This window comes from Kitasatospora sp. NPDC051705, from assembly GCF_044453265.1.
In the GTDB taxonomy this organism is placed as follows: domain Bacteria; phylum Actinomycetota; class Actinomycetes; order Streptomycetales; family Streptomycetaceae; genus Kitasatospora.
Genome location: NZ_JBITCO010000010.1, coordinates 1 through 55,931 on the forward strand (window position 1 = coordinate 1; position 55,931 = coordinate 55,931).

At 71.6% G+C, this 55,931-nt stretch carries 51 protein-coding genes and 1 pseudogene; 21 read left to right on the top strand and 31 right to left on the bottom strand.

The genetic code is table 11. From position 1 onward, the window contains the following. Nucleotides 1-477 precede the first annotated feature (477 nt). The 3 genes from ACIA8Q_RS15270 to ACIA8Q_RS15280 all read left to right on the top strand — a co-directional run bounded on the left by ACIA8Q_RS15270 (nucleotide 478) and on the right by ACIA8Q_RS15280 (nucleotide 3,513). A complete protein-coding gene (locus ACIA8Q_RS15270) occupies nucleotides 478-1,026 on the top strand; it encodes a YceI family protein (RefSeq protein ID WP_360220817.1) in 549 nt (182 codons plus the stop codon). A 139-nt stretch (nucleotides 1,027-1,165) separates the two neighbouring features. Next, a complete protein-coding gene (locus tag ACIA8Q_RS15275) occupies nucleotides 1,166-1,633 on the top strand; it encodes a cupin domain-containing protein (RefSeq protein WP_360220814.1) in 468 nt (155 codons plus the stop codon). Nucleotides 1,634-2,304: 671 nt separating this feature from the next. Then, a complete protein-coding gene (locus ACIA8Q_RS15280) occupies nucleotides 2,305-3,513 on the top strand; it encodes an IS110 family transposase (protein ID WP_396317273.1) in 1,209 nt (402 codons plus the stop codon). 1,122 nt (nucleotides 3,514-4,635) lie between these two features. On the opposite strand, the gene ACIA8Q_RS15285 is transcribed toward ACIA8Q_RS15280, so the two are convergent. The 9 genes from ACIA8Q_RS15285 to ACIA8Q_RS15325 form a co-directional block, all read right to left on the bottom strand. Next, entirely contained in the window at nucleotides 4,636-5,223 is a 588-nt protein-coding gene (locus ACIA8Q_RS15285; protein ID WP_396317274.1) for a TetR family transcriptional regulator, read from the bottom strand. A 159-nt stretch (nucleotides 5,224-5,382) separates the two neighbouring features. Further along, nucleotides 5,383-5,604 (bottom strand): TetR-like C-terminal domain-containing protein, encoded by a 222-nt coding sequence (locus ACIA8Q_RS15290; protein ID WP_360220820.1) that lies wholly within the window; start codon nucleotides 5,602-5,604, stop codon nucleotides 5,383-5,385. Between the two features lie 419 nt (nucleotides 5,605-6,023). Beyond that, a complete protein-coding gene (locus ACIA8Q_RS15295; protein WP_360220808.1) occupies nucleotides 6,024-7,973 on the bottom strand; it encodes a hypothetical protein in 1,950 nt (649 codons plus the stop codon). An 804-nt stretch (nucleotides 7,974-8,777) separates the two neighbouring features. Then, nucleotides 8,778-10,256: an aldehyde dehydrogenase gene (locus ACIA8Q_RS15300; protein ID WP_396317275.1), complete on the bottom strand. Its 1,479-nt coding sequence runs from the start codon at nucleotides 10,254-10,256 to the stop codon at nucleotides 8,778-8,780. Continuing rightward, complete coding sequence (locus ACIA8Q_RS15305; RefSeq protein WP_396317276.1) at nucleotides 10,256-10,474, bottom strand: 4-oxalocrotonate tautomerase family protein; 219 nt, start codon at nucleotides 10,472-10,474, stop codon at nucleotides 10,256-10,258. Before ACIA8Q_RS15305 ends, ACIA8Q_RS15300 begins: the two co-directional genes overlap by 1 nt. Nucleotide 10,475: 1 nt before the next feature. Beyond that, on the bottom strand, nucleotides 10,476-11,255 hold the full coding sequence (locus tag ACIA8Q_RS15310) for a 2-keto-4-pentenoate hydratase (RefSeq protein WP_396317277.1): 780 nt from the start codon (nucleotides 11,253-11,255) through the stop codon (nucleotides 10,476-10,478). Further along, complete coding sequence (gene dmpG, locus ACIA8Q_RS15315) at nucleotides 11,252-12,307, bottom strand: 4-hydroxy-2-oxovalerate aldolase (protein WP_396317278.1); 1,056 nt, start codon at nucleotides 12,305-12,307, stop codon at nucleotides 11,252-11,254. The genes ACIA8Q_RS15310 and dmpG overlap by 4 nt, the downstream gene beginning before the upstream one ends. After that, complete coding sequence (locus ACIA8Q_RS15320) at nucleotides 12,304-13,209, bottom strand: acetaldehyde dehydrogenase (acetylating) (protein WP_360220793.1); 906 nt, start codon at nucleotides 13,207-13,209, stop codon at nucleotides 12,304-12,306. Before ACIA8Q_RS15320 ends, dmpG begins: the two co-directional genes overlap by 4 nt. After that, entirely contained in the window at nucleotides 13,206-14,000 is a 795-nt protein-coding gene (locus ACIA8Q_RS15325; RefSeq protein WP_396317279.1) for a 2-keto-4-pentenoate hydratase, read from the bottom strand. Before ACIA8Q_RS15325 ends, ACIA8Q_RS15320 begins: the two co-directional genes overlap by 4 nt. A gap of 301 nt (nucleotides 14,001-14,301) precedes the next feature. On the opposite strand from ACIA8Q_RS15325, the gene ACIA8Q_RS15330 reads away from it, so the two are divergent. The 8 genes from ACIA8Q_RS15330 (at nucleotide 14,302) to ACIA8Q_RS15365 (ending at nucleotide 20,636) form a co-directional block, all read left to right on the top strand. Beyond that, complete coding sequence (locus ACIA8Q_RS15330) at nucleotides 14,302-15,240, top strand: fumarylacetoacetate hydrolase family protein (RefSeq protein WP_396317280.1); 939 nt, start codon at nucleotides 14,302-14,304, stop codon at nucleotides 15,238-15,240. Continuing rightward, entirely contained in the window at nucleotides 15,237-16,433 is a 1,197-nt protein-coding gene (locus tag ACIA8Q_RS15335) for an NADH:flavin oxidoreductase (RefSeq protein ID WP_396317281.1), read from the top strand. The genes ACIA8Q_RS15330 and ACIA8Q_RS15335 overlap by 4 nt, the downstream gene beginning before the upstream one ends. Further along, nucleotides 16,430-17,329, top strand: coding sequence for a VOC family protein (locus ACIA8Q_RS15340; protein ID WP_396317282.1), 900 nt, complete (start codon nucleotides 16,430-16,432; stop codon nucleotides 17,327-17,329). Before ACIA8Q_RS15335 ends, ACIA8Q_RS15340 begins: the two co-directional genes overlap by 4 nt. A 100-nt stretch (nucleotides 17,330-17,429) precedes the next feature. Further along, the gene (locus ACIA8Q_RS15345; protein ID WP_360220778.1) at nucleotides 17,430-17,891 is read left to right on the top strand and encodes an SRPBCC family protein; all 462 of its coding nucleotides are present in this window, start codon (nucleotides 17,430-17,432) and stop codon (nucleotides 17,889-17,891) included. Between the two features lie 41 nt (nucleotides 17,892-17,932). Continuing rightward, nucleotides 17,933-18,367: a nuclear transport factor 2 family protein gene (locus ACIA8Q_RS15350; RefSeq protein ID WP_360220775.1), complete on the top strand. Its 435-nt coding sequence runs from the start codon at nucleotides 17,933-17,935 to the stop codon at nucleotides 18,365-18,367. Continuing rightward, complete coding sequence (locus ACIA8Q_RS15355; protein WP_360220772.1) at nucleotides 18,364-19,059, top strand: class II aldolase/adducin family protein; 696 nt, start codon at nucleotides 18,364-18,366, stop codon at nucleotides 19,057-19,059. The genes ACIA8Q_RS15350 and ACIA8Q_RS15355 overlap by 4 nt, the downstream gene beginning before the upstream one ends. A 46-nt stretch (nucleotides 19,060-19,105) precedes the next feature. Continuing rightward, nucleotides 19,106-20,011: a VOC family protein gene (locus ACIA8Q_RS15360; RefSeq protein WP_360220769.1), complete on the top strand. Its 906-nt coding sequence runs from the start codon at nucleotides 19,106-19,108 to the stop codon at nucleotides 20,009-20,011. Between the two features lie 127 nt (nucleotides 20,012-20,138). After that, entirely contained in the window at nucleotides 20,139-20,636 is a 498-nt protein-coding gene (locus ACIA8Q_RS15365) for an SRPBCC family protein (protein ID WP_396317283.1), read from the top strand. Nucleotides 20,637-20,814: 178 nt separating this feature from the next. Here ACIA8Q_RS15365 and ACIA8Q_RS15370 read toward each other — a convergent pair whose 3' ends face one another. The 3 genes from ACIA8Q_RS15370 to ACIA8Q_RS15380 form a co-directional block, all read right to left on the bottom strand. Next, a complete protein-coding gene (locus ACIA8Q_RS15370; protein WP_360220763.1) occupies nucleotides 20,815-21,621 on the bottom strand; it encodes a GntR family transcriptional regulator in 807 nt (268 codons plus the stop codon). Between the two features lie 233 nt (nucleotides 21,622-21,854). Beyond that, complete coding sequence (locus ACIA8Q_RS15375) at nucleotides 21,855-22,964, bottom strand: CE1758 family FMN-dependent luciferase-like monooxygenase (RefSeq protein ID WP_360220760.1); 1,110 nt, start codon at nucleotides 22,962-22,964, stop codon at nucleotides 21,855-21,857. 99 nt (nucleotides 22,965-23,063) lie between these two features. Beyond that, nucleotides 23,064-23,630 (bottom strand): isochorismatase family protein, encoded by a 567-nt coding sequence (locus tag ACIA8Q_RS15380; RefSeq protein ID WP_396317284.1) that lies wholly within the window; start codon nucleotides 23,628-23,630, stop codon nucleotides 23,064-23,066. Nucleotides 23,631-23,890: 260 nt separating this feature from the next. On the opposite strand from ACIA8Q_RS15380, the gene ACIA8Q_RS15385 reads away from it, so the two are divergent. Next, a complete protein-coding gene (locus tag ACIA8Q_RS15385) occupies nucleotides 23,891-24,397 on the top strand; it encodes a MarR family winged helix-turn-helix transcriptional regulator (protein WP_396317337.1) in 507 nt (168 codons plus the stop codon). A gap of 31 nt (nucleotides 24,398-24,428) precedes the next feature. On the opposite strand, the gene ACIA8Q_RS15390 is transcribed toward ACIA8Q_RS15385, so the two are convergent. From ACIA8Q_RS15390 to ACIA8Q_RS15400, 3 genes are all read right to left on the bottom strand, one after another. Next, nucleotides 24,429-24,647 (bottom strand): hypothetical protein, encoded by a 219-nt coding sequence (locus tag ACIA8Q_RS15390; protein WP_360220751.1) that lies wholly within the window; start codon nucleotides 24,645-24,647, stop codon nucleotides 24,429-24,431. A gap of 149 nt (nucleotides 24,648-24,796) precedes the next feature. Beyond that, on the bottom strand, nucleotides 24,797-26,515 hold the full coding sequence (locus ACIA8Q_RS15395) for a CocE/NonD family hydrolase (protein WP_396317285.1): 1,719 nt from the start codon (nucleotides 26,513-26,515) through the stop codon (nucleotides 24,797-24,799). A 392-nt stretch (nucleotides 26,516-26,907) separates the two neighbouring features. Further along, nucleotides 26,908-27,546: a TetR family transcriptional regulator gene (locus ACIA8Q_RS15400; protein ID WP_396317286.1), complete on the bottom strand. Its 639-nt coding sequence runs from the start codon at nucleotides 27,544-27,546 to the stop codon at nucleotides 26,908-26,910. 188 nt (nucleotides 27,547-27,734) lie between these two features. Here ACIA8Q_RS15400 and ACIA8Q_RS15405 point away from each other — a divergent pair, with 188 nt between their 5' ends. The 3 genes from ACIA8Q_RS15405 (at nucleotide 27,735) to ACIA8Q_RS15415 (ending at nucleotide 32,656) form a co-directional block, all read left to right on the top strand. After that, complete coding sequence (locus ACIA8Q_RS15405; RefSeq protein WP_360220743.1) at nucleotides 27,735-28,328, top strand: DUF6069 family protein; 594 nt, start codon at nucleotides 27,735-27,737, stop codon at nucleotides 28,326-28,328. A gap of 270 nt (nucleotides 28,329-28,598) precedes the next feature. Then, a complete protein-coding gene (locus ACIA8Q_RS15410) occupies nucleotides 28,599-30,098 on the top strand; it encodes a long-chain fatty acid--CoA ligase (protein WP_360220740.1) in 1,500 nt (499 codons plus the stop codon). A gap of 182 nt (nucleotides 30,099-30,280) precedes the next feature. Continuing rightward, a complete protein-coding gene (locus ACIA8Q_RS15415) occupies nucleotides 30,281-32,656 on the top strand; it encodes a SpoIIE family protein phosphatase (protein ID WP_360220737.1) in 2,376 nt (791 codons plus the stop codon). Between the two features lie 377 nt (nucleotides 32,657-33,033). Here the strand turns inward: ACIA8Q_RS15415 and ACIA8Q_RS15420 are convergent, their stop codons facing one another. The 6 genes from ACIA8Q_RS15420 to ACIA8Q_RS15445 all read right to left on the bottom strand — a co-directional run bounded on the left by ACIA8Q_RS15420 (nucleotide 33,034) and on the right by ACIA8Q_RS15445 (nucleotide 38,295). Further along, on the bottom strand, nucleotides 33,034-34,374 hold the full coding sequence (locus ACIA8Q_RS15420) for a Ni/Fe hydrogenase subunit alpha (RefSeq protein ID WP_396317287.1): 1,341 nt from the start codon (nucleotides 34,372-34,374) through the stop codon (nucleotides 33,034-33,036). After that, nucleotides 34,371-35,153, bottom strand: a complete 783-nt coding sequence (locus ACIA8Q_RS15425) for an oxidoreductase (RefSeq protein WP_360210979.1) — start codon at nucleotides 35,151-35,153, stop codon at nucleotides 34,371-34,373. Before ACIA8Q_RS15425 ends, ACIA8Q_RS15420 begins: the two co-directional genes overlap by 4 nt. A gap of 1 nt (nucleotide 35,154) precedes the next feature. Further along, nucleotides 35,155-35,988, bottom strand: coding sequence for an FAD/NAD(P)-binding protein (locus ACIA8Q_RS15430; protein WP_360210981.1), 834 nt, complete (start codon nucleotides 35,986-35,988; stop codon nucleotides 35,155-35,157). After that, entirely contained in the window at nucleotides 35,985-36,449 is a 465-nt protein-coding gene (locus tag ACIA8Q_RS15435; RefSeq protein ID WP_360210983.1) for a cyclic nucleotide-binding domain-containing protein, read from the bottom strand. The genes ACIA8Q_RS15430 and ACIA8Q_RS15435 overlap by 4 nt, the downstream gene beginning before the upstream one ends. Continuing rightward, complete coding sequence (locus ACIA8Q_RS15440) at nucleotides 36,446-37,600, bottom strand: 4Fe-4S dicluster domain-containing protein (RefSeq protein ID WP_396317288.1); 1,155 nt, start codon at nucleotides 37,598-37,600, stop codon at nucleotides 36,446-36,448. Before ACIA8Q_RS15440 ends, ACIA8Q_RS15435 begins: the two co-directional genes overlap by 4 nt. Nucleotides 37,601-37,773: 173 nt before the next feature. Further along, the gene (locus tag ACIA8Q_RS15445) at nucleotides 37,774-38,295 is read right to left on the bottom strand and encodes a hydrogenase maturation protease (RefSeq protein ID WP_360210987.1); all 522 of its coding nucleotides are present in this window, start codon (nucleotides 38,293-38,295) and stop codon (nucleotides 37,774-37,776) included. A 249-nt stretch (nucleotides 38,296-38,544) separates the two neighbouring features. Here ACIA8Q_RS15445 and ACIA8Q_RS15450 point away from each other — a divergent pair, with 249 nt between their 5' ends. Beyond that, nucleotides 38,545-38,736 (top strand): universal stress protein, encoded by a 192-nt coding sequence (locus ACIA8Q_RS15450; RefSeq protein ID WP_360210989.1) that lies wholly within the window; start codon nucleotides 38,545-38,547, stop codon nucleotides 38,734-38,736. Between the two features lie 204 nt (nucleotides 38,737-38,940). On the opposite strand, the gene ACIA8Q_RS15455 is transcribed toward ACIA8Q_RS15450, so the two are convergent. The 5 genes from ACIA8Q_RS15455 to acsA form a co-directional block, all read right to left on the bottom strand. Next, nucleotides 38,941-39,183 carry an acyl carrier protein gene (locus ACIA8Q_RS15455; RefSeq protein WP_360210991.1) on the bottom strand — a complete coding sequence of 81 codons (243 nt, stop codon included), beginning with the start codon at nucleotides 39,181-39,183 and terminating at the stop codon, nucleotides 38,941-38,943. After that, nucleotides 39,180-40,568: a 2-oxo acid dehydrogenase subunit E2 gene (locus ACIA8Q_RS15460; protein ID WP_360210993.1), complete on the bottom strand. Its 1,389-nt coding sequence runs from the start codon at nucleotides 40,566-40,568 to the stop codon at nucleotides 39,180-39,182. The genes ACIA8Q_RS15455 and ACIA8Q_RS15460 overlap by 4 nt, the downstream gene beginning before the upstream one ends. Before the next feature lies 1 nt (nucleotide 40,569). Continuing rightward, on the bottom strand, nucleotides 40,570-41,571 hold the full coding sequence (locus tag ACIA8Q_RS15465) for an alpha-ketoacid dehydrogenase subunit beta (protein WP_360210995.1): 1,002 nt from the start codon (nucleotides 41,569-41,571) through the stop codon (nucleotides 40,570-40,572). Further along, the gene (gene pdhA, locus ACIA8Q_RS15470) at nucleotides 41,568-42,503 is read right to left on the bottom strand and encodes a pyruvate dehydrogenase (acetyl-transferring) E1 component subunit alpha (protein ID WP_360210997.1); all 936 of its coding nucleotides are present in this window, start codon (nucleotides 42,501-42,503) and stop codon (nucleotides 41,568-41,570) included. The genes ACIA8Q_RS15465 and pdhA overlap by 4 nt, the downstream gene beginning before the upstream one ends. 110 nt (nucleotides 42,504-42,613) lie before the next feature. Further along, complete coding sequence (gene acsA, locus ACIA8Q_RS15475) at nucleotides 42,614-44,407, bottom strand: acetate--CoA ligase (RefSeq protein WP_396317289.1); 1,794 nt, start codon at nucleotides 44,405-44,407, stop codon at nucleotides 42,614-42,616. A 547-nt stretch (nucleotides 44,408-44,954) separates the two neighbouring features. On the opposite strand from acsA, the gene ACIA8Q_RS15480 reads away from it, so the two are divergent. Next, complete coding sequence (locus tag ACIA8Q_RS15480; RefSeq protein ID WP_360211001.1) at nucleotides 44,955-45,320, top strand: hypothetical protein; 366 nt, start codon at nucleotides 44,955-44,957, stop codon at nucleotides 45,318-45,320. Between the two features lie 289 nt (nucleotides 45,321-45,609). Beyond that, nucleotides 45,610-46,998, top strand: a complete 1,389-nt coding sequence (locus ACIA8Q_RS15485) for a PP2C family protein-serine/threonine phosphatase (protein ID WP_396317290.1) — start codon at nucleotides 45,610-45,612, stop codon at nucleotides 46,996-46,998. Here the strand turns inward: ACIA8Q_RS15485 and ACIA8Q_RS15490 are convergent. From ACIA8Q_RS15490 to ACIA8Q_RS15505, 4 genes and pseudogenes are all read right to left on the bottom strand, one after another. After that, on the bottom strand, nucleotides 46,993-48,015 hold the full coding sequence (locus ACIA8Q_RS15490) for a hexose kinase (protein WP_363365297.1): 1,023 nt from the start codon (nucleotides 48,013-48,015) through the stop codon (nucleotides 46,993-46,995). The genes ACIA8Q_RS15485 and ACIA8Q_RS15490 overlap by 6 nt on opposite strands. Nucleotides 48,016-48,200: 185 nt before the next feature. Further along, nucleotides 48,201-48,398: pseudogene (locus ACIA8Q_RS15495) on the bottom strand (putative PEP-binding protein); the annotation flags it as partial. Between the two features lie 18 nt (nucleotides 48,399-48,416). Then, nucleotides 48,417-48,926 (bottom strand): flavodoxin domain-containing protein, encoded by a 510-nt coding sequence (locus tag ACIA8Q_RS15500; protein WP_360211007.1) that lies wholly within the window; start codon nucleotides 48,924-48,926, stop codon nucleotides 48,417-48,419. Between the two features lie 393 nt (nucleotides 48,927-49,319). Next, nucleotides 49,320-50,303: an Acg family FMN-binding oxidoreductase gene (locus ACIA8Q_RS15505; RefSeq protein ID WP_396317291.1), complete on the bottom strand. Its 984-nt coding sequence runs from the start codon at nucleotides 50,301-50,303 to the stop codon at nucleotides 49,320-49,322. 359 nt (nucleotides 50,304-50,662) lie between these two features. Between ACIA8Q_RS15505 and ACIA8Q_RS15510 the strand changes: the two genes are divergently transcribed. Together ACIA8Q_RS15510 and ACIA8Q_RS15515 are read left to right on the top strand one after the other, a co-directional pair. After that, nucleotides 50,663-51,283, top strand: a complete 621-nt coding sequence (locus ACIA8Q_RS15510; protein WP_396317292.1) for a universal stress protein — start codon at nucleotides 50,663-50,665, stop codon at nucleotides 51,281-51,283. A gap of 2 nt (nucleotides 51,284-51,285) precedes the next feature. Beyond that, entirely contained in the window at nucleotides 51,286-54,228 is a 2,943-nt protein-coding gene (locus ACIA8Q_RS15515) for a cation-transporting P-type ATPase (protein ID WP_360211013.1), read from the top strand. Between the two features lie 45 nt (nucleotides 54,229-54,273). On the opposite strand, the gene ACIA8Q_RS15520 is transcribed toward ACIA8Q_RS15515, so the two are convergent. After that, nucleotides 54,274-54,423 (bottom strand): hypothetical protein, encoded by a 150-nt coding sequence (locus tag ACIA8Q_RS15520; protein ID WP_396317293.1) that lies wholly within the window; start codon nucleotides 54,421-54,423, stop codon nucleotides 54,274-54,276. 658 nt (nucleotides 54,424-55,081) lie between these two features. Here ACIA8Q_RS15520 and ACIA8Q_RS15525 point away from each other — a divergent pair. Beyond that, nucleotides 55,082-55,525: a universal stress protein gene (locus ACIA8Q_RS15525; RefSeq protein ID WP_360211015.1), complete on the top strand. Its 444-nt coding sequence runs from the start codon at nucleotides 55,082-55,084 to the stop codon at nucleotides 55,523-55,525. The last annotated feature ends 406 nt before the right edge of the window (nucleotides 55,526-55,931 follow it).

The window sequence follows — 55,931 nt, forward strand, 5'->3', positions numbered from 1 at the left end:
CGCGGCCGCGGTGACGTTGGCGGCTGCGGCGAGCTCTGCCGGCGGGGCGAAACGCCGCTCCTCCTTGAGCAGGTTGGCCAGGCTCTCGTTGCTCACTCTGTGCTCCTCGTGCGTCTTCGTACGTGTCTCGTGGGGAGGTCTTTCGGGCCGTAACAGCCCCGCCAGCAGCGTCGTCAATCACGGCCCGCGGCAGGCGATGCGGCGCCCCGGGACGGCGTAGGCCCGGCCGGGCACGGGCCTCGGCCTCATCTCAGGACGCGGTGGCCCCTGGGCGGTCGGGAGCGGCCCTTGCCGCTTACGATAGTTTCATCATACGCTGAAATTAGTTTCCACGGGCGATGAAACCGAGAGTTGATCACGACCGGGCTCCAAGCAGGCACCGCAGCGGAAGGAACTGCTGCACCCGCCCGCGGTGTCGGCGGCCGAGCAACTCCGCGCGGAAGCTCACTCCCTGCCCCACAATGAAAGGCGGTCGCCATGACGAACCACCCGACCAACCCCTCCCAACCCCGCACCGGAACATCCGGCCTCACCGCCGGCTCCTGGGTCCTGGACGCGACCAGGTCATCAGTGGAGATCAAGCAGAAGTCGGTGTGGGGGCTGGCCACGGTCACGGCCGCCTTCACTCGGCTCGATGGAGAAGGCGAGATCGGCCTCGACGGTTCCGTACACGGCACGCTGACCATCGATGCCGCGTCGATCCACAGCAAGCAGGCCAAGCTCGACAATCACCTGCGCTCTGCGGACTTCTTCGACGTCCAGAGGCATCCGACGTTCACCTTCGCCGCCACCGGCGTCGCCGTCGACCACGCCGGAACCGCCGAGGTCACCGGCCACCTCACCGTGCTCGGGAGGACCCGCCCGATCACCTTCAGCTCCCGCACCACGTCCGCCGGCCCTGACGACGTGACCCTCAGCTCCGAGGTCATCATCGACCGCAATGACTTCGGCATGAGCTGGAACAGGGCCGGAATGATCAAGGGCCTCACCACCGTCACCCTCATTACTCGCTTCACCCGCCGCTAGCAGGGCCTCTCTCCTCCACGGCACATCCGGCGTCACCGATGGCGCCCGCGCACCAACCCGCAGTACTGCCACCGCGTCCGGGGCGCCTCGCCCCTCCCCCCTCGGCCTCTGGGCCACCGCATCCATTCCGGAGACCGGCATGACCATGCCCTACCTCGCCAATCCCGACCAGCAGCAGACCCTCGAGTGGCTCGGCGGCGGGCTGCTCACCATCCTGCTCGACAGCCAGGCCACCGAAGGAAAGCTCACCGTCGGACTGTTCGACGTCCCCAAGGACGAGGCCCCGCCCTTCCACCTCCACACCCGCGAGGACGAGGTCTTCGTCCTCCTCAAGGGCAATGCGCTGGTGTGGGCCGGCGACGAATGCCACGAACTGTCCGAAGGCGGCGCCATCTACCTGCCCCGCAACATCCCCCACAGCTACCGCATCACCTCCCATCGCGCGGACCTCCTCCTCATCACCACCCCCGGTGGCATCGAGGAGATGTTCCGGCATGCCGGACGCGACATCACCACCCCCCGCCCCGCGGGGTTCGAGCTCAACACGGACCGCCTCCGCGAAGCCGCCTCCCTGCACGGCAACGTCATCCTCGGGCCGCCTCGCTGACCACCTACCCACCGCCCGCCACCGGCGCTCCCCGGCCTCCGCCCCGGCCTGTCCCGTGGTCCCCCATCATCCGGATGACGAAAGATGGTGCGCCACGGAGGCCGGGGGACGGGTGCGTCGACACGGAAGGACCACACGAGCGGCCTGACAGGCGCACGTGTCCACCGGACACGGCGGCTTCCGAGGCCGAGGTCGCCGCGACGGACTGGTGTGGCCGTGCGGCGCACCGGAGCCGCGGAGCACCGGACGCCGGCGGACACAACGTGGTACAGATCGCACGCAAACCCCGACCGGCCCCCTCCCCTGGACGAATCGGTACTGCGGTTCCGCCACGGGTGGATGCTCGACACCCGGGGCCACCTGATCCACCTGCTCGACGGCCCCGCTCCTCGGGTACGCGACCGTTCCCGCCCCGTTACCTTCTTTGTGGCCCTGAAATGGGGCTCCTGGCCTCCGGGTCCGGCATGACTGTTGCCCCCTGTCGATCGCATGACCTGGGGGGTGGTGTCACCGGGCCCGGAGCACCGTGTGACCGCTGATGAGAGGCCTGACCGGCACCCGGCCGAGCGCAACGCCCGGCCGCTGACGGGTGTCGGGTCTGCGTAACGTGGATGCGCGCGAACGGTGCCGACGGGCGAGGCCGGGACGGTGAACGACCTTCGGGGGGTTCGGTGTTCGACACGAGTGACATCGCGGTCTTCCTCGGCCTGGACGTCGGCAAGGGCGACCACCACGGCCACGGCCTGACCGCAGCCGGAAAGACCGTCTTCGACAAGCGGCTGCCCAACAGCGAACCGAAACTGCGGGCCGTCTTCGACAAGCTCACCGCCAAGTTCGGCCGCGTGCTGGTCATCGTCGACCAGCCGGCCTCGATCGGCGCCCTGCCGCTCGCCGTGGCCCGTGACGCCGGCTGCGAGGTCGCCTACCTGCCCGGCCTGGCGATGCGCCGCATCGCCGACCTCTACCCCGGCGAGGCCAAGACCGACGCCCGCGACGCCCACGTCATCGCGGACGCCGCCCGCACCATGCCCCACACCCTGCGCGCCCTCGAACTCGCCGACGAGACCGCCGCCCAGCTCACCGTCCTGACCGGCTTCGACCAGGACCTCGCCGCCGAGGCCACCCGCACCAGCAACCGCCTACGCGGCCTGCTCACCCAGTTCCACCCCTCCCTCGAACGCGTCCTCGGGCCCCGCCTGGACCACCCCGCCGTCACCCACCTACTCGAACGCCACGGCTCCCCGGCCGCCCTGCGCAAAGCCGGCCGACGAAGACTCGTCACCCTGATACGGCCCAAAGCCCCGCGCATGGCCGAACGCCTGGTCGACGAGATCTTCGACGCCCTCGACCAGCAGACCGTCGTCGTCCCCGGCACCACCACCCTGGACGTCGTGGTGCCCTCCCTGGCCCGCTCGCTCGCCGCCGTCCACGAACAGCGACGCGCCGTCGAAGCCCAGATCGGCGAACTGCTGGAGGCCCACCCTCTTTCCAAGGTCCTGACCTCGATGCCCGGAGTCGGGGTCAGGACCGCCGCCACCCTGCTGGTCACCGTCGGCGACGGCACCAGCTTCCCCACAGCCGCCCACCTGGCCTCCTACGCCGGCCTCGCCCCGGCGACGAAGTCCTCCGGATCCTCCATCCACGGCGAACACGCCCCCAGAACCGGCAACCGGCTCCTGAAACGGGCCATGTTCCTCTCCGCGTTCGCCGCTCTCCACGACCCCGACTCCCGGACCTACTACGACCGGCAACGAAACCGCGGCAAGACCCACACCCAAGCCCTCCTCCGCCTCGCCCGCCAACGCATCAGCGTCCTGTTCGCCATGCTCCGCGACGGCACCCTCTACGAGACCCGCACCCCCGAATCCACATCAGCATGACCCGCGCAGCCTTGACGAAGGACATAGAGGCACCCCCCCGCCCCGCGAGAACCTGACCAGCACTGGGGACCTGGGTCACCCGGCCTGCGGTTTGCCTCGACAGCGCTCGCCGCGGCACCCGCGAGCACCCGTCGCACTCGCACGACAACGCTCCCTACGGCCCCGAGGGCCGGTGCACCGTCCGGCTGCGCGGCCCGGGCCGATCACCCGCAGGATCAGGTCCTGCACCCGAGCCCGCTGCGCCGGCCGCTTCGCCTCTACGCCGCGGGGCCGACGAAGGTGGCCCCTGGCGGAGAGCAGGCGCGCAAACGTGGCGACCGGCTGGTCAGCACACCCGGGGCGGGCAGCGCCGACCGGGTCGGCGGCCGGGAGGGAGGGGCCGCGCGGTGGCAATCCACCACCGGCCGGCCCCAGCCCGGCACCGGCAGCAGCGGCCGGACGATCGCCCACTCTGAGTCCGACATGTCCGTCGGGTAGCGTCGCACACGTTCCCCGTGGTCGGCCGTGTTCCCGAACGCGCCTGCGAAACAACCGCACGTCCAGCCGTCGCCGCGCCGCCCGAGCAGCATGCCGTCGGGGACGTTGTGCCGTGGTATCAGCGCCGCCATCACCTGGTTGAAGTCGTCGGCGTGGTGGGCGCAGTCGGGACCGGTTACGAAGGACGGATCCCCGGCCAGTTCGAGGCAGCCGGCGAAGGCGTGAAGTCCCGCCGGTTACGGCCACTCTGGTACAGGACGAACATCCAGCCGTCGGCGGATCGTTCGGCGGTCGGGGCCGGGTGGGCGGGTCGAGCTCCCCGTCCGGCTTCAGGCTGGCGGCACCCTCCCACGTTGAAGGCGAGCACCGCGTCGACCATCGGGACCTTGAGGTGATGGCCCGTGCGGCCGTGTTCCCGACAGTGCAGTGCGGCCAGGACCGACCTGGCGATGCATGCCGCAGATCTTGTCCACCAGCACGGTGGGCACGTAGTGCGGCCGTCCGGAGATCTGACGGTTGAACCAGACCAGGCCGCTGGCCGTCCGGATGGCGTCGTCGTAGGCGGCGTGGGTGCCGTGGTCGCTGTCGCTACGGAAGCCCTGGCGCTGGCGGCGTCAGTGCGGGATTGACGGCGGAGACCGCCGGTTACGGCAGGGGGTCGACGAGGTAGCGCTGGATGGTGGGGGCGAGGAGTTCGGTGACGGCGTCGGCGGAGAGCGACGCGATGTCGCCGACCTGCCAGATGTAGCGGTTCATGACCATGCCGACGATCTGGGTGGCGATGAGACTGGCGCGCAGGGTGCGTTCGGCGTCGGGCAGGCTGTGGGAGACGACTGCCAGGACGAGCTCGGAGAACAACTGCCGCAGGCGCTGCATGGCGGCGGGCTCCTGAGCAGCGGTCAGGATGATGGCGCGCAGGACTTCGGCGGAGGCGGGGTCCTCCCACAGGCGGAGGTTGGCTTCCACGAACGCGCGCCCTCGCTCGTGGAGCGGTCGCTCGGCGGCCGCGGCCACTGCGGCCCCGAACTCCACGGGGGGCTGCATGACCGCTTCCAGCAGTCCGGGCTTGGTGCGGAAGTAGTAGTGCACCAAGCCGGGGTCGACGCCGGCCTCCACGGCGACCGCACGGAGCGAGGTCGCGGCGTACCCGCGCGTGGCGAATGATCTGCGGGCGGCGGCGAGGATCTTGTCCGCCTGCTCGCCGCGCTCTCCCCGGGGGCCCCGCCCGCTCACCCGCATCACCTTCCGCATCAGGTCGAAGGGGACGGCACCTGCCGCCCACCACAATTTCATCATACGCTGAAAGAGTCCGGCGACTCCCGGGCACCCGACACCCCACACGGTCGCCAGGCGCCCTCCCGCGTCCGCAGCGCGTACGCGGAACGCTCGTCGTTAGGCGGGCAGCCCTGCCAGATCGGCCATCAGGCCCATCTGGTCTTCGAAGTACTCCCGGCCGGCATCGATGGTCGCCTCCATCCGGCCGAACACCTCGAAGCTGACCAGCCCGAACAGGTGGACCCAACCCGCCAACACCCCGTCCAGCAGTTCCTCGGGCATCTCTCCGGGCTGCTGATCGATCAGCCTGCGCAGGTAGACTCGTACCACCTCCGGCAGCGGCGTGGATCGCGGGAGCGCACGGCCACCGCCCGCCTGCTGGCCGACCGGGGCGACGAGGTCCGCCTGATCACCCTACCGGTCCGCCCTCGATGCCTTCGGCTTCACCTCGGCGGCGGTCACGCGGGGATGAGTCTGGGCGTCATGGGCCACCAGGTCCGTAGGCGGCGTGAGCCGGTGTCAGATCCGGCGCAGTGAGGTGATCACGAAGGTGGGGATCACGACGGCGCCGACGATCAGGTGCATCGGGGCCGACAGGAGCTGGTCGGCCATGGTGATGCCGGCCCCGTTGTAGGGAAGGCCGCCGACGGGCGTCGGGACCGCGAGTGCGGTGATACCCGACGCCGTCGGTGAGGGCGAGCATGTACAGGAGGCTCACCAGGAGGCCGACTCCTGTGGAAACGAGACGGCCGACGCGGCTACTGCCAGGACGCGTCCAGGCTGCCTACTTTGAGGTAGGGGACGCGGAACAGGACGCTGATCGACGCGCCGTGGGGAGGGACGGCGGCCACCGCGATCGACGTGGCGCCGCCGGACAACTCGGTGACCCAGGACGCGCGCAGGCCGCCCTGCTTGGCGTAGGCGGTGCCGTCGGCCACGACCCCGATCAACGGGCCGTTGATCGGATCGGTGGCCACCGCCATCGACGTCACGTCGAGCGACCATTCGGTGACCCAGACCGCGCTCAGGCCGCCCTGCTTGGCCAAGGCGGTGCCATCGGCCACGACCCCGATCAACGGGCCGTAGATGTCATCGCTGGCCACCGCGATCGACGTGGCGCCGCCGGACACTTCGGTGACCCAGGACGCGCGCAGGCCGCCCTGCTTGGCCATGGCGGTGCCGTCGGCCACGACCCCGATCGACGGGCCGCCATCGGTGGGATCGGTGGCCACCGCGATCGACGTGGCGCCGCCGGACACTTCGGTGACCCAGACCGCGCTCAGGCCGCCCTGCTTGGCCATGGCGGTGCCGTCGGCCACGACCCCGATCAACGGGCCGTTGATGTCATCGCTGGCCACCGCGATCGACGTGGCGCCGCCGGACACTTCGGTGACCCAGTTGACCTTGCCGGGCAGCCCACCTGCGTTGCCCTGGTAGGCATACACGGTGCCGTTTACCAGGACCGACACGAGCAGGCCGTTGGTGAGGTCGCTGGCGACCGCGATCTGACTCACCCCGGTGTACGGCAGCTGGATCCGCCAGCCGGAGGAGGTGCTGACGTATGCGTTGCCGCTGGAGTAGACGTAGCCCGTCACGCCGTCGGCTACCGAACTCTGCGTCACCTGGTCGCCGAGGCCTGGCGAGAAATTGGTCGGTCTCCCCTGGTGGATGAAGCCGTAAGCGTTGGCCACGACCCCGGTCAGCGGGCCGTTGGTGGGGTCGCTGGCCACCGCGATCGACGTAGGGCCGCCGGACACTTCGGTGACCCAGCCCGCGTTCAGGGCGCCCTGAGCCGCGACGGCGGTGCCGTTTTGCACGGCAGCGATCAGTGGGCCGTTGGTGGGGTCGGTGGCCACCGAGAGCGACGTGACGCCGCCGGACAACTCGGTGACCCCCGACGAGGCCACGTCGCCTTGCTTGGCGTAGGCGGTGCCGTTTTGCACGGCAGCGATCAGTGGGCCGTTGGTGGGGTCGGTGGCCACCGCGATCGACGTGAAGCCGTTGGACCCTTGGCTGCCGGGCAGTGGGCCGCCGAACCATTCGGTAGCCCAGCCCGCGTTCAGGCCGCCTTCCTTGGCGTAGGCGGTGCCGTTTTGCACGGCACCGATCACTGCGCCGTGGAAGGGGTCGGTGGCCACCGAGAGCGACGTGACGCCGCCGGACAACTCGGTGACCCAGGACGCGCGCAGGCCGCCCTGCTTGGCGTAGGCGGTGCCGTTTTGCACGGCCGCGATCAGTGGGCCGTGGGTGGGGTCGGTGGCCACCGCGATCGACGTGACGCCACCGGACACTTCGGCGACCCAGTTGTCCTTGCCGGTCAGCCCACCTGCGTTGCCCTGGTAGGCGTACTCCGTGCCGTTGACCAGGACCGCCACGAGCGGGCCGTTGGCGGGGTCGCTGGCGACCGCGATCTGTCTCACCCCGGTGTACGGCAGCTGGATCCGCGAGCCGGAGCCCTCTTGGACCCAGGCGTTGCCGTTCGGATCCACTTCACCGACAACCGCGCCGTTGGTCGGGTCGCTGGCGACCGAAATCTGCTTCGCGGCGGGAGGGTTACCGCCGCCCACCGCCGCCACCGCGGCACCCGACGGGAGCACCGCCAGCCCAGCCGCAGCCGACACCACGGTCAGCAGGTGCGCCGTACCGGCGCGCAACCAAGGCACTGCGGGCGACCCGTTTCCAGCTCTTTCGAACATCAGTGATTCCATTCCTGATCGATGTATGGGCCGACGATCAGCCGGCCGGAAAACCTCACCGCGCACGCGTGACAGAACCTCGAAGACGACACACCAGCACCGGAAGGCCCCGGACTGGAAGGTGGCATCGGTCGGTTGTCCCGCCCCACCAAGCTGCCTGCTCCACGTGCCGTGAGCCGTTCGCCATCACGCACCCCCTCCGAAGACGCCGGCCACCACAGCCGGCGACACCATCCACCTCCATCTCCAAGCACGAACCCCGAATTCTCAAAGACCCGCCGCAGGGCGCAGCGATGCAGCCGGGCCCTCGATCCATCCCCCTCAAGCGGGGAAGCCGCCGGGGCGGGCAGCGGCGGCCCCGCTGGCTCTGCCCGCCCCGGGGTCGGCGGCCCTGACACCGTGGCGCGTCGCCGACCACGGTCGTGAAGGGGGCAAGGGATCAGTGAGGGTGCGGCGGTGGTGCATCTTTGAGCGTGCGCATGACAGACCTTCCAATTTCCTCGACTGTGGAAACTAGTTTCAGCATATGGTGAAATTAAGCCGGCCGGCAAGTGCCAGTACTGGCACGGATGGTGATGCGGCGTGAGCGGGCCGGGCCCCGAGGAACGCGGCGAGCAAGCAGGTGACGTCACCGCGGCAGAGCGCAGATCCGTCGCCACCCGCAGGGCGGACTCTTCGGGACCACGGCATCGGTGAGCACCGACTCCCCCTGATCGCCGCGCCCTTGGAACACTTATGGGCGCTGTGCCTTCAAGGTCGGTGAACCCCGCCGCCTGCCGGGGCCCGGCCCGCCGACTTCGCCGTAGCGGTGGCCGGTCACGGTGCCGATCGTCGCCGGCCGTCCCGGGGCCGGTCGGGACGGGCCGGGTCGATCTGCATCACCACTGCCTTGGGCTCGGTGAAGAACTCGCGGCTGAACGTACCGCCCTCGCGCCCGATCCCGGAGTCGCCCACGCCGCCGAAGGGGGCCCGCAGGTCCCGTACGAAGAAGCAGTTCACCCAGACCGTGCCCGCCCGGAGCGCTGCCGCGACGCGGTGGGCACGGTGCAGGTTCTCGGTGAACAGCATCGCGTTGAGCCCGTACGGCGTGTCGTTGGCGCGTTCGATCGCCTCTGCCTCGGTGGCGAAGGGGATCACGACGACGACCGGCCCGAAGATCTCCTCCCGGACGTGACGGGCCGTACGGGGCATGCCGGTGACGACGGTGGGGCGTACGGTCCAGCCCTCGCCCCGACCACCGGTGCGGAGCGTCCCGCCCTGTTCGGCGATGGTGTCCACGTAACCGGCGACCTTGGCGTGGTGCTCGGCGGAGGCCAGTGGTCCGATCTGGGTGGACGGGTGCTTGGGATCGCCTACGACCATGGCGTCCGCCGCCGCGACGAACCGCGCGAGGAACTCGTCGTACACCTCCCGCTGGACGTACAAGCGGGAGCCGGCCAGGCACACCTGGCCCGAATTGGTGTACACGGCGCGGATCGACCACTCGACGGCACCGTCCAGGTCCGCGTCGGCGAAGACGATGTTCGCTCCCTTGCCTCCGAGTTCGAGGCTGACCGGGGTGAGGTTGCGGGCGCCGGCGGCGGCGATGACGCGGCCGGTGCCGGACTCGCCGGTGAAGGTGATCCGGTCCACGGCAGGGTGCTCGGTGAGGGCTTGGCCGACCGAGTCGGGGCCGTACCCGTGGACGACGTTGAACACGCCCGGGGGCATGCCCGCTTCCAGGGCCAGCCGCGCCATGAGCGTGGCCGAGACGGGGGTGTCCTCGGCCGGCTTGAGCACCACCGTGTTGCCCCAGGCGAGGGCCGGGGCGACCTTCCAGGACTCCAGCATCATCGGGAAGTTCCACGGCGCGATCGCCGCGACGACCCCGGCCGGGTCGAAGCGCGTGTAGGCGTGGTGGCCGCTGTCCATCGGGTAGCTCTCGGAGGTGGAGAGCCTCGCGTGGTCTGCGAAGAAACGGAAGTTCGCCGCCGTGCGCGGTACGTCGTTGCCCTGGGACTGGGTGATCGGCTTGCCCATGTCCCGGGTGTCCGCCTGGGCCAGTTCCTCCGCGTTCTGCTCGATCAGGTCCGCCAGGCGGTGAAGAATCCGGCCGCGCTCCGCCGTGCCCATGCGCGGCCAGGGGCCGTCGTCGAAGGCGCGGCGAGCCGCTCTCACCGCGCGGTCGGCGTCGGCGCTGTCGCCGAGGGCGGCCTCCGCCCAGGGCTGGCGGGTGTAAGGATCGGTGGAGGAGAACGCGGCTCCCGAGAGCGAGGCCGTTTCCTCGCCGTCGATGACGTGACCGTGGAACTCCATCAGCGCGTCCCCTCCCCGGTCGTGGTCGCCGCTTCCCGCTCGGCGATGGTGACGTCACCGGCCGCCCAGTGGGTCTTCGGCAGTTCCCGGACGGCCACGCGGACGCTGCTCCGCGGTATGTCCAGAGCCTGGACCACCGCCCCGGTGAGCTCATGGATCAGCGACCGGATCTCCTCCGGGCTCCGTCCGTGGACCATCGTCACTTCGATCAGCGGCATGTCAGCCTCCCGTCAGGTGGAGCGAACCGAGGTGGGTGAAGTGCACCGCGACGGTGGTGCCGGGCGGTACGGGTACGGCATCGGTCATGCCGCCGGTGAGCACGAGCCAGCCGGGCTCGATCGCCAGGCCCCGGCGGCCGAGCTCGTTGGCGGCCAGGGCCAGGGCCTCGGCGGGATGGCCCTGGACGGCGGCACCGGTGGCGCTGTCGGCGACCTGGCCGTCGACCTCGACCAGGCAGGCTTCCATCGCCAGGTCCAGCGCCTCGGGCGCCACACCGACCGGGCCGGTGAGGAAGCGGCCGGAGGAGGCGTTGTCGGCGACCACATCGGGCAGGGTGAAACGGAAGTCGCGGTAGCGGCTGTCGATCACCTCGATGCCGCCGTGCACCGAGCCGACCGCGGCCAGGGCGGTGGCGGCGGTGACACCGGGACCGGCCAGCCGGTCCTTCATCACGAACACGATCTCCGGTTCGGCGCGCGGGTGGATCAGCCGGCCCTGCGGGACGGGAGCTCCGGTCGGCAGCAGCATGCCGTCGGTCAGCCAGGCCGTCAGGGGCGCAGCGATGCCCATCCGCTCCTGTTTGGCACGCGAGGTCAGGCCGAGCTTGATGCCCACGATGTGCTCGCCCCGGTCGAGTCGGCGGCGCAGCGTCTCGTCCTGGACCGCGTAGGCGGTGTCCAGGTCGAGTCCGGGCCACTCGTCGGTGATCGGACCGCGGTCGGTGCGGTTGTCCTCGGCCGCCAGCAGAACGGTGGCGGCGCGGGCGATGTCCCAGCTCATCGGCCGATCCCCGCCTTCTCGCGCTCTTCGGCCAGCCTCAGCGCGATGTCGATGATCATGTCCTCCTGGCCGCCGACGTATCCGGCCTCGCCGACCCGTTGGAGGATCTCGTGGGCGGGTACCCCGTAGCGTTCCGCGGCCTGTTCGGCGTGCAGCAGGAAGCTGGAGTAGACGCCCGCGTAGCCCTGCACGATCGAGGAACGGTCCATCCACGGCAGCCGGGGGATGAACGGCTTGACCACGTCCTGCGCGGCGGCCAGGGCGAGGCCGACGTCCAGGCCGGTGGGGATGCCCAGGCGTTCGAAGGTGGCCGCGAGCACCTCGGTCGGCGCGTTTCCGGCGCCGGCGCCGAGCGCGCACAGGGCACCGTCGATCTGCCGGGCACCGCCCTGGTAGGCGAGCACCGAGTTGGCGACGCCGAGGGAGAGGTTCTGGTGGCCGTGGAAGCCGACCTGGGCCTCGTGTCCGATCTCCTGCACCAGGGCTTCGACCCGGGCCTGCGCGTCGCCCAGCACCAGGGCCCCGGCCGAGTCGACGACGTAGACGCACTGGGCACCGGCATCAACCATGATCCTCGCCTGGGCGGCGAGTTCTGCCGGGCCGATGCGGTGCGAGAGCATCAGGAAGCCGACCGTCTCCATGCCCAACTCGCGCGCGGCGGCGAAGTGCTGGGCGGACGTGTCGGCCTCGGTGCAGTGGGTGGCGATCCGGGCCACATCCGCGCCGACGGCGTGGGCGCGCTTCAGGTCGGTGACCGTGCCGACGCCGGGCAGCAGCAGCACGGCGATCTTCGCCCGGGTCGCCTCGTCGACGGCAGCCTCGATCAGCCGGATCTCGTCCACGGCGGAGAAGCCGTAGTTGAAGCTGGAGCCGCCGAGGCCGTCACCGTGGGCCACCTCGATGACCTCGACGCCCGCCTGGTCGAGGGCGTGTACGACACCGCGCACCTGATTCTCGGTGAACTGGTGGCGCATGGCGTGCGAACCGTCCCTGAGGGTGGAGTCGGTGATCCGCAGCGCTCGCGGCTGCTGGGCGTTGGTGAGGGTGGTCATGAAGTCACCGCCGTGATCCGGGCTTCCGCCAGCCGCTCGCCGACGCGAGCGGCCGCGGCCGTCATGATGTCCAGGTTTCCTGCCCAGGGCGGCAGGTAGTCGCCCCGGCCGCGCACCTCGAGGAAGACGGCCACCCGGGCTCGTCCCTTCCATTCGGGGCGCGGATCGTCGAACTGGGGGTCCGCCCGCAGCGTGTAGCCCGGGACGTACGCGGCCACTTCGCCGACCATGCGCGCGACGGACTCGTTGATGGCGTCCCGGTCGGCATCCTCCGGGATGGCGCAGAACACCGTGTCGCGCATGATCATCGGCGGGTCGACCGGGTTGAGGATGATGACCGCCTTGCCCTTGCCTGCGCCGCCGACCCGCTCGATGGCGTGCGAGGTGGTCTCGGTGAACTCGTCGATGTTCGCGCGGGTTCCGGGTCCGGCGGACCGGGAGGCGATCGACGCGACGATCTCCGCGTACTCGACCGGGACCACGCGGGAGACCGCGTGCACGATCGGGAGGGTGGCCTGCCCGCCGCAGGTGATCATGTTGATGTTGGGGGCGTCCAGGTGTTCTTCCAGGTTCACCGGCGGGCAGACGAGCGGGCCGACAGCCGCCGGGGTCAGGTCGATCGCCTGGATGCCCGCTGCGGCGTAGCGCGCCGCGTTCGCGATGTGCGCCTTCGCGGAGGTCGCCTCGAACACCAGCTGCGGTGGTTCGCCGCGCGACAGCAGCCAGTCCACTCCCTCCGCGGACGTCTCCAGACCCAGGTCGCGGGCCCGGGCCAGCCCGTCAGATGCCGGGTCGACGCCGACCATGTAGCGGACCTCGACCGTCGGGCTGTGCATCAGCTTGGCGAGCAGGTCGGTGCCGATGTTGCCCGGGCCGACGATGGCCGCGGTGACCTTGCTCATGAACTCTCCTCGGTGAAGCGTGCCGTGACGCTGCCGATCCCGGCGAAGGCGGCGGTGACGGTGTCACCCGCGCCGACGGGGACGGAAGCGGTGACGGAACCCGGCAGCACGACGTGTCCCGCCTCCAGGGCCACACCGCGTGCGCCGACGGTGTTGGCCAGCCAGACCAGTGAGGTCAGCGGCGATCCGAGCACCGCGCCGCTCGCACCGGTGCCGACCAGGTCGCCGTTGCGGTGCAGCGTGCAGCCGGCGAGGCGGAGATCGACGTCCGTCAGCCGGGCCGGGGTGCTGCCGAGGACGACGCCGCCGGCGGAGGCGTTGTCCGCGACGGTGTCGACGATCCCGATGCGCCAGTCGCGGATGCGTGAGTCGATCAGTTCCAGCGCCGGCAGGACGAAGTCCACGGCCGCGGCGGCCTCCGCGACCGTGACTCCCGGTCCGGCCAGGGGACGCTTGAGCACAAAGGCGATCTCCGGCTCGACCCGCGGCTGAAGGAACCGTGAGGCCGGCACGGGGGCGTTCTCCAGCCAGAACATGTCGTCCAGCAGATGGCCGTAGTCCGGCTGGTCCACCCCCAACTGCCGCTGCATGGCGGGGGACGACAGGCCGACCTTGTGGCCCTTGATCCGCGCGCCGCCGGCGACGCGGCGGCGGACTTGCAGCAGCTGGATCTCGTAGGCGTCCGTGAGCGTCAGCCCGCGGTACGTGCCCTCGAGCGGTTCGACCGGAACCTGGCTGTGGTGAGCGGCGAGAAGAGCGTCCGCCACCTCGCTCAGGGGCGGTGCGGTCATGACGGCACCCCCTCGGCCTGCCCCGCCGGAACTGCGGCGACATCCGTCATGACGATCTCCGATCGGGTCTGTGCGGGTCTGTCGAGTGCGCCGCCTGGCACGTCCGGGCAAGCCGCGCTCTCAAACTGTGTACACTTTCGCCCAGCGAAGTCAATACTTGGTCGACCTATTGACCACGGCCGAAACTGTATGCACTGTGTTCCAGCAAGCCGCCAGCGCCAAGCTGGCCTCCCTACTTCAGCGTGCTGGCGCCACTGCTCCCGAATCATGGCGCGGCAAACAATCGATGCCTGGAGTTCGTATGTCCGTATGGAACCTGGTGACCTGCCGGGCCGAGGGGCCTAGCGCCGCGTCGTTCGTCGCCGCCACCGACGCAGAGGGACGGGTTCGACGCCACCCGGTACTGGCGCGGTATCCCGACGTGGGGGCGGCGCTGCAGGACTGGGCGGAGCTCGAGCCGGTCCTGCGCGCCTGGCGGCCCGCCGAGGGCGAACCTCTCGAATCCGTGGAGCTGTTGGCGCCTCTGCCGCGTCCGGGCAAGCTGGTCTTCGCCGGCGCCAACTACCACGACCACCTGCGGGAAATGGGTGTCGGGACGCTACCCGACGGCATGGAACCGTACTTCTTCCTGCTCCCGCCGACGGCGATCGTCGGGCCCGGAGAGGCGGTCTCCATCCCCCGTGACCCTGCGGCCCGCGTGGACTGGGAGGCCGAACTCGGCGTGGTGATCGGACGACGGGCCCACCGGCTGCCTGTGGAACGGGCGCTGGAGGCCGTCGCGGGCTACACCATCGTCAACGACGTCTCGGCGCGCGGCCTGCACGCCCGGCCGAACCCGTTGGCGCCCCCGTTCGCCTACGACTGGCTCGCGTCCAAGGGGCGCGACACCTTCACACCGATCGGCCCCGGGGTGACGCCGTCCTGGTTCGTGGCCGATCCGCAGGCGCTGCCCATCCGGCTGTGGCGCAACGGCGTACTGGAACAGGACGGGAACACCAAGGACATGATCTTCACCGTGGCGCAGCTCGTCTCGGCCGCAAGTGCGCTGATGACGCTGGAGCCGGGCGACGTGATCGCCACCGGTACGCCGGCCGGTGTCGGGGCAGCCAAGGGCCTGGCTCTCCAGGACGGCGACCGGCTGCGCATCCGGATCGAACCGCTCGGCGAGCTCGGCAACGACGTGCGGCAGGCCGAACCGCTTCTCGCCTCCGCGCCCTCGAACACCGTGGAGCAGGGATGACCTCCAGCATGGGCCCGAGCCGCGCAGCCGACGCCGCGGACTTCGCACCGCTCTTCGCGCCGCTGCGCCTCGGCGGGCGTACGGCCCGCAACCGGATCGTGCACGCGCCGATGTCCGTCGGCTACGCCAACCCGGACGGTACCGTGACCGATCGCGAGATCGAGCACTACGCCCGTCGTGCCCAGGGCGGCGCCGGAGTGGTGATCACCGAGAACTTCGCGATCAGCGTCGCGGGCCGGCAGATGCCGCTGCAGACGCTGGTGAGCGACGAGGATCAGCTGCCCGGGTTGAGGCGGCTGGCCTCCGAGATCCGCAGGCACGGCGCCCTGGCGATCGTGCAGATCGTGCACGCCGGCAGGTACGCGGGGCCCTGGGAGGAGTACGGGTGCCGCCCCCGCCTCGCTCCGTCGGCAGTCTCCTTCGAGCTGACGCCGGGCCGGGTGGTGACCCCGCAGGAGATCGCGCCGGAGGAGATCGAGGAGACCGTCGACGCCTTCGTGCGGGCCGCGAGGCTGTGCGAGCGCGCCGGGTTCGACGGTGTGGACATCCACGCGGCGCAGGGCTTCCTGCTCTCCGGCTTCCTCTCGCCGCGCACCAACCGGCGCACCGACCAGTGGGGCGGCGACTTCGAGGGGCGCACCCGGCTCGTGCTGGAGGTGGTGCGCCGGGTCACCGCGAGCACCGGTGGGGATTTCGCGGTCGGAGTGCACCTGCTCAGCGACGAGCGCGTGGAGGGCGGGTGGAGCCTGGGGGACGCCGTGCGGCTCGCTCCGCTGCTGGAGGACGAAGGGGCCGCCTTCCTGTTCGCGATCCCCGCCACGTTCGAGACCATGCGTCTTCCGCGCAATGCGGACGTACTCGGGGAGCCGGGCTACTCGGTGCACGACTCGGAGGCACTGCAGCGTGCGGTGCGGATCCCCGTGGTGGCCAACGGCGGTCTGGGCGATCCCCGGGAGGCGGCGCGGGTCCTCCGGGCGCGGCAGGCGCAGGCGGTGGGCCTGGCCCGGCCGCTCTTCGTGGATCCCGACTGGCCTCGCAAGGTGGCGGCCGGCGCCGCCGACACCCTGCGCACCTGCCGCTGCGAGACGTCGCTGTGCCTGCGCACCCAGTTGACCGGCTCGCTCTGCGAGCGCTGGCCGGACAGTGCTCGGGCGCGCGGCTACCTCGGCTACGACGAGAGGACCACGCCGTGATCACCCTGACCGACATCGCCTACGTGCGCTCGGGCGTCGAAGACCTGGAAGGCGCCGTCCGGTTCGCCAGTGACATCGTCGGCCTCGAAGTGGTCGATTCCGACAAGCCAGGGGTGGCGCATCTGCGGGCCGACCCCCGGGGTCACTGCCTCACCTTCGTCCAGGGGCGCTCCGGCGTCATCGCCTCCGGCTTCACCGTCGCCGGGCGCGACGCCCTGGCGGCCGCGGAGAGCGAACTGGAGAAGCAGGGCCTGCGGGTCGAACGCGGCGATCCGGCGGGGGCACGCTCCCGCGGGGTCTCGGAGTACATCGCCTTCGACGACCCCTTCGGCAACCGCATAGAACTGGCCGCGGCGCAGTACCGTTCCGCCGAACCGTTGCGGCACACCCGCGACGCCGGGATCACCGAGTTCGGGCACCTGTGCCTGGACGCGCCGGATGTGCACGAGGCCCACCGGTTCTGGTCCACGACGTTCAATGCGCGCGTGTCGGACTGGGTCGGCGACCGCGCTTGCCTGATGCGCATCGACCCCGTCCATCACAAGCTCGCCGTGTTCCGGGGCGAGGAGGCCGGCCTGTGTCACATCAACTTCCAGGTCGACTCGCTCGATGCGCTCATGCGCAACTGGCACTTCCTGACCGACCGGGGCGTGGAGATCGTCATGGGGCCGGGACGGCACCCCACGTCCGGCTCGGTGTTCCTCTACTTCCGCGGCCCCGAGAACCTCACCTACGAGTACGCGGTCGGCGGGCGACTCATCGAGGCCGACACGGCGTGGATCCCGCGCGTGTTCGACCCCGAGCTGCCCTCGTCCCTCGACACGTGGCGCGGTCGGGTGGCGCCCACGACCCGGCAGCGCCAGCTGCCCCGCACGGCGCACCCCGCCGCGTCGTAGCCGCCCGGCCCCACGGGCGGCCCCTCTGCCAGGTCGGCACCACTGCCGACCCGTACCCAATCCCCACCAGCCCGGCGACACCGCCGGCGAAGGAGAACCGATGATCTTCGTGACCCATGTCCTGCCCGTCAACGAGCCCGGCGAGCCCCGGCTGGACCGTGCCGCGGTGTGGGAGGGACTCGTGCTCAAGGCCAACAACGCCCTGCCGTTCGTCCCCTCGATGAGCCACTGCACCGTCGTCGAGCGCTACGACGACACCTGCTTCGACCGCGACATCCGCTACCGGGAGGTCGACTTCCGTGAGCGGATCACGCTCGAGGAGCCGCACCGCGTGGTGTTCACCCGGCTGTCGGGCCCGGTGCTCGGCACCATCGCCAACGAGATCGAGGGCGACGACCACGACCTGCGGCTCCGCTTCACCTTCGCCCTGGTCCAGTCCGGCGTCCCCGGCGGCTCCGAGGTCGAGGCGACCATCGCCGCGACGATGACCGGTGACTACCTCCAGGCCATCACCGCGACCCTCGACGCCATGCGTCGCTGTGCCGTGGCCGACGTCGCCTGACCTCACGCGAACCGCGGAACCCACCGACGAAAGGAACAGAGATGACCGACACGCCCGACTGGATCGGCTGGACCGAGTCCTTCTACACCGACGTCGACGCGCAGTCGATCGACCGCGTCCTCGACCGCTTCGCCCCCGACGGGGAGCTGGTGTTCGGTAACAATCCGCCGGCGGTCGGGCGTGTCGCGATACGTGAAGCAATGGACGGCCTGCACGCCGCACTCGCTGGAATACGACACGAGTGGCGCAACTGCTGGCAGGTGGACGACCGGGGAACCGTGCTGCTCGAAGCCCGCGTCCACTACCTCACACGCGGCGGCACCGAGCTGACGCTCCCCTGTGTCACGGTCATCGCCCGCGCCCCCTCGGGAGCGATCACCTCGCTGCGGATCCACCTCGACGCCTCTCCGCTCTTCGCGGCACTCGCCGCCGAGGCGGCCATTGCACCCGAGGCCGTCGGGGGGCTCGCGATATGAGTCGGCGGACGACCGTCGATCCATACGCCGGCACCCTGCCCGCGGAGGTGGCCGTCGCGGCACGCACCCTCGCGGCACTGGGGCTGGTCTCGGCGTTCGGGCATGTGTCGGCACGGCACGGCGACCACATGCTGATCACGCCCCCGGCCGACCTCGCCGACGCCTGCACCGACACACTCCTGAGCATCCCGCTGGACACGGAGGCGTTGCCGGCGGGCGCGCCGGGCGAGGCGTGGGCGCACCTGGCCGTCTACCGGGCGCGACCCGACGTAGGGGCCGTCGCCCGCGCCACCCCCGAATCCGCCTTCGCAGTCGGGGGGACGGCGTCCGGCACCATCCCGCCGCTGCACGGGCAGGGCGCATTGCTCGGAGAAGCGGTACCCGTCCACGACGACGCGCGGCTCATGCGCTCGGCCGACATCGCCGAAGGTTCCGCCCGCACGCTGGGCCACGCCGACGCGGTCGTCCTGCGCGGCAACGGCGCCCTCACCACGGGCGGCACCCCCGGGCACGCCGTCGCCCGCATGTGGCTGCTCGACACCACCTGCCGACTGCACCTCGCGGCCCGGCGGGCAGGGGCGATCCACAGCCTCACCGGCGAGGAGATCACGGCTTGGCGGGCCGCCGGCCCGCCCCTGCTCGACCGGCTCTGGGCACACCTGCGGAGCCTCGGCGGCCCATCACCACGGTGACCGACGAGGACTTCCGGACCCCACACGAACGACGAAGGAAAGCACCATGCTGCACGTCAGCGGACTCCTCCACTACGGCCTGCAACTGCCCGATCTGGCCGAAGGAAGGGACTTCTACACCGACTTCGGATTGACCGTCGACGAACGCGACGACCGGTTGGTCGTGCGCTGCGACGGTCGGGACCAGGACCAGACCCTGCTCGTCGAGGGACACGACAAGCGTCTGCACCACGTCGCCTTCGCGGCGCCCGACGGCTCCCTGCCAGAACTGCAGCGTCACCTGGAGTCTCTCGGTATCCCCCTGCGGGACGCTCCGCCCGGCGGTCCCGAGGGCGGACTGTGGTTCCGCGACCCGGACGGCACCGCGGTCAACGTGCGCGAGCAGCAACTCGCCGCGCCCCGCGCGGTCGCACCCGCCAAGCAGAACGTGCCCGGTGACTACCGGCGCGTGGACGAGCCCAGCTGGCTCAAGGCGGACGCGGTGCCGCGCCCCCGGCGGCTGGGACACATGCTGGTCTTCTCCTCGGACGTGAACCGCTCACAGGACTTCTACGAGCGCGCCCTCGGCCTCCGGGTGTCCGACCGGATCACCGGCAAGGTCGTCTTCATGAACCCCGGCCCCGGCGACCACCACGTCTTCGGTTTCATCCAGAGCAGCCATCCGGGCCTGCACCACTCCAGCTGGGAGGTCGCGGGCGTCGACGAACTGGCCATGGGCGCCCGGGTCATGGCGGACAAGGGCCACACCGTCGGCTGGGGTCTGGGCAGGCACACCTTGGGCTCCAACCTGTTCCACTACGTCCAGGACCCCTGGGGCAGCTGGATCGAGTACTTCTCCGACATCGACCAGATCACCGACGACTGGCAGGCACAGGACTGGGACGTCCCGCCCGCGGTGTGGTGCCCGCTGATGCCGGAGCAGTTCCTGCGGAACGCCGAGCCGAAGCCGTAGGAGACGCCTCGGCGTCATCGGTCCTGACACCTGGGAGCAGGCGACCCGACCGATGGCGCCGAGCCCACCTTCGACACGTTCCCCGCGGCCGCCGGATGACGGACCGCGAATCACACAAGAGGAAGAAATGAAGCAAGAGCTGACTTCGGACCAGGCATCGCGATACATCGAGGCTTCGCCCGAGGTGTTGTACGCCCTGGTCTCCGACGTCACCCGGACCCCGGAGTACTCGCCGGAGGTCGTTCGGTGCACGTGGATCGACGGGGCAACCGGCCCGGTGGTGGGCGCGCGGTTCAAGGCGATCAACCACGCCGGGCGCGTTCCCGACTGGCCGAACAAGCCCGTCGTCACCGTGGCCGAACCGGGCCGGAGTTTCGCGTTCGAACGCACCGAGGTCGGCGCCGGCACGATCGAGTGGCGTTACCAGTTCGAACCGCAGGGCACCGGAACGCTGGTCACCGAGTCCTACACGGTGCTCAAGAAGGTCAGAATGTTCGGCTGGTTCATCATCGACACCCTCGCCGGGCTGAAGGACCGCCGAAGCGACCTCCAGCGCGGCATGACCACGAGCCTCGAACGCATAGCTGCCATCGTCGAGAACAAGCGGCACGACCGATCGGTCTGACGCGAACCCTGCCGGATGCACGCATCTCCCATGACGGTCCGCCGGTACGTCCGGCGGGCCGTTGCGGCTCGTCGGAGCGAAAGTGCGACAGTGCGACAGTGCGACAGTGCGACAGTGCGACAGTGCGACAGTGAACGAGACACCGTCCACACTGGTCACCCGTCTCCGCCGGGTGAGGTCAGGAACGTTCGTCGGGTCCCAACGGCCCGGTCCCCCGCCCCTGCCCCGGGCCCCAGGGCGACGGACCGGCGCCGACCAGAGCCATCGCCCTGGGCACGGCCTGCGGCCTGTAGCCGGGGGCCTGCTGCCCGAGCACGTTCAACGCGGTCCGCTCCAAGTGATGGGCCAGGCGGGACACCGCGGCGTCACGGTCTCCGGCGATCACCGCTTCCAGGATCGCGGGATGCTCGGTATCACCCGCCCGGGGCCAGCTCTCTGGGTCGAGCTGCTGGGTGATGCGGATGTAGCGCACGCTGCGGTCGGCCAGGGCCTCCAGCTGGCGCAGCAGAGGCTCGCCCGCCCCGGCGGTGAGAAGGCGGTGGTACTCGCGGTGCGCGACGAACCAACCCTCGCCGTCCTTCGCGCGGGCGGCCCGGTGCATCGCCGCCAGCTGCGCCTCGGCCTCTCGTTCAACCCGGCTGCCGAAGCCGTCCAGCGTCATGGTGAGGGCCAGGCACTCCAACGTGATGCGCATCGCGTAGTCGGCGTCCAACCCGCTCGGGTCCAGACCCGCCACCCGCATCCGCTGGTTGGGTTCGGCCTCGACGAACCCCTCCTCCTGGAGCATGCGCAACGCCTCCCGCACCGGAGTGCGGCTCACCCCCAGCTGACGCGCGAGCGCCACCTGTGACAGTACGGTGCCCGGCGCCAGCCGACCGTCGAGGATGCACTCCCGCAGCAGGGCGTGGAGCGGTCCGACCGACTGCCGGACGCCGGTCAGGTTCAGCGGCTCGATGCCGTCGATGACGATGATCGGTTGAGGCATGCCCTCCATTATGGCGTATCTGCATACACATTGAGTCGCGGCCGGGCGACGGTGCGGCCGGTTTCGGGCCGGCAACGCGGCGGGGCCACCCCGGAGTCCCCGGCCTCCGGGTTCGCCAGCCGGACGGCCGGAGAACCCGGAGCTTCCGCAGCAGCCGGTGGGAGCATCACGTGTTCCAGGACAGGCGAGCACCGCGCGGTACTACCCGTCTCGATCACCGGGACCGCGAGCGCTCATAGCGCTCTTCCGTCGGCGTCCGTGCGCTGCCCGGTCCGGCGCGCGACGGGCAGTGAGGCGTGCGCCGGCGCGTCCGGGTCACCGGCGGGTCGCAGGGCGGCGAGCTCCTTGCGCAGGACGGGGATGACCTCCTCGCCGAGCAGGTCGAGCGTTTCCAGGACGACCTTCAGCGGCATGCCGCCGCCGTCGAGGTGGAAGAGCTGGCGACTGTAGTCTCCGTAGTGCTCCCGGAAGGTCAGCGTCTTGTCGATGACCTGCTGCGGACTTCCCACGGTGAGCGACGTTCGCTCCATGTAGTCCTCCACCGTCGATCCGTAGCCGGCCAACGGAGAGTTGTCGAAGTAAGGGCGGTAATCGCGCACGGCGTCCTGGGAGTTGCGGCGCACGAAGACCATTCCGCCGACGCCGACGATCGCCTGCCCCTCGGTGCCGTGCCCGTAGTGGGCATACCGCTCGCGGTAGATGGAGACCAGGCGGCGGAAGTGGTCCTTGGGCGCGAAGAGGTTGTTGACGAAGAAGCCATCGCCGTAGCGGGCGGCCTGTTCGGCGATTTCGGGGCTGCGCACGGAGCCGTGCCAGACGAACGGCGGTGTTCCACCGAGCGGCCTCGGCACTGAGGTGAAGGACTGCAACGGAGTACGGAAGCGGCCTGTCCAGTCGACGAGTTCCTCACGCCAGAGCCGGTGCAGCAGCGCGTAGTTCTCGATGGCGAGCGGGATGCCCTCGCGCACGTCCTTGCCGAACCAGGGATAGACGGGACCGGCGTTGCCCCGCCCCAGCATGAGGTCGACGCGGCCGTCGGCGAGGTGCTGGAGGACGGCGTAGTCCTCGGCGACCTTCACCGGGTCGTTGGTGGTGATCAGAGTCGTCGCGGTGGACAGGAGGATGCTGCTGGTCCTCGCGGCGATGTACGACAAGAGGGTGGTCGGCGAGGACGAAACGAACGGCGGGCTGTGGTGCTCACCCGTCGCGAAGACGTCGAACCCGACCTCTTCGGCCTTGACCGCGATCGCGGCCATCGCTTTCAGCCGCTCCTGCTCAGTGGGAGGCCGGCCGGTGGCGGGGTCGGGGGTGACGTCGCCTATGGAGAACGTACCGAACTGCATCGAAAGCTCCGAACATGGGAGGGAAGGGGAAGTCAGCGGAGTGACGGACGGCTGTTGCCGCTGCTCTCCACTCCGCGTCGCCATTGCCTGCGGCACGAGCTACCTGACGAACGGCAGGATCCTTCCGCCGCGCCAACCGTCCTGGGGTTGGAGGAGTTCGGCCAGGATCTGGGCCGTGGAAGTGATGGCAGCTCCCGCCCTGGCCATGCGGCGCACGGCGAAGTCCTGCCCAGCCTTCGACGGGGGACCGCCCGCGTCGGCGACGACCGCGACCTCGTACCCCAGGCGCAGTGCCGTCAGGGTGAAGTGGACGATCCACACGTCGCGGCCGACGCCGGCGATGATCAGCTTCTTCCTGCCGGTCTCCCCCACGACGGAGGCGAAGTCCTCGTCCACGGAACGGACACCGGCAAGACGGCCGATGCGCGCCAATTCGCCCTCCGGGCGATCCTCCCGCGCTGCGACCGACCGCGGGCCCGGGAGGTACGCGCCCGTGGAATAGGCGAAGAACAGGGGGATGCCGTTCGCCCTGGCGGTCCTGGCGAGAGCCAGGGCGTTGGCCGCCATCCGGTCAGAAGGGATGGTGCGGATCCACCCAACGGCGCCCACCTGGTGGTCGATGAGCAGCACCGCCGTGTCGGCGGCGGTGAAGGACGGTGCGGACACGAATAGACCTCTCTGCCGAGCCGGGCAGGCGCACGGAGGGGCGCGGCCGACTCGAAATTATTTGCCGACCAATTATCACACACTCGGGACGCCTGGATTGGCCGCCAAAATGCCCCGAAATCACGCCATATCCGCACCAGGATCCGATCGCATCTGGCCTCATCTCACGACATGCGGATTCAATTGGCCAACCAAACACATCCGGGTGAGATGATGTGTCGACCAACGACCCGCCTGCCATTCATGGAGGATCGACCACCATGCCGCCAGCGTCCGAATCGGCCCGGAACAGGGACGACGCGGTACCGACCGTCGCCGACGCTCCGATGAGCGAAGCGCTCTTCCGCGCGGCCCGCATGCACCGGATCACGGCGGCCAACCTGCTGCGTGAAACGGGCCTGTACCCCGGGCAGGAGGTGCTGATGATGCAGCTCTGGGCACAGGGGGAACAGCGCCAGGCCGACCTGATCAAGACACTTGCCCTGGATCCCTCCACCGTCACCAAGATGTTGCAGCGCCTGGAACAGTCCGGATTCGTCACCCGCAGCCCCTCCCCGCACGACCGGCGGGCAGTCGTGGTGAAGCCCACCCGGGCCGGCCAGGCCCTGCGAGACCGAGTCCAACAGGCCTGGCGGGATCTTGAGGCGATCACCGCCGCGGGGTTCACACAGGGCGAGTACGCACAGGCCATGCTCGTACTGGCCAGAATCGAGGCCAACCTCGACCGCACACCGCCCGAGACCGGCGCGCTGTCGGCTACGTCGTAACCGCGGCGCCGGCCCCGGGTCGGTCACCGTCTCACGGCGCAGGGGTGGGATTGCCGAAACGGGCGGGAGGCGACGAACGTCCGGAGACGACGGACAGGCCGACCGCGTGGGTCCGTGGCCCGTTGCCGCGGTCGACGCCCAGACTGTTGGCAACGGTCCACGGCAGTGCCGCGGCCAGGACGGCGCCACCAATCGCGAATGCGGCGCGGCGCAGGTGCGGGGTGGCCGAACGGATGGACCTGGTGGTCATCAGAGCGCTCCGGCATGAGTGAAGAACGGTTGTGTCGGTTGGGTGGCCCGTCCGGGCGGCGCGGCGCACAGTCGAGAGTTCGGTGGGGGTGGCCTGCCCTGGTCCGGTCGCCGCCGAGGCACCCTCTGGGCGAGAGTGGGGCGGCGCCTTCATTTCCCTCCGAGAACCGGAAGGAGAAGGCGTGAGCCGGAATGCACCGTGTTGACGCCGGCGATGCCGACGGGGGCATGGCTGAACAGCATCATGGGCCGGAAATCCTTACGGGTGTCGTCGCTGGTGAGGATCAGCCGGATGCGGTGCCCCCGGCGGAACCGGCGGGCATTGGCGACCAGCGGGACGCGGTAGTCGACCGGCTCCCCGACGGGGACGGGGTCCCGGGTCCTCATCGGAAGGACGGGCCGGCCCACCTCGCTCGCCGCCTCGTCGACGTGGCGCATGCTGGCACGCAGCCAGCCCTGGGTGATGTCGGTTGCCTTGCCGTCCGGATCGACGTCCTGCAGGAGCAGGATCCATCCCGTGTCGTCCCCGCTACTGGTGGCGGTCAGCCGCAGTTCGGGGTAGCCGACCATGTCGAGGTCACCGGGCAGGGGGGCGCTCGTCCAGGTCAGCCGTCCGGGCATGGAGTCGGCGCCGTCGGTGGCGTAGCTGCGCTTGCCCGGCATCTCGTCGACCGCCAGCGAGCCGTCGAAGTTGAGGGCCAGGGCCATGTGCGCGGCCGGCGGCGGCCAGGCGTCGGCGGTACGCCACTGGTCGGCCCCGGGCAGCCAGTACCGGATGACAGGGCCTTCGAGGATGCCCGTGTCCTGCCCCTTGAGCCAGTGGTCGAACCAGGCGAGGGCCTCGATGTGCATGCTCTCCCACGGCCAGGGCAGGCTGTCGTCCCCGAGCATGGCCATGCGCACGTGGGGATTGTCGGCGAGCGCATCCCAGGCTTCGAAGAGACCGGGCAGGTGGAGAGCGACGTTGGACCACTCGCCGCCGAGGTAGACCGGGATGTCGACGGCGGCGAGCCGTCGGGTCAGGTCACGCTCGTCCCACCACGCGTCCCGTACTGGGTGCTCGGTGGCCACCGCCCTCAGCAGGTCGTTCCACGGGTGGGCGGCGCGGCGGAAGTGGGTGATCAGCTCCAGTGCGCGGGTCGCCTGGACGGGATCGGTGCGGTGGAACCGGCGGTGGACGGCGGGAATGGCGAGGATCCTGCGCAGGAGACGGGACAGACCCCTGCGGTAGAGGCGGTCGCCATGGGCGGACAGGACGCCCAGCGCGTGGAACCAGGTGGTGACGAAAGCCGCGCTCATCAGGCCGTTGTGGTAGGTGGCCTCCCAGCCCTGGACGGTGACGTTGAAGGGGAACAGCGCCTTGAGGTGAGGCGGGCGCTGGGTGGCCGCCTCCATCTGGGTCATGGCGTAGTAGCTGAGGCCGATCATGCCCACGTTCCCGTTGCACCACGGTTGCCCGGCGACCCACTCGACCAGGTCGAACAGGTCGTTGCGCTCCTGCTCGTCGAAGAAGGTGTACGTCCCGTCCGAGCCCACCGTGCCGCGGAGGTTCGCGATGACGTGGGCGTAGCCGCGCGGCACCCAGAAGTCGCTGGCGCCGGCCTCGATGATGGATGCAGGAGCGCCCAGGTCCTGGAGCTGACGGGGATACGGGGCCGCCGCGATCAGCGCCGGGAACCTGCCGTCCGCGTCGGGGCGGTGGACGTCGGCGAGGAGCCGGGTGCCGTCGCGCATCGGGACGGGCACGTTGTCCTCGCGGGTCGTCCCATGAAGAGCTGTGGACAGGTTGCGGTACTGGCGGCCCGTGGTCTGCGGCCCGTTCAGCTGACGCTGACCGGGCTCCACTCCCGCTGCCTTGAACCGAGCCATGGCGCCTCATTTCCACGCATAGGGAAATTATTGGCGCCCACGGTACGCGCGCCACCCCGTCACGGCAAGAAGCATTTCCACACACAGGGAAATTAAGTCGCGTTCGCAGCCACACCGCCGAAGATGCCCACTGAAGGCACCCCCGGGGAGGCGACGTCCGGCGCGGGGCGCAGCAGGCGTCCAGCACATCCGGCACCGGGCAACGGCCATCCGGTCCAGCCGCAGCACGGCACCCGTGCGGCGCCGCCCGCGAACCAAGCAGCCGAAAGGCACGACTCCGCCCGCGCCGGCGCGAAGCGCGGGTATGCACCCCCCAAGGTCGAGCGGACCCGCTTCACCCGGCCGGCTTGCGACGCCCCCTTGCACAGGGCCGCCCGGGCAACCACCTCCGGTCAGATCCCCTTCGAGGCGTCGCCGCCCAGGGTGCCGGTGAGGTAGTGCTGCACGACCGGCCCGATCAGCCGGACCACCCGCTCCCCGGGCACGTCGGCGATGCGGTCGATTGCCCAGACATACCGAGCCATGGCCAGACCCACGAGCTGCGTGGAGACCAGGTCCGCGCGCAGGCGCGCCGCTCCGTCGGGAAGGCTCGCCGACACCGCCTGCAGAGCGAGGTCCGAGAAGACCTCGCGGAGGCGCTCCATCGCGAACGGTTCATGGCTTGCGGCGAGGATGATCGAACTGAGGATCTCCGCATTGGCCTGATCGTCCCACATGCACAGCGCCGCCTCCACGAAGGCCTGCCCGCGCTCCCCCAGTGGCGCCTCGGCGGCCTCGGCGATTCCCTCCCCGAAGGCCTCGGGCGGCTCCAACGCCGCCTTCAGCAGCCCCATCCTGCTGGAGAAGTAGTAGTTCACCAGGGTGGGGTCCACATCGGCGGCGCGCGCCACGGCTCGCAACGATGTCCCGCCGAAGCCCCGTTCGGCGAAGGATCTGCGCGCTGCCGCAAGGATGCGGTCGGCCTGCTCGCCAGGCTCTCCCCGGGGCCCCCTTCCCGGTCGTGCCGCCATGCCCCACACCCCCTTCGCCATGTCCGCACTCGCCCGCTTGCGCGCCGCCGCGGCTTGCCGCGAGCTCGAACAGTTTCACCATACAGTGAAATTGAGGCCGTCCATCTTGCTGCCGTCGACCAGTGCGGCGACCCTCCGCCCCGATCGACGCCGACAGCCCTTGCCACCCGCGACAGTTTCACCATACGCTGAAATAGTTTCAACGGCTGATGAAACTGTGCTCATGCCTGTGCTCAAGGCGAGTGAACCCCGGTTTCACAGGTGGCGGGGCCCCAATCCACCGCCCGCCGACCGCCACCCTCACCCCGTCCTGCCCGTCATCCCCTGAGGTTGGCCCTTCGAACGGAGCAGTCACCGTGTCCGCCGCATCGCCCCCACCAAGACCATCCGCCCATTCCTCAACGAGCGCCCCGGACCGGCTGGCACGCGCCATTGCCGTCGCCGTCGGTCTCCTCGCGAACCTCCTGTACATGCTCGTCCTCACCGGCGGCTTCGGATACAACCTGAAGACGCCCGCGGTGTTCGGCCTGCCGGCCCAGTCCGTCCTGGTCAGCCTGGTCAGCGCATCCTCGATCGTCCCGACGTTGCTCGGCTGGGCACTGCTGGAACTGCTGGAACGGTTCGCCCCCCAGCGGGCCACCGTCATCTGGACGGTGCTCGCGGTACTGACGCTCGCCGGCAGCCTTCCCTACAACGGGGCCGGAATCAGCGTGGCCGACCAGTTCCTGCTGGCCCTGATGCACCTGATCGTCGGCGCGGTCGTGATCCCGACGTTCGTGATCACGTCAGCGCACCGATCCTGACACCGGACCCAGACCGATCGAGGACTCCCCGGCCCACCCCCTCCGGGCTCCGCAGGCCGCTGTACCCGTCCCCGGTCCGAGGGGTCGCACCTCCCCCGCCCCGGAGACGGCCGTGACCACGGCCCATGTGCCCGGCCGGACGAGCAGCAGAGCAGTCAGGCCCGTTCTGGCCGCTCCCTGCCCGGCCGGCTCATCGGCGGACCGCCCTCGCTGACCGACGCCACATCCCACTTGACCAACCACCGTCCAGCCGGACTCCGAGGAACCACGATGACGAACCTGGCCACCTTGCTGACCAGCTCAGCGTCCACCCACGGCCACCGAATCGCCGTGCGGCACGAGAACACCGCACTGACCTACGCCCAGCTCGACGACCTGAGCGCCCGAACCGCCGCCCTGCTGCAGGCCCGCGGCGTCCGCCCGGGCGACCGGGTCGCCCTGTCCTTGCCCAACGTGCCGCTCTTTCCCGTGGTCTACTACGGCATCCTCCGCGCGGGCGCCGTCGTCGTGCCGACGAACCCGCTGCTCAAGGCCGACGAGATCACCCACGTCCTGCGCGACTGCGGTGCCCGGCTTCTGCTGGCATCACCGATGGCGGCAGCCGAGGCCGCCGTTGCGGCCAGGACCACCGGAACCGGACTCCTGGTCGTCGATCCGGCCGAGTTCGAGGCACGGCTCGGCCACACCGACCCGCGGCCCGCCGTCGCCGACACGAAGGACTCCGATCTCGCGGTGATCCTCTACACGTCGGGCACCACCGGCACGCCCAAGGGCGCCGAACTGACGCACCGCAACCTTCTCGGCAACGCCACCACCGCCATGGAGACGCTGTTCCACGTCGGCCCCGACGACGTGCTCTTCGGCGGCCTGCCGCTGTTCCACGCCTTCGGCCAGACGTGCGCCCTCAACACGGCCGTGGCCGCCGGCGCCACACTGACCCTCCTCACCCGGTTCGATCCGGCGGCGGCACTGGCGATCATCAGAAGGGACGCCGTCAGCATCTTCTTCGGCGTCCCGACGATGTACGCGGCACTGCTGCACGCGGAGCTTCCCGACGGATTCGAGGCCACCCGCCTGCGCCTGGCCGTCTCCGGCGGCGCAGCGCTCCCGGTCGAGGTGCTGCACGGCTTCGAGGAGCGCTTCGGCGTCGACGTGCTGGAGGGCTACGGCTTGTCCGAGACGTCCCCGGTGGCCGCCTTCAACCCGCCGGACCGCCCCCGCAAGCCCGGCTCCATCGGCCTGCCCGTCCGCGGCGTCGAACTGCGCCTGGTGAGACGGGACGGCACGAGGGCCGCGCCCGGCGAGATCGGCGAGATCGCGATCCGCGGCGAGAACGTCATGGTCGGCTACCACAACCAGCCGCACGCCACCGCTGATGCGATCCGCGACGGCTGGTTCCACACCGGCGACCTCGCGCGGGTCGACGAGGACGGCTACTACTTCATCGTCGACCGCACGAAGGACCTGATCATCCGCGGCGGCTACAACGTCTACCCCCGCGAGGTCGAGGAGGTCCTGTACCGGCACCCGGCGGTCGCCGAGGCCGCCGTCGTCGGCGTGCCGGACCGACTGCTCGGACAGGAGGTCGCCGCAGCGGTCGTCCTCAAACCCGGGGCACGCGCCACCGCCGAGGAGATCCGCGACCACGTGAAGGCCCGCGTGGCCGCCTACAAGTACCCCCGGGTGGTCACGCTCACCGACGCCCTCCCCAAGGGGCCGACCGGCAAGATCCTCAAGCGTGAGATCGTCGTGGCACCGCTCGAGTCGTGACCCGGGTCCGCTCCGCCCCGGCACCGGCTCCCGGGGCGGCGTGGGGCCGAGCAGCAGGCGCCGACGGTCGCGCAGCCGACGGCGATGCCGGCGCACCTCCGCCGTCGGCTGCCTTGCGGTCCCCCACCGGCCGGATGATGCTGGATGGTGCGCCATGAGGCAGGAGGGCCAGGTGCACCGCCATGGAACGATCCGGCGAGCGGCCCGACCGACGCTCGTGTTCACCGGGCACGACTCCCGCGGACATCTCGGTCGCGGTCGCCGTGACGGACGGGGGAGGACGCGTGGCGTACTGGAGCGCCGAAGCGCAGGCCCTTCTCGGATACTCGTCAACGCAGATCATCGGCACGCCCTTGGCCGACCTTCTCTCCCCCGACGAGCCGACTCTGCGGCACCGTGACGGGCGCCTGCTCGACGTCCGGACCCACCTGTTTCCCCTGCCCGATGCAGGAAAGCAGGAGGCTGTGCTGGTGGTGTTCTCCCCCTGCCCGGCTGCACCGACTCCGGCGAACGACAGGCTCGCGCTATGGGCGTTCGACCAGATGTCGAGAGTTCTCGCCATCTACGACCGTGACGGGCGGGCACTCACGGCGAACGAGGCCACCAAGCGGGTGGTCGGCCTCCCCGAGACGGAGATCCCCGGACGGCGGCTCACCGAGTTCCTGCCAGGTCCCGCATTCGAGGAGGCCGAACGGCGGATCCTGCGGGTGAGCCGGACCGGCGAGCCCGAGTACACGGAGCTCTTCGTCAGGTTGCCGCAGGAGGAGAAGGCTCACGCCTGGGCCGTCGACATCTTCCCGCTCAAGGATGCGGACGGCCGGGTCCGGGCGGTGGGCCTGGCCGCGGACGACCACACCGAGCAGTACAACACGCGCGAGCGGCTCGCCCTGCTGAGCGAGGCCAGGACCCGCATGGGAACGAGCCTCGACGTGGCGGGCAGTGCCAAGGAGCTCGTCGACGTCCTGGTACCCCGCTTTGCGGACTTCGCCGCCGTCGACCTGCTCGACGTCGTCCTGCGCGGCGCGCTACCGCCTCCCGGTTCGCCGATCGGGCCGGCGACCCTGCGGCGCGCGGCCCAGGGATGCTCTCGCCGGCTCCCGCCCGGCGCCCTGCTCGATGCCGACGAGGTGCGCACGCCTCCGCCGTCCTCTCCCCTCGCCCGCTGCCTGGCCGACGGCCGTCCGAAGCTGTCGGACTTCACGGACCCCGAGATCGTCCAGTGGCTGGCCGAGGACCCGCCCCACGCGGCCCATGCCGACGCGTTCGGGGCGCGCTCCATGATCGCGGTGCCGATCAGGGCCCGGGGCACGGTCCTGGGTACGGTCCTGCTGCTCAGGTACGCAACCGCTCCCGACCCTTTCGGCCCCGACGACCTGACCGTCACCGAGGACCTGGTGACCCGGGCCGCGATCTGCCTGGACAACGCGCGCCGCTTCACCCGCGAGCGCGGCATCGCCCTGGCTCTGCAACGCTCCCTGCTACCCCGGGAACCGACAGTCCACCCAGCCGCGGAGACGGCCTTCCGCTACGTACCCGCGGGAGGCAGCGCAGGTGCGGGCGGCGACTGGTTCGACGTGATCCCCCTGCCCGGCGCCCGGATCGGCCTCGTGGTCGGCGACGTCGTGGGCCACGGCATCAACGCCACTGCCACCATGGGCCGCCTCCGCACAGCCGTACGCACTCTCGCCGACATCGACCTGCCGCCCGACGAACTGCTCACCCACCTCGACGACATCGTCACCCACGCAACGCCTCCACAGGTCGCCGACGACGACGCCGAACTCCCAGGGGACATCGGAGCCACCTGCCTGTACGCCGTCTACGACCCCGTCTCCGGCAGCTGTTCCCTGGCGCGGGCCGGCCACCCGGCCCCGATCCTGGTCCACCCGGACGGCACGACCCGTACCGTCGACGTACCGATCGGTCCTCCTCTCGGGCTGGGCAGCCTGCCCTTCGAGGCGGCCGAGCTCGAGCTCACCGAAGGCAGCCTGCTGGCCCTGTTCACCGACGGCCTCATCGAGGGACGCGACCACGACATCGACGAGGGGATCCGCACACTGCGCCGGCTACTCGGCCGCCCCACGACCCCGCTCGAAGCGCTCTGCGACAGCGTCCTGGAGACACTGCACCCCCAGCCCGACGGCGACGACGTCGCCCTGCTGCTGCTCCGTGCCCGGGGCCTCGGCCGGGACAGCCTGGCCTCGTGGGACCTGCCCCGCGACACGGCGATCGTGGCGAAGGCACGCCGGCAGGCCTGCGACCGCCTCACCGCGTGGGGGCTGGAGGACCTGGCATTCGTCACCGAACTCGTTGTCAGCGAACTGGTCACCAACGCCATCCGCTACGCCACCGGCCCCATCCGGCTCCGGCTGATCAAGAACCAGACACTCACCTGCGAGGTGTCCGACGGCAGCAGCACGAGCCCTCACCTGCGCCGGGCCCGGCTGAGCGACGAAGGCGGCCGCGGGCTGCTGCTCGTCGCCCAGCTCACCGAGCGCTGGGGCACGCGCTACACGCACACGGGCAAGACCATCTGGGCCGAACAACCCATCCACTGACCCTTCGGACGGTGATGACCGACCGGGTCAGCTTCTGCGCGCCATCCCGACCGGTCGTTCAGAAGCAGGTCACGCCACGCCTCGACGAGAGCGCCCACAGCCGCATCGCACCACCCGAATCCAACGCTCGGATCGCCGCTGGTCCTGTCGGCGCGCACTTGACCGACGGAACGAAGCGTCAAGTGCGGACGCTTTGGTGGGAATCGTCGGTGTCCACTGCCAACGGTGCGTGACATCGGTCGGTTCCCGTCGTTCTCGGCGCGTTGGGCGGTCCGCGCGCGGCGCGGGCACGCTCGACCACACCGTGCGGTCGACCGCCCTCACCAGTGTCCCATCGACGCTCCGCGAGGGCCCGCGGTGTCCGGACACCAACCGGTTCAGCGCTCGACGGAGAGCCTGAGGAAGTGCGCTGAGCAGGAGATACACGGATCATGGTTGCGGATCGCCCGCTCGCTCAGCGCGGCCAGCTCGGCGTCCTCGGCGGGCGGCCCGACGGCCAGGCGGGCGCGCACCACGCGCATCACGTCCGACTCGATCGCGCCCTGGTTCTGCGCGGTCGGAGGTACCAGGACGGCATCGCTCACGGTTCCGTCGGCGGCCAGCGTGTAGCGGTGGTAGAGCAGGCCGCGCGGCGCTTCGGTGGCGCCGTGGCCGGTTGCGGCGCGGGCGGGGACCGGGAGGTGCGGACGCGCCGGGGCACGGTACTCGTCGATGATCCGCAGCGCCTCGTCGACCGCGTACAGCACCTCGATCGCCCGGATCACGATGCTGCGGTGGGGGTTGCGGCTGACCGCGCCGGTGCGGGGGTCGCCGAGGCCGCCGGCCATGGCGAGGTCCAGCAGTTCGGCCGGCAGCAGGTGCCCGCTCACCGCGAACCGGGCGAGCGAGCCGGTCAGGTGCCGGCGGCCGTCCAGCCGGGCATGCAGCGCGGTCGAGTACAGCACCTGGTGCTCGACCACGTGAGTCCCGAACTCGGCCAGGGGGAAGGTGCGGACGGTCCGGCGGTCGCCGTCGGTGCGCAGCACGGTGGGGGTGCCGGACTCGATGGCGTAGCGGTCGGGTTCGGCGAGTGCGAACAGGTCGGCGTCACAGACCGCGTCGGGGAAGTCGAAGCCGCTCACCCAGCGGACCGACTCCACCGCGTCGTCCCGCACCCGGCGCAGGAGTTCGGCCAGCGGCCGCAGTTCGGCCTGGGTGGGCACCCGGTGGAAGCCGCCGAGCCGGACGTTGACCGGGTGGATCGCGCGGCCGCCGAGCAGTTCGACGATCGCGTTGCCGGCCTGTTTGATCCGCAGGCCGCGGGCCACGTCCTCGCGGTGGGTGCGGGCGAGTGTGATGGCGCTGTCGCAGCCGTGGAAGTCCGGGGCGTGCAGCAGGTGGACGTGCAGGGCCTGGCTCTCGATCCACTCGCCGCAGTACAGCAGCCGACGCAGCGCGGCCACCTGGCCCTCGACGCGCACCCCGCAGGCGTCCTCCAGCGCGCGGCAGGCGCTGAGCTGGTAGGCGACCGGGCAGATGCCGCAGATCCGGGAGGTGAGGTCGGGCGGTTCGGTGTGGCCGCGGCCGCGCAGGAACGCCTCGAAGAACCGGGGCGGTTCGTAGATCGCCAGTCGGGCGCCGGTGAGTTCGCCGTCGCGCAGCACCAGGTGCAGCGAGCCCTCGCCCTCGACCCGGCCGAGCGGGCCGAGGTGCAGCTCACGGGTGTCGTCGCCGGTCACCGCTCCGCCTCCTCGGCGATCTGCCGCGCGGCGGCGTCGAACTCGGGGGCGGCGGTGTTGAAGGTGCGCAGCACCCGCACGGCACCGGGTCCGGCCAGTCCGTCGCGGCGCAGCAGCGGGACGAAGGCGGGGAGGTTGGTCGAGTTCGACGGGCCGAAGCAGCCGTAGCAGCCGCGCGCGTAGGCGGGGCAGAGCGCGCCGCATCCGGCGTGGGTGACCGGCCCCAGGCAGGGCGTGCCGTGGGCGACGGTCACGCAGACGGTGCCGCGCCGCTTGCACTCGAAGCAGACGCTGTGCCGCGGCACGTCGGGCGTGCGGCCCGCGAGGTACGCGGTGATCACCTCGACCAGTTGCCCGCGGTCGATCGGGCAGCCGCGCAGCTCGAAGTCGACCGGGACGTGGGCGGCGATCGCCGTGGAGGTCGCCAGGGTCTCGACGTACTCGGGCCGCGCGTACACCACGGCCCGGTACTCGGCCACGTCCGCGGTGTTGCGCAGGGCCTGGATGCCGCCGGCGGTGGCGCAGGCGCCGATGGTCACCAGGTACCGGGACGCGGCCCGGACGCGGTGGATGCGCTCGGCGTCCTGGGCGGTGGTGATCGAGCCCTCGACCAGCGAGAGGTCGTACGGGCCTGGGGCCGGCGCGGTGGCCGCCTCCAGGAAGTGGCTGATCTCCACCCGCTCGGCGAGGGCGAGGAGTTCGTCCTCGCAATCGAGCAGGGTGAGCTGGCAGCCGTCGCAGGAGGCGAACTTCCACACCGCCAGCCGGGGTCGGTCCATCTCACAACTCCCTCACCATGAGCTGGTGTTCTGCCGTGTCCCAGGTGACCACCGGGCCGTCGCGGCAGAGCAGCAGGGGGCCGAGCTGGCAGTGGCCGCAGTGGCCGATGCCGCAGTGCATGGTGCGCTCCAGGGAGACCTGCACCCGGTCCGGGGCGAACCCGCGGTGCACCAGGTCCCGGGCGACCGCCCGGATCATCACTTCGGGCCCGCAGAGGAAGGCGGTGGTGCGGGTCGGGTCGATGCCAGCCCGGTCGAGCAGGGTGGTCACCACGCCGACCTCGCCGCGCCATGCGCCGTCCGGCCGGTCGACCGTTGTCAGCACGCGGGCGCCCGCCGACCGCCAGCGGTCGAGGTCCGCGGGGTGGAGCAGGTCGGCGGGTGTGCGGGCGCCGACCAGGACCGCCACGGCTCCGGTGCGGTCCCATTCGGCGAGTGCCGACTCCACCAGCGGCCGCAGCGGTGCCAGGCCGATGCCTCCGGCAACCACCAGCACGTCCGCCCCGGGCGTCCCGGGCAGCTGCCACGCGGTGCCGAATGGTCCGCGCACGCCCACCGTCTCCCCCGGCCGCAGTCCCTGCAGCGCACGGGAGACCGCGCCGACCGCGCGTACGGTGTGCGCCAGTCGGAGGCCGTCGATCCCACTCACCGAGAACGGGGCGTCACCGACACCGAAGGCGTAGACCATGGCGAACTGTCCCGGTGCGAACGGCCCGAGGGAGTCGCCCGTCGGCTCGATCACGAGCGTGGCCGTGTCCGACGTGTCCACCGTGCGCGCCACGACCCGGTAGGGGACGGGCAGTTCGGCTGCGGCGCCGTCCGTGTGGGCCGTCACCACGCAGACCCGTTCCCTTCGGCACCCGGTCCGCCGGTGTAGAGGTCGAGCAGCCGGGTGCGGGCCGCGTGCAGCCGCGGTCCGATCGCCTGGGCGCCGATCAGGCGCATCAGGTCGAGTCCGAACGCCGGGTCGTCGTCCATCGCCTCCCGTACGGCCCGGGCATCGAACTCGGTCGCCTCCACCGCGCCCCGGGCCACCGCCCCGAGCTGCCAACGGTACGGCTCGAACATCCATGACCAGCCGAGGAGTTCGCCATCGCCGAGGGTTTCGACGACGAGCGCGCCACGGCCCGGCGCGTGGACGTCGAGCGCGACCAGGCCGCTGCGGACCAGCCAGAACCGGTCGGCCGGCCCGCCCTCCTCGAAGATCCGGGTACCGTCGGGCCAGGCGACGTCGCGGCCGAGGGCGAGCAGGCGGTCCCGGTGCGCGGTGGCCAGGCCGGCGAGCAGGTCCGTCACGGCGCCTGCCGCAGGTCGTCCACGGCCCGGCGCTCCTGGTCGAGGGCGTGGGCCTCCTCCGTGATGTCGATCCCGACCGGGCACCAGACGATGCACCGGCCGCAGCCCACACAGCCGGAACTGCCGAACTGGTCGTGCCAGGTACCGATCTTGTGGGTGAGCCACTGCCGGTACCGGCTGCGCGGCGACGAGCGGACCGGACCGGTCGGCAGGTGGGTGAACTCCAGGTCGAAGCAGGACTCCCAGCGCCGCCAACGCTCGGCGTGGTCACCGGTCAGGTCGGTGACGTCCTCGGCCGTGGTGCAGAAGCAGGTGGGGCACACCATGGTGCAGTTTCCGCAGGTCAGGCAGCGCGCGGTGACCTCGTCCCAGCGCTCGGCGTCCAGGGTGTCGCGCATCAGGGCCTGCAGGTCCACCGGCGGCATGGCGCGGCCCATCCGGTCCGCCGCCTCACGCACGACCCGGTCGGCCGCGTCCCGGGTGTCCGGGTCGGACGGGCGGCCGGGCAGCGCCGCCAAGACCTGTTCGCCCTCCGGGCTGCCCGCCCGGACCAGGAACCGGTGGCCGTCCTCGTCGACCAGCTCGGTCAGGGCCAGGTCGTAGCCCGGTCCGGCCGCAGGTCCGGTCCCCATCGAGACGCAGAAGCAGGTGGCGCCCGGCTCGGTACACTCCACGGCCACCAGGAACGCCCGGGTGCGCCGGGACCGGTACCGCCCGTCGGCATGCGGTCCGCCGGTGAGCACTCGGTCCTGGATCGCGATGGCCCGCAGGTCGCAGGGGCGCACGCCGAGGAAGGCGTAGGAGACGGTCGGCGGCGGGTCGGCGCGGAACGCCGGGCCGCCGTCGGCGGCCCGGTCCGCGCTCCACTGGCGCTCGCGCTGCGGGTGCAGGAACGCCTTCCACGAGTTCGGCCCCGCGCTGTGGGCGAAGGCCGCGCCGTCGGGACGGGGGCGGAGCCGGTAGTGGCCGGCCTCCAGCTCGACGCCCCAGCCGTACGGCAGCTCGTCACCGGATGCCAGTTCGGCCAGGACGACGGCGCCGTCGCGCACGGTCGGCCCGACCACGGTGCGGCCCTGCGCAGCGAGCACCCGGATCAGCGCGTCGAGCCCCGCCCGGTCGATGACCGCGGCGGCCGCCGGAGCACTGGTCATGAAGGTAACCTCCCGGTGCTGATGGGCGCCACCGGGCAGCCAGGCCCGACGTCGCCCGCCCATCCTGCGCCGCCGACGCCGGAAAGCCGCGCAGCGGCCCGCCGCCGCGCCGGACCGACGCCACGGCTCCCCCGGACGGGCGACGTGTCCGGGTCGACCGCGGCGCCGGACGGTCATCGCCGACCCGCGCGGTGCCTAGCCACGATCGCGCGCACCGCCGCCGCGGCATCGGGGACGGCCTCGGCGACGGCGGGGCCGAGTCCATGCCCGAGTCCGAAGGCGCTCCCCCCGATCGCCAGCAGGACCAGCTCGCGGGGCACCCGGTCCAGGGCCTCGGCCAGCGCGAGGGCATGGCCGAGGCCGAGGCCGTGCGACCCGGCTGCGGCCGGCTCGGCGGTCACCGTCCCGGCCACAGACGCCCCCGGCCCGGTGAGCCGCAGCCGGTGCAACCGGCCCGCCCGCTCCGGCGACACCCTGACCGCGTCCAGCACGACGGCCAGCTCCGCACCGTCCCAGAGCTCGATCAGACGCGCGGGTTCACCGTCACAGGCCGCCAGGCGCGCCACCGGGTACGGGTCGGCGGCCAGCACGTCCACCACGGCGGCGCCCACGCCGTCGTCGCCCCGCAGCCGGTTGCCGACCCCGATGACGACGATGCGACCGGGCGGCGAGGCCCGCCCGGCGGTGCCACCCATGCGTCCTCCCCAGCGGCGCCGACCCGGACGCCCGGGTGGCTCCGATCCTGCACCCGGAGGGCCCCATTGGCCCCGCGGCGCGCGGGTCCGCCCGGTCGGACAGCAGCGGAGGAGCCGATCGACACGAGCGGCCGGAGCCCGGTCAGGGTCTGTCAACCCGCGATCGGGGCCGACCGGCACCGGTCGCCGTAGCGGCCGGCGGGCGGGACGGACAGCAGACCAGCCCGTCCGAGCCTCTCGGAGGTCGCCGTGAACGCCCCGATCACCGTCGGATACGACGGATCACCCGAAAGCACCGCCGCCGCGCAGTGGGCCGTGCGCGAGGCGGAACTGCGCGGGCTGCGCCTGGAGCTGCTGCTGGCCTGGCCCTGGATGGCCGAGGAGATGCTCGGGCAGCCGGACGTGGCGCCGGTCGGGTTGTCGACGACGACGGTGTCGTAGCCTCGGCGATGCCCCGGGACGCCCTGGGAGGTGAGGACCATGCCGACGGCGAAGCGGTCGATGCGCCCGGCGGTGCCGACGGCTCCGCCGCTGCTGCCGGAGTAGGTACGACTCCGGTCGGAGGAACGATGATCGACCCTGGAGAGTCCCGTTCCGTCGTCGTCGGTGGACGTGCGGGACAGCGCGCGGTCGGACCCGGGTGCGTCAGGTCCGCCCGGTGAGGAAGGCAGCGGCGCTGCTCAGGGTGGTCAGGCGGGGGTAGTCGTCCTCGTCGATCCGACAGCCGGCGCGCTCGGTCAGTCGTTCGACGAGGCTCAGGAAGTCCAGCGAGTCGAGTTCGAGGGCTTCCCGGAAGGCGGTGTCGGGTCCGATCGTGGTGAAGTCTGCATCCGGGACGATCTCGGTGAGCGCCTCCTGGACGAGGAGCAGGGCCTGGTCACGGTTCACAGTTCCTCCGGTGTGCGCAGTAGCCGTTCGAGCACCATCAGGTAGCGGGCGCCGGTGGCGCCGTCGCTGGCCCGGTGGTCGGCGGAGAGGGTCGCTGTCACCACGGGACGCACGCCGAGCAGGCCGTCGACGGCCCAGGGGCGGTCGACCACCTTGCCCAGGCCGACGAGGGCGACCTGGGGAGGGTGGATGACACCGAAGACCGCTTCCACGCCTTGGTCGCCGAGGCTGGTCACGGTGATGGTGGGGTCGGTGGTCTCGGAGCCGCGCAGCCGACCGGACCGGGCCCGGGCCACCAGGTCCCGGAGCCGGGCCATGAGTTCCGCCGGCGACAGGTCGGCCGCGTGGTGGATGGCAGGAGCCACCAGGCCGCTGCCGCGCAGCGACACCGCGACGCCCAGGTGGACCTCGGGCGCCGGGACGAACCGGCCGTCGGCGAAGAAGCCGTTGAGCTGGGGAACCTCACGGGCAGCCCGCGCTACGGCCTTGAGCAGCAGGGCGGCGGGGACCAGGCGCTCGGAGACCGGGAGCCCGCGGTTCTGCTCACGCAGCCACGCCACCGCCGGGCCCAGATCGATGGTGGTGGACAGGTAGTAGTGCGGGATCTCGCGCTTGGAGCGTGTCATCAGGTCACCGATGGCACGGCGCATCGCCTCGGAACGATCGGCGGTCTCGGCGTGCCGGTCGGGGGTGGGCGGCACTTCGACGGTGGGAGCGGTCCGAGCGGCGGGAGCGGTCTCGGAGCCGGTCAGCACGGCCCGGACGTCGGCGACCCGGATCGCACCGTCCGTTCCGGTACCCCGAACCCCCGCGAGATCGACCCCACTCTCCGCGGCCAGGCGCCGTGCCATCGGCGTCGAACGGACCCGGCCTGTCGTCCTCGCCGGCGGGGGCACTGCGGGCGCGGCAGCGACCGGGGGCGCGGTCACCGCCCGGCCCTGCGGCGACGCAGCCTCGGCCTCGGGCTCAGGCTGCGGGGCGGCCGGCACGTCGGCACGGGTGATCCGGCCGCCGGGCCCCGTGCCGTGCACGGAACTCAGGTCGACCCCGCGCTCCTCGGCGAGGCGACGTACCAGCGGGGTCGGTGCTGGCGCGCGTGCGGCTGTCGGCTCGGCGGGTGCCGGCGGGGCTGGCCGCTGTGTGACAGCGTTCACCGGGTTGATCACTGCCAGCGGCGTCCCGACCGGCACGGTCTCGGCCGGCTCGACCAGCAGGCGCTCCACGACACCGCTCTCGAAGCACTCCACCTCGATCGCGGCTTTGGCGGTGTCGACGACGGCGACGATGTCACCCTTGTGCACCTGGTCGCCGGGGTGAACGAGCCATTCGAGCAGGGTGCCCTCGGTCATGTCGGCGCCGAGTGCGGGCATCGTGAACTCGGCCATCTCAGCCCACCGCCCTGAGCGCTGCCGCCACGATGTCGGGGACCTGGGGCAGCGCGGCCTGCTCCAGTTGCGCGGCGTACGGCACCGGCACCTCCGCGCCGCACGCCCGCTCGACCGGCGCGTCGAGGTCGTAGAAGGCCTGCTCGGTGATACGTGCCGCGACCTCGGCGGACAGGCCGCCGCTGCGCCAGCCCTCGTCGACGATCACCGCGCGGTGGGTGCGACGCACCGAGCCGATGACGGTGGCATCGTCGAGCGGGCGCAGGCTGCGAAGGTCGACCACCTCGGCGTCCACCTGGTCCTGGGCCGCGAGTTGCTCGGCGGCGGCCAGGGCCTTGCCCAGCGAGCCACCGTAGGTGACGAGGCTGACGTCGGTGCCGGGTCGGCGTACTGCGGCGCTGTCGAGGTCGACCGGTCCGGGGTCGTCCGCGGTGTTGTCGGTGCCGTTGTAAAGGGAGCCGTGCTCGAAGACGATCACGGGGTCGGGGTCGGCCAGTGCCGGGGCGAGCATCCACCGCGCGTCGGCCACGGTGGCGGGGGCGAGGACCCGGATGCCGGGGATGTGCGCATAGAAGGCTTCGAGACTGTGCGAGTGCTGGGCAGCGAGTTGGCGTCCGGCGCCGGTGGTCATCCGGATCACCAGCGGGACCGCCACCTGCCCGCCGGACATGTGCAGCAGCGTCGCCGCGTTGTTCAGGATCTGGTCCAATGCGAGCAGGCTGAAGTTGACCGTCATGATCTCCACGATCGGACGCAGCCCGGCGATCGCCGCACCGATGCCGGCCCCGACGAAGCCCGACTCCGAGAGCGGGGTGTCCCGGACCCGCTCGGGGCCGAACTCCTCCACCAAACCCAGACTGACACCGAAGGCCCCACCGTAGCGGCCCACGTCCTCACCCATCAGGAAGACCCGCTCGTCGGCCGCGAGCGCCTCCCGCATCGCTTCCCGCATCGCCTCGCGGTAGCTCATCGACTCGGCCCGACGGGCCCCGCCACCGGTCATGACGACCCCCCAGCCGGGCTGTACACAAAGCGCAGCAGATCCTCCACCGGTTCGGTCCCGCCCTGTCGCGCGTGGTCGAGAGCCGTGGCCAGCTCCTCGCTGACCTCCTTCTCCACCGCGGCCAGCGCCTTGTCGTCAAGGCCGTCCTCGGCCCGCATCCGGGTGCTGAGCACCTGGATCGGGTCACGCTCCTTCCAGCGCTCGACCTCTGCCTTGTCCCGGTAGCGGTCCGGGTCGTACATGGAGTGCGCGCGGAAACGGTAGGTGCGCAGTTCCAGGAAGACCGGTCCGGTGCCGTCCCGGATCGCCCGGGCGGCCCGTGCGACGGCCCGCTCGACGGCCAGCACGTCCATCCCGTCGACCTCCCAAGCCACCAGGCCGTACGAGGCCGCGCGTGCGACCAGGTCGGTCTGGGCGTGTTCGCGGTTCAGCGCGGTGCCCATGGCGTAGAGGTTGTTCTCGCAGGCGAGCAGCAGCGGAAGGTCCCAGAGTGCGGCAAGGTTGGCCGTTTCGTGGAACTCGCCCTCGGCGAGTGCGCCGTCGCCGAACAGGCAGCAGGTCACCTGTTCCTGTCCGCGTATCCGGTCGGCGAGGGCCAGCCCGGCGGCGACCGGCAGGCCGCCCGCCACGATGCCGTGGCCCCCGTAGAACCGCCGGCTCACGTCGAACAGGTGCATCGAACCGCCCCGGCCCCGACTGCAGCCGGTCACCCGGCCGAGCATCTCGGCGAACACCGACTCGGCGGGGATACCGCGGGCCAGCGCGTGGCCGTGCTCGCGGTAGGTGCTGACCACCGCGTCTTCAGGTCCGAGAGCGCCGAGGACGCCCGCGGAGACGGCCTCCTCGCCGATGCACAGGTGGACGAAGCCCCGGACCTCGCCACTGCTGTAGAGCTCGACACAGCGCTCCTCGAACTGTCGGATGCGCACCATCTCCCGCAGGAGATCTCGGCGGTGGGCCGCCTGCGCGGCGGGTCCGCTGCGGCTGCGCGCACGGGTCCTGCCACGCGCCGCGGTCGGTGCTGCCGCCGTTCGGCGCGGGCTCATCGGGACTCCTCCAGGGCCGAGGTGTCACCCTCCGGCAGGCCCAGCTCACGGGCTTTCAGCAGTCGGCGCATCACCTTGCCGCTGCGGGTCTTGGGCAGGTGCTGGTCGAAGGCGATCTCGCGGGGCGCGATGGCCGGTCCGAGTCGCCTGCGCGCGAAGGCGGTGATCTCGCGGGCCAGGCCGGTGCCCGGCTCGAATCCCGGTTTGAGGGAGACGAACGCCTTGACGATCTCGCCGGCGACCGGGTCGGGACGGCCGATCACCCCCGCCTCGGCGACCGCCGGATGCTCCATCAAGGTGCTCTCGACCTCGAACGGCCCGATCAAGTGGCCGGCAGACTTGATCACGTCGTCGGCGCGGCCGACGAACCAGTAGTAGCCGTCCTCGTCGCGCCGGGCCACGTCGCCGGTCAGGTACCACCCGCCGGCGAAACAGGCTGTGTAGCGCTCCTGTGCGTGCAGGTAGCCGCGGAACATCGACGGCCAGCCCGGCCGCAGCGCCAGCTCGCCCTCCCGCCCCGGCGTCCTGATCTCCCGTGCCTGGCCTTCCGTCACTACTGCTCGCCCGTCCGGCCCTCGTTCCAGCAGGCCTGCCACGACGCCGGGCAGCGGGCGGCCCATCGAGCCGGGCCTGATCTCGGTGGCCGCGAAGTTCGCGATCATGATCGCGCCGGTCTCCGTCTGCCACCAGTTGTCGTGGATCGGCAGACCCAGGACCTCCTGCCCCCAGCGGACCGCCTCCGGGTTGAGCGGTTCGCCGACGCTGGCGATGAACCGCAGCGCCGACAGGTCGAAGGATCGCGGCAGGTCGGGCGGGCTCCCCCGAGGGCTTGCCCGCATCAGCATCCGGATCGCGGTCGGAGCCGTGTACCAGACGCTCACCCGCTCCTCGGCAAGGATGCCGTACCACCGGCGGGCCTCGTACTCCCCTGCGTCGACCACCATCGTCACCCCGTGGGTGAGCGGCGCGATGATCCCGTAGGAGGTGCCCGTGACCCAGCCCGGGTCGGCGGTGCACCAGAAGACGTCGTCGGGGTGCAGGTCAAGGGCGAACGCGGCGGTGGCGTGGTGGGCCACCACGGCCTCGTGCACGTGGATCGCACCTTTCGGGGTACCGGTGGTGCCGCTGGTGAAGTGCAGCAGCGCCATCTCCTGCGGGTCGGTGTCCGGGATCGTGAAGTCCTCGGACGCCTGCGCCAGCAGCGCGTCGAAGGAACGGGTGCCCGGCAGCGGCTCGGCGCACGGTCCCACGATCAGCACCGTTTCCAGCTGCGGCACCTGCTCGCGCAGCGCAGCCACCTTCCGCCGGTAGAGGTCCTCGGTCGTGACCAGGACCCGCACACCGCCGAGCCGCAGGCGCTCCTCGACCGGGACCGGTCCGAAGGCGGGGAAGAGCGGGCAGAACACCGAGGTGTTCTTCAGAGTCCCGAGAGCGGACACGTACAGCTCCGGACACCGGCTCAGCAGCGAGGCGACCCGGTCGCCGCGGCCGACACCCAGTGAACACAGCACGTTCGCGAAGCGGTTCGTCCGGCGGGCCAGCTCGTCGTACGTCACCGTGCCGACCTGCCGATCCACGGCAACGCAGCGCAGCGCGGCGTGTTCGCCGCGTCCGGCGGCGACGTGCCGGTCGACCGCCTCGTATCCAATGTTGAGCCCCCGACCGCCCGGCAGCCCGTCGAGCGCCGCACGCGCCGACTCCCACGAGAAATCGCACCGGGCCCGCTCGTAGTCGGCGAGATTGGGCGCGATTCCTGGCACCGTCCTGGCCCGAATGGCCTCGGCTTCCATGGCCGCTCCCTTCCGGATCGCCGACAGGGCCTCTTCCAGCCTGGCAGACACAGGACCGTCCGGCCTGGGGGGCGCGGCACGGCCCGACCGCCCGACCGCCCGCCCGCCCGCCCGCCCGCCCGCCCGCCCGCTCCGGGAACGCCGTGGGTGACCCGTCAGTGCAGGAGATCCTGCACTTGGGTGGGCCGGTCACGACGGGCAGTAGGCCCGTTCGGCCCTGTCGCTCGCTCCGGGTGCGGGGCAGGCTCGCGGTAGGAGGGTCGAAGACCGGCCCCCCGCCTCCCGGTCGCTCTGCTCGCGGCGGCACGTTCCCGGGCCCGGCTGTTGCCGCAGGTCCGCCAACGGAGGGAGCCGAAACGACCGCCTTGATCGCCCGACTCGCGGCCAAGCCCGTTCACCTGCCTGCGGCCGACCCCGTACACGTACCGGCGCCCAGGGGGGCAACCGGGATCCCGTAGACATCACCGTCCCCTTCCGGCCGAGGCCGAGGGGACACGGCGGCCGCCGGCGACGGATGGAGCGCATCACACGGAAGGTCCACGAGAAGATGACGCAGCCGTTCCACACACCGCATCACGGGTCGCAACGCATCGTCGAGCGCTGGAGGGCCATGGCGGCCGACCGCCGCGCGCGGGCCGCCGCCCGGCGGTGGCGGCACGTCGGCACCGAGCCCCGCTGGGCGCGCAGCGATCTTCCGGCCCGGCGGCTACTCGGACGGATCTTCGTCCCGTTCTTCCTGCTCGGGACCATCGTCTTCACGTTGCTTGCGGCGAACGCACTCCCCGCACCGCGCGCCGACCGTCCGTTCTTCACGGGCCTCGCAGTGCTGTGCGCCGTGTCCACGGTCGTGGCGGTGATCGACCTGGTCGTCGTCCGGCGCCGGATGGCAGAGCAACGACGGTGGCACCGCTGACGCGGCCGAGCGGAGGACAGGGGCGCGTGGCCGTGGCAACCCCACCGCGGGAAATCGACCGAGTGCCGCCGCGGCAGCTGAGGATCGGCGGTACCCGTCGCAGTCGCGATCGGCGGCGGGCCTGCCTACGGTTGACATCAGCACGACGCCGATGCGTCCGCCTCCTGGAAGCGCAATGCGTCGAAGGTGTGGTCGTCCAGCAGGGGAATCGAAGGTGGGCCGGGTGGATCCGGAGGATGGATCCGGGTGGGCGGAGGTTTCAGACCGCAGCCACCGAATCGACGATGAGATGGACCGGATCGTCGAACGTCTACGGGACCTGGCCCACACCCAGCGCCGTTTCCAGGACCTGCTGGACGCGGTGATAGCGGTGGGCCGGGACCTGGAGCTGCCGGTCGTGCTCCGCCGGGTGATCACCACGGCGATGGGCCTGGTCGACGCCCGCTACGGTGCACTCGGCGTGCTGAGCGAGGACGGCGAACACCTGGAGGAGTTCATCCCCGTCGGGCTGAGCGAGCCGCAGGTCGCAGCGCTGGCCGGCGTCTCGCTTCCGCACGGCCGCGGACTCCTGGGACACCTCATCGACCACCCCGAACCGCTCCGTGTCGCGGACATCGGCGCCCACCCGGACGCGGTCGGATTCCCGCCGGGCCACCCGCCGATGCGGACACTGCTCGGGGTGGCGCTCACCGGCCGTGGACGGGTCTACGGCAACCTCTACCTCTGCGAGCGGCGCGACGGACAGCCCTTCGACGACCACGACCAGGACATCCTCGTGGCGCTTGCCGGCGCAGCCGGCCTCGCCATCGAGAACGCCCGCCTCTACCGGCAGGTCCGCGCCAACGCCGAGCACTTCCAGCGTCTCCTCCTTCCCAGCCTGCCCGATGTGGCGCCCTTCTCCGTCGCGGCGATCTACCGGCCCGCCGCCGTCCCGGACCACGTCGGCGGCGACTGGTACGACGCCCTGATGCTCCCCGACGGCGCCTGCGGCCTGGTCATCGGCGACGTCGCCGGACACGACCTGAAATCCGCCGCCACCATGGCCCAGACCCGCAACATGCTGCGCGCCCTCCTCTACGACCGCCGCACCCCGCCCAGCGGTGTCCTGACGCAGCTCGATCGAACCCTCCAGGCGATCACCGACAACCCGGTCACCACCACCTGCCTCGCCCGCATCGAACCCGCCCAGGACGGCTGGACGCTCCACTGGAGCAGCGCCGGACACCCGCCACCGCTCCTGATCGGCCCCGACGGCACCGCCCGCTACCTGCACGGCGACCCCGGCCTGCCCCTCGGCGTCGACCCGGACGTGCCCCGCCCCGACCACAAGCACCCCCTGCCCGGCAACGCCACCCTCGTGCTCTTCACGGACGGCCTGGTCGAGCACCCCCACCGCTCCCTGAACGCCGGCCTCACCACCCTTGCCCAGGTCGCCGCCGCCCACGCCGCTCTGCCCCTCGAAGACCTGTGCCGGACCCTGGCCGACGCCCACCTCTCCGATGGACGCGACGACCTCGCCGTCCTCACCCTGCGCACCCCGCCCACCGCACCTGATCCGAGGAGCGAGCACGACATCCGCCGCTGCGGACCCGTCCATGGCGACGTCGCAGTTCGGCCCGCCGACGCCGAAGCGGCGACCGTCGGCGGGCACGGACGGCCGGGGGCAGTTCGGTCATGAGCCGGTTTGCCGTCCTATTCGCACCGCGGGGTAGAGGGACTCGGCCACCTCTCGATCGAACGGTTCGGTGTCGGGGGTGAGCACCGATGCGGCGGCCACGGCCACCCCGAGGGCACAGGCCTCCACCGGATCGTCGCCTGCGGCCAGCCGAAGCGTGAGGGCGGCCACCATGGCGTCTCCGGCCCCGGCATCGCTGAGCGGCTCGCCGGGCGACGGCGGGGCTCGCAACTCGGTGTGACCGTACCTGGTCGAACAGAGTGCGCCGAGTTCCCCGAGGGTGGTGACGGCGATCTCAGTCGCTCCTGCGGCGAGTAGTGACTCGTTGACGCTGCGGGCGTCGTCGAAGCTCCGGACCGCCCGGCCGACGAGGCCGGCGGCTTCGTGATTGTTGCACCTCCGCAGGAAGACGCCCTCGTGGAGCGACTCGCGCAGGGCCCGCCCCGAGGTGTCCAGCACCAGCCGGGCCCCGGACTCCTTGACCCGGCGGGCGACAGCGGCGTAGAAGGTCTCGGGCAGGCCGCTGGGCAGGCTTCCACTGGCCACGACGTACTGGTGACCGCCGGCTGCTCGGCCCAGCGCGTCCAGGAGACGCTCTCCCTCCGCGTCGTCCAGGCGCGGGCCTGGCGGCACGATGTGATAGCTGCGGCGTGACTCGGTCTCGAACAGCACGAACGCTTCGCGGGTCTCACCCGCGATCCCGACGGGGAGGTGGTCGACCCCCTCCTCGTCCAGTAGCCGGTTGAGGCGCTGGCCGACCTCGCGGCCGGCAGTGTGGACGGCAATCGCCCGCCCTCCGAGCCGCGACACGCCCCGGGCGACGTTGATCCCTCCGCCGCCGGCGGCCACGAACCTGACCCTGGCACGGGTCTTGCCGATGTCCGCCAGGCGGTCGACCTCGCAGCAGATGTCGACGGTGGGGTTCACCGTCAGGGTGAGGATCGGGGGCACGGTCTCCGGCCGCGGACTCCTCCCGCCGCTACCTGCCGCAAGCGGACCGGACACGTCAGGGCCGTTCATCGCGGTGACACGGCGGTTGCGATGTCGGTCGAAGGCCACCAGTACCCACGTCGGTGGAGCAGGGCGCCGACCATCTCGATCTCCTCATTCGGTCACTCCTTCCATCGTGCTGCGCGAGCGCAGGAGGCACGATCGGGGGAACCCCGCAGCCCCCGATGGGCGAATCCCACCTGTGCCACCCGCGGTCAGGCCCGTTCGGCGGCGGCCACGTGCTCCTTCACGGCCACGAGGCTGTCCGGCGCCACCGAGATCGAGTCGATCCCGGCACTCACCAGGAACCGGGTGAACGCCGGGTCGTCACTGGGCCTCTGGCCGCGCAGGCCCACCGGGCGGCCGACCGCGTGCGCTGTGGCGATCAAGGCCTCGATGCTCCGAGTGACGGCAGGATCGGTCTCCGCCCGCTACGCCTCCGCGCGGGAGCGCATCTCGCTCGCGACCTGGTGGGCCCAGCTCTGGATCTGCTCCGGGTTGCGAAAGTCCCCGCCCTTGCCGTGCCGGACCAGTGAGCGGGCGATCCGGCCGGGTGTCCCCGCAGTGATGCTGCCACCGAAGGTGACGTGCCCCTGTGCGTGCAGACGCCCCATCTCCTTGGCCACACCACGCACGGGCGGGATGTCGTGCTGCTCGGCGGAGCTGTCCACCGGACCGCTGCTGAACAGCCAGACCGGCCGCTCCACCAGCGCCTCGGCATTGCGATGGGCACAGCGGAGAGCGTCGCGATGCCAATGCCCGGCGTAGAGCGAACTGCCGAGGATCACGGCGTCGTACCCGGCCACGTCACGGACGTCGGCCGCTGGGACGACGGCCGCCTCGAAGCCGTCCCGATCCAGTGCCCGGCCGATCTCGTCGGCGATGCCCGCCGTGGCGCCGTGTTTGCTGCCGTACGCGACCAGGATCTTCTGCTTCTTCATAGCGAGCCTCCGTCGAGACTGTGACCGGTCTGGTCCGGACCGGCCGGCACATCCAGGATGCGGCGGCGCACACTCCCGCACCAGGGCCGACCGCCCCGCGCATGGGGGCGGTCGGCCCTCCTACCGCAGGTCTGCGGCGCACTGTGATGGAGCCACGGAGATGAGAGCCGGGAGGCACGCGATGAAGGTGTTCGTCGGATTTGCGAGCGCACGGCTCCACGCGCGGTGTTGCAGAGCGCATCGCATCGGCGCTGAGGCTCCATGGCCATCAGGTCGTTGTCGGCCCCCTCGACCGGCACACCGACCCGCGAGGCTTCGCCGCCGCCGTGCTCGGCTCCGGCGTGACCTTGACGACCTCGGGGGTCATCGTCTCGCCCACGGTCCGGCGTCCCATCACGCGCTCTCCGGAAGACCCGCCAGATCAAGGATCTCGGAGACCGGCCTGCGGGGTGTCGCCGCGCCGGGCGGGCCGTAGCCGACCCGGACCACCATCTGCACATGGCCGGGTCCCTCGGACGGGTCGCGGAGCAGCCTGCGGGTGTCGGGCCACTCGACCGCCTGGTGCAGCACGGAGACCCGCACCCCGCGGGCGGTCGCCAGCAACCAGGCGTGTTCCAGCGCCTGACCGGCGCGCAGCCAGTCCTCCGGCCGGTCGCCGTGAGTGGTGAGGGTGCACACCTGCGGCAGCGCCTCGAAACGCTCGGACGGCACCGCCGGCGCGGGCCCGGTGAAGCTGCGCATCGGCACCCGGGCCTCGTGGTCCAGCGGCCCGAGGGCAGCGGCGGGGATTCCGTCGGTGGCGGGCTCCTCCAGGCGCAGCCAACCGCGGGTCTCGGCCTGGCGGGCGACGTCGGCGGCGATCCGCTGCTCGGCCTCGGCGGTGAGCGCCAGGACCTGGCGGACGCCGGCCTCTTCCAGCGGGGAGAGCACCACACCCTCGGCTCCCGCGGCGGCGATCAACTCCCCGAGCACGGCTTCGGGCACGTCACGGTTGGTGAACGGACGGCGGCTGGAGTGCCGGTGCGGGATCGCCGCGTACAGGTCCGGGTCGAGCGTCGATGCCGACTCCGAGAACTCAAGAACAGCGGCCAGCTCCGGCTCCGCCGGGTCGGGCAGCAGCCGCACCGCCGCTCCTCGTCCGAGATGGTCGGCAGCCGTCCGAAGGTTGAACAGTGCAGCACCGACCGAGATCCACCGGGCCCGCCCGTCCGGGTCGGTGACCGGGACGGCGCGGGCCGGATCGCCGTACACCTCGAGACCGCGCGCGTCCGCCGTGGGACGGAAGCGCCACGGCTGGCTGTTGTGCAGCGAGGGTGCCGCTCCCCCGGCGGCGGCCAGCAGACGGTACTCGGCGGGGGTCAGCGACGGCTCGGTCATGACGGTCATCTCCTTGCTCCCCAGGCAGCGGCTCGAGACGGTGCGATCGACGAGTCCGGTGTGCCACGGGTCGCGACGCCTGTCGGGAAGCTCAAGGCGCCTACGTCGGTCGGCATCGACCTCTACGACCAGCATGTCCGCAGCAGCACCGTACGACCATTCGCGATGCATTCGGGCTGCGCCGTCACCCCGGCGCGCCCCTCCGTCCTGCGCCCGAGCGAGGGGCGGGCCGAGGGCAGGCGGGCCCGTTCGTCGTGGGCCCGTCGGCCCTCGCGCCCGACCGCTGCCGGACTTACGGTGCCGGTATGGGCACGGCGGCCGGCCACGGCTCGCCGACCCCGCACGGGTGGAGGAGAACCATGACGTCCGCCAGCGAACGCCGTCCGATCGTGTTCGGCGTAGACGCCCTCGAACCGGAGCCCATGGCGCTGGCCTGGGCCGCCGACGAGGCCGACCGGCGCGGCCTGCCTCTGCGGCTGCTCAGCGCCTTCTCGGTGACCGTCCCGGTGAGCGCCCAGGCGCACTGCCCGGTGGTCGTGGTGCGCGCACCCGAGCACATCACCCAGGACCCGCCCTACGTGGTGGTCGGGGTCGACGGCAGCGAATCGTCGGCTGCCGCCGTCGACGTCGCCTTCGACCTGGCGGCCCGGCGGGGCCCCGCGCTGCGGGCGGTGTGGGTGTGGCAGTCCCAGCTGATCGCGCGCTTCGACGAGGAGGGGGCCGTCCGGACGTTGTGGCGGCTACTGGCCGAGACCACGGCCGGGCGGTCCATGTCCTCTCCCGACCTGGAGCTCACCCATGAGGTGATCCGCGGCCACCCGGTCGAGGAACTGGCCAAGGCTTCCGAGCACGCCCTGGCCATCGTGGTGGGGCGTCGCGGCCGCGGCGGGTTCGCCGGTATGCGGCTCGGCTCCGTTCCGCACGGGCCGCTGCACCGCGCCCACTGCCCGGTCGTCACGGTTCCCCGGCTCCCGTCCTGACCATGTCCTCCGAGGCAGCGGACACCATCCACCAAGCCGGGGAGGCCGCGGCAACCGACGGCCCGGACCCGCGCGAGCCGCTCGCCCTGCTCTTCCGCGATCTGCGAACCTCCCCGCAGGGCCTCACGGAGCGTGAGGCGGCGCGCCGCCTGACGGTCTACGGACCCAATGCCCTCGCACGGCGCGGCGGACGTCGCTGGCCCCGGGAGCTGGCACAGCAGTTCACCCACCCGCTGGCGCTGCTGCTGGCGTTCGCCGCGCTCCTGGCAGCCCTCAGCGGCGCTCTCGCGCTGGCGGCGGCAATCCTGGTGGTGATCCTGCTCAACGCGCTGCTCGCGTTCGTTCAGGAGCGCCAGGCCGAGCAGGCCGTGGAAGCGCTCGCCGACTTCCTGCCCGAGCAGGCGACCGTGGTGCGCGCCGGAGTGCGTCGCCAGGTCACTGCGGCCACGCTGGTGCCCGGTGACGTCCTGGTGACCGAGGAGGGCGACCAGGTCTCCGCCGACGCCCGCCTGCTGTCGGGTGGCGTGGAGGTCGACCTGTCCGCACTGACCGGCGAGTCCGTCCCGGTGTTCCGCTCCGCCGAGTTCGCGGATGACTCCGGGCCCGTCCTGGGGGCGCGCGACCTGCTCTTCTCCGGCACCGCCTGTACGGGAGGACAGGCTCTGGCCGTGGTCACCGCCACCGGTATGCACACCGAGCTGGGTCGGATCGCGGCGCTGAGCCAGCGCACCCGGCGGGAGGAGAGCCCGCTGGAGCATCAGGTCAAGCGAGTCGCCCGGCTGATCGCCGTGATCGCCATCGGCGTGGGGGTGGCGTTCCTGCCGATGGGCCTCGCCGCCGGGCTGTCCCTGGCGGCGGCGGTGTCCTTCGCGATCGGTCTGCTGGTCGCCAACGTGCCCGAGGGCCTGCTGCCGACCATCACCCTCGCCCTCGCCGCCGGGGTCCGCGACCTGGCCCGCCGCGGTGCCGTGGTCAAGCGGCTGTCCGCGGTGGAGACACTGGGCTCGACCACGGTCATCTGCACCGACAAGACCGGAACGCTGACCGAGAACCGGATGCGCGTCACAGCTGTCTGGATCCCCGCCGGTGAGGTCCCCCTCGACGGCGCTCCGCAAGCGCCCGCCGACCTGCTCCCGCTCGCCGACGCGGCCGCCACCTGCACCACGGCCGACCCGGGAGCCGGCCACGGCGACCCGACCGAACTCGCGCTGCTCGAGCTGGCCGCCCGCCTCGGCATGCCCTGCCCGCCCGAGCAGCGAGAGCGTGGACGCCGGGCGGTGTTCCGCTTCGACCCGCACGTCAAACTGATGACCACCGCCGACGAACGCGACGGCAGGGTCGTCCTACACAGCAAGGGCGCCCCGGAGGAGGTCCTCACCCACGCCGTCGACGTGCTCGACCACGGCACCGTACGCGCGCTCGCCCCCGCCGACCGCAGCGAAGTCGTGCAGGCCGTCGGCCGACTGGCCGCGCGCGGGCTGCGGGTCCTCGCCGTGGCTCGGCGGCCGCTCGCTCCCGGGCAACAGCCACCGGCCCGCCGCGAGGACGCAGAGCAGCGGCTGTGCCTGATCGGCCTGGTCGCCATGGCCGACCCACCCCGGCCGGAGGTCGCCCGATCCATCGAACAGGCCCACCGCGCCGGGATCACCGTGCATGTCGTCACCGGTGACAACGGCCTGACAGCGGCCGCCGTCGCCGAGCAGGTCGGCATCGGCCACCGCGGCATGCGCATCGTCACCGGCACGGAGCTGGATGCGATGGGCGACGACCGGCTGGACGCGCTGCTGGGCCGCGGCGAGGAGGTGATCTTCGCGCGCACCTCGCCGGAGGCGAAGCTTCGGATCGCCGATGCTCTGCGCGCCGAGGGCCACACAGTGGCGATGACCGGGGACGGCGTCAACGACGCCCCCGCGCTCCGGCGGGCCGACATCGGTGTGGCGATGGGTCGCTCCGGTACGGACGTCGCCCGTGAAGCCGCGACGATGGTGCTGACCGACGACAACTTCGCCACCATCGTGGCGGCGGTCGAGATGGGCCGGCGGACCTACGACAACATCCGCAAATTCATCGTCTACATCTTCAGCCATGCGGTCCCCGAGGTCGTCCCGTTCCTGGTGTTCGCGCTCGCGGGCGGCACCGTTCCGCTGCCGCTGACGGTGATGCAGATCCTCGCCATCGACCTCGGCACCGACACCCTGCCGGCCCTCGCCCTCGGCCGGGAGAGGGCCGAGCCCGGGCTGATGGACCGCCCGCCCCGCCCGCGTGACGAGCGGGTGATCCGAGGAACCATGCTGGCCCGCTCCTGGGGGTTCCTCGGTCTGATCTCCGCCGTCCTGATCATGGGCGGCTACTTCCTCACCCTCACCTCGGGCGGCTGGCACCCCGGCGACCCGACCGGCGCGGGCACCGCGCTGCACCTGACGTACCAACAGGCCACCACCGTCGCCTGGCTCGGCATCGTCTTCTGCCAGATCGGCACCGCCTTCGCGGCCCGCACCGAACACGCCCCACTGCGCGCGATCGGTGCCCTCAGCAACCCGCAGCTGCTCGGTGGCATCGCCTTCTCACTGGCCTTCGCCGCCACGATCGTGTACGTCCCCGCCCTGCACCGGCTGTTCGGCACAGCGGCGCTCACCCCGACGCAGCTCGCAATCGTCGTCCCCTTCCCGTTCGTGGTCTGGGGTGCGGACGAGCTGCGCCGGGCCCTCGTCCGGCGCCGTACTGCCGCTCTCCCGGTCCCGGTGCCGTCTGCGCCCGCCCCTCCCCTGCCGGTCCGGCCGGCTGCCGAGGAGCCCGGCCACCACCCGCTGACCGTCCTGCTCGCCCGCCACGGCTGGAACGCCCACCGCCTCGTCCACGCGCTGGGCGTCAGCGAGCACGCAGCGGCCGAGATCGTCGCCCACGCCCGCCGGATCGCCGCCGAGCACGGGCACCGGATGTCCTGACACGCCGGTCCCCCGACACCGCCCCGCTCACGGCGCTGCCGCTGCTCACCGCCCCGGAGCGCCGGGGCCGACCCGGTCGGCCCACCGTCCCGCCCCCAGTGCGACTACCGTGACCACGGCTCCGAGGCACAGGACACGCTGCCACACGCCGGCCCCCAGCAGGTGCTCGTTCGGCGGCCGGCGCGGGCGCCGCATCGCCCGGCCGGAGACGGGCTCCGACCGCGGCCCCGGTCAGCCCATGGGTGAGGAGGTTGATCCAGAGGATCTGGCCCGCGCGCAGCGGCAGCGCGAGGCCCAGGAACGGGCCCAGGAGCATCACCAGGATCTCCGCCGCACCGCCGGACATCGCGTAGACCAGGAAGTGGATCGGTGCGCGCGAAGACCCGCACCCGCGAAAGGTCCGGCACGGCCCCAGCGGCGAGCTCCCGACCGGCGTCCACGCGGGCCGCCGTCTCACCGTCCTTCAGCAGGCCCGCGCGGTCGGCGATCGCGCGGGCGGTGGCGGGGTGGTCCCCGGTGATCAGCACCGGGGTGATTCCGGCCCGGTGGCAGGCTGCGACGGTCGCGCAGCGCCACCTCGGTCGGGTCGCCGAGGGCGGTCCACTGATCGTCGTCCGCCGAGGGCGGCAGCAGCGTGGCGTCGTTGCACAGTGCGGTCACCCGCAGCAGGGCCCGCGCCGCGGGCTGCGCCACAGCGCAGCGAGGTCGCGATCCGGCCCAGCGCGCGGTCCGGGCCGGTGGCCGAACCGGACCCCGAGGTGGGGGCCGGGCGGCCCTTGGGTTGCGACACCCGGCGGTGCACGGTCGGATCGGGTGCGACCGCATTGCTCCCGAGCCGAGAGCGGGGTACGAGATGGACACCGCAGTCCCTCACGAGCGACGGATCGTCGTCGGCGTTGACGGCTCGTCCCCGTCCAAGCGCGCACTGCGATGGGCCGTCGGACAGGCCGCCGCGACCGGCGCCACGGTCGAGGCGGTGATCTGTTGGCGGTTCCCGAAGGTCCACGGCTGGGCGCCGGCATCGGTCGACCGAGAACTCGGAACGGTCGCCGGCAGGATGCTGGCACAGGCCATCACTGAGATCACTGCGGACGACGAGCCGGTCGAGATCCGCCAGATCGTCGAGTCCGGCCACGCCGCGGAGGTGCTTCTCGAACGGGCGCGCGGCGCTGAGCTCCTGGTCGTCGGCAACCGCGGGCTCGGCGGCTTCGCCGGCACACGGCTGGGCTCAGTGGGCCAGCACTGCGTCCAGCACGCCCCGTGCCCGGTCGTCGTCGTCCGCGGCGACCAGGCCTGACAGCCGGGGCCGCCGGCACCGTCGCCGGGCGGCCGTGAACGAGGTTCCCGGACCTGCGATTGCGACCGAGATCAGACAGAGTAAGACTTCTTAGGCAAGGCTTACCTATTAGCTGACCGGACATGATGGGCTCCGAAGAAGCGCGATAGTCATGACAGGCGACGGCTCGCAGATCGCGCTGCTCGGTGCCATCGCCGGCCTCGCCGTCTTCCTCGGTCTTCCGATCGGACGCCTGCTGTCCGGGTGCGTCGGGCCTGACCGAACAGCTTGCCCCGCGGGCCAGGTGTCGGCCCCGCGCTCGCGGGGGTTGGAGGTAGTTCCAGGACCAGGACATTCCGGAATGATTCGCATTCGAATCGGTGGGCCTCCGGCGAAATGGCTTCCATCCGCTGGCGCATCGAGCTCC

Bases quoted from the DNA above. Each gene is read 5' to 3' on its own strand.
- ACIA8Q_RS15480 (WP_360211001.1), top strand. From the start codon at position 44,955: ATGACGCAGCCGTTCCACACACCGCATCACGGGTCGCAACGCATCGTC.
- ACIA8Q_RS15400 (WP_396317286.1), bottom strand. From the start codon at position 27,546: ATGGCGAAGGGGGTGTGGGGCATGGCGGCACGACCGGGAAGGGGGCCC.
- ACIA8Q_RS15395 (WP_396317285.1), bottom strand. From the start codon at position 26,515: ATGGCTCGGTTCAAGGCAGCGGGAGTGGAGCCCGGTCAGCGTCAGCTG.
- ACIA8Q_RS15330 (WP_396317280.1), top strand. From the start codon at position 14,302: ATGTCCGTATGGAACCTGGTGACCTGCCGGGCCGAGGGGCCTAGCGCC.
- ACIA8Q_RS15310 (WP_396317277.1), bottom strand. From the start codon at position 11,255: ATGAGCTGGGACATCGCCCGCGCCGCCACCGTTCTGCTGGCGGCCGAG.
- ACIA8Q_RS15325 (WP_396317279.1), bottom strand. From the start codon at position 14,000: ATGACCGCACCGCCCCTGAGCGAGGTGGCGGACGCTCTTCTCGCCGCT.
- ACIA8Q_RS15520 (WP_396317293.1), bottom strand. From the start codon at position 54,423: ATGCGGCGCCCGCGCCGGCCGCCGAACGAGCACCTGCTGGGGGCCGGC.
- ACIA8Q_RS15440 (WP_396317288.1), bottom strand. From the start codon at position 37,600: ATGACCAGTGCTCCGGCGGCCGCCGCGGTCATCGACCGGGCGGGGCTC.
- ACIA8Q_RS15335 (WP_396317281.1), top strand. From the start codon at position 15,237: ATGACCTCCAGCATGGGCCCGAGCCGCGCAGCCGACGCCGCGGACTTC.
- ACIA8Q_RS15390 (WP_360220751.1), bottom strand. From the start codon at position 24,647: ATGACCACCAGGTCCATCCGTTCGGCCACCCCGCACCTGCGCCGCGCC.
- ACIA8Q_RS15370 (WP_360220763.1), bottom strand. From the start codon at position 21,621: ATGCCTCAACCGATCATCGTCATCGACGGCATCGAGCCGCTGAACCTG.
- ACIA8Q_RS15300 (WP_396317275.1), bottom strand. From the start codon at position 10,256: ATGGAGTTCCACGGTCACGTCATCGACGGCGAGGAAACGGCCTCGCTC.
- ACIA8Q_RS15375 (WP_360220760.1), bottom strand. From the start codon at position 22,964: ATGCAGTTCGGTACGTTCTCCATAGGCGACGTCACCCCCGACCCCGCC.
- ACIA8Q_RS15500 (WP_360211007.1), bottom strand. From the start codon at position 48,926: ATGAAGAAGCAGAAGATCCTGGTCGCGTACGGCAGCAAACACGGCGCC.
- ACIA8Q_RS15490 (WP_363365297.1), bottom strand. From the start codon at position 48,015: ATGAACGGCCCTGACGTGTCCGGTCCGCTTGCGGCAGGTAGCGGCGGG.
- ACIA8Q_RS15295 (WP_360220808.1), bottom strand. From the start codon at position 7,973: ATGGAATCACTGATGTTCGAAAGAGCTGGAAACGGGTCGCCCGCAGTG.
- ACIA8Q_RS15355 (WP_360220772.1), top strand. From the start codon at position 18,364: ATGAGTCGGCGGACGACCGTCGATCCATACGCCGGCACCCTGCCCGCG.
- ACIA8Q_RS15460 (WP_360210993.1), bottom strand. From the start codon at position 40,568: ATGGCCGAGTTCACGATGCCCGCACTCGGCGCCGACATGACCGAGGGC.
- ACIA8Q_RS15505 (WP_396317291.1), bottom strand. From the start codon at position 50,303: ATGACCGAGCCGTCGCTGACCCCCGCCGAGTACCGTCTGCTGGCCGCC.
- ACIA8Q_RS15445 (WP_360210987.1), bottom strand. From the start codon at position 38,295: ATGGGTGGCACCGCCGGGCGGGCCTCGCCGCCCGGTCGCATCGTCGTC.
- ACIA8Q_RS15385 (WP_396317337.1), top strand. From the start codon at position 23,891: ATGCCGCCAGCGTCCGAATCGGCCCGGAACAGGGACGACGCGGTACCG.
- ACIA8Q_RS15360 (WP_360220769.1), top strand. From the start codon at position 19,106: ATGCTGCACGTCAGCGGACTCCTCCACTACGGCCTGCAACTGCCCGAT.
- pdhA (WP_360210997.1), bottom strand. From the start codon at position 42,503: ATGGTGCGCATCCGACAGTTCGAGGAGCGCTGTGTCGAGCTCTACAGC.
- acsA (WP_396317289.1), bottom strand. From the start codon at position 44,407: ATGGAAGCCGAGGCCATTCGGGCCAGGACGGTGCCAGGAATCGCGCCC.
- ACIA8Q_RS15425 (WP_360210979.1), bottom strand. From the start codon at position 35,153: ATGGACCGACCCCGGCTGGCGGTGTGGAAGTTCGCCTCCTGCGACGGC.
- ACIA8Q_RS15350 (WP_360220775.1), top strand. From the start codon at position 17,933: ATGACCGACACGCCCGACTGGATCGGCTGGACCGAGTCCTTCTACACC.
- ACIA8Q_RS15525 (WP_360211015.1), top strand. From the start codon at position 55,082: ATGGACACCGCAGTCCCTCACGAGCGACGGATCGTCGTCGGCGTTGAC.
- ACIA8Q_RS15515 (WP_360211013.1), top strand. From the start codon at position 51,286: ATGTCCTCCGAGGCAGCGGACACCATCCACCAAGCCGGGGAGGCCGCG.
- ACIA8Q_RS15510 (WP_396317292.1), top strand. From the start codon at position 50,663: ATGACGTCCGCCAGCGAACGCCGTCCGATCGTGTTCGGCGTAGACGCC.
- ACIA8Q_RS15465 (WP_360210995.1), bottom strand. From the start codon at position 41,571: ATGACCGGTGGCGGGGCCCGTCGGGCCGAGTCGATGAGCTACCGCGAG.
- ACIA8Q_RS15345 (WP_360220778.1), top strand. From the start codon at position 17,430: ATGATCTTCGTGACCCATGTCCTGCCCGTCAACGAGCCCGGCGAGCCC.
- ACIA8Q_RS15270 (WP_360220817.1), top strand. From the start codon at position 478: ATGACGAACCACCCGACCAACCCCTCCCAACCCCGCACCGGAACATCC.
- ACIA8Q_RS15405 (WP_360220743.1), top strand. From the start codon at position 27,735: ATGAAACTGTGCTCATGCCTGTGCTCAAGGCGAGTGAACCCCGGTTTC.
- ACIA8Q_RS15485 (WP_396317290.1), top strand. From the start codon at position 45,610: ATGGACCGGATCGTCGAACGTCTACGGGACCTGGCCCACACCCAGCGC.
- dmpG (WP_396317278.1), bottom strand. From the start codon at position 12,307: ATGACCACCCTCACCAACGCCCAGCAGCCGCGAGCGCTGCGGATCACC.
- ACIA8Q_RS15275 (WP_360220814.1), top strand. From the start codon at position 1,166: ATGACCATGCCCTACCTCGCCAATCCCGACCAGCAGCAGACCCTCGAG.
- ACIA8Q_RS15320 (WP_360220793.1), bottom strand. From the start codon at position 13,209: ATGAGCAAGGTCACCGCGGCCATCGTCGGCCCGGGCAACATCGGCACC.
- ACIA8Q_RS15415 (WP_360220737.1), top strand. From the start codon at position 30,281: ATGGAACGATCCGGCGAGCGGCCCGACCGACGCTCGTGTTCACCGGGC.
- ACIA8Q_RS15365 (WP_396317283.1), top strand. From the start codon at position 20,139: ATGAAGCAAGAGCTGACTTCGGACCAGGCATCGCGATACATCGAGGCT.
- ACIA8Q_RS15410 (WP_360220740.1), top strand. From the start codon at position 28,599: ATGACGAACCTGGCCACCTTGCTGACCAGCTCAGCGTCCACCCACGGC.
- ACIA8Q_RS15305 (WP_396317276.1), bottom strand. From the start codon at position 10,474: ATGCCGCTGATCGAAGTGACGATGGTCCACGGACGGAGCCCGGAGGAG.